We start from the raw sequence: 57671 nt of genomic DNA, 5'->3' as shown, positions 1-57671 counted from the left end.
CCAGTGAAATCAGTCCCGGAGCATTTGATAACAAATCTTCAAAATCCATCAACCTTTGGGGAAGTTACAACACTTTGATTATTCCCAGAAGCGGAAATCTGGAATTATATTATTTAGGAATTCACAGAAAAGATGTACGTTTTGAAGATGGAATCTCTGATGAAAACAGACATACTTTAGGAGGAAGATTTTGGAGATATGGCGGTGGCTTTATTTACAATTTTGAAGCTGCTTATCAGTTCGGTAACTTTAATAAAGGGAATATCAGCGCATGGACGGCTTCTGCAGACATCGGATATATGTTTGAAAATGTAAAAGGAAAACCAACGATTAACCTTAGAAATGATTACATCTCGGGTGACAGCAATAAAGGAGATGGCAAACTGGGAACATTCAATCCTCTGTATCCGAAAGGCGGGTATTTTGGATTCAATCCTCAGATCGGCCCGGTGAATTTAATTGATATTCATCCCTATGCAACCGTGGATTTGAGTGAAAAAATAACCGTACAGGCAGATGTCGTTTTCAACTGGAGATATTCTACCCAGGACGGAATTTACAGACCCAGCGGAACATTAAACCTGCCATCTTCCAACTCAAGAAAGAGATACATTGGAACCGCTTTATTAGGAAGCTTTAATTATAAGATCAATAAGTTTTTAACCTTTAATACAGGAATACAGTATTTCAACACAGGAGCTTTTATCAACGATGTGATCGATAACCACAAAGACGGACTCTTTATCAACTCCAGAATTGTATTTAAATTTTAAAAAAATATATATCCGCAAGAATATCCCGCAGTTCGAACCCCGAAAACTCGCATCCCGAACCCCGCAACAAAAATTACCCCACATCAATGCACCTCTCCATCACAGAAACTACCTTTGAAAAAAAGAAATAGCCGGAGCAAAGCGACTCGCGCCTTAAAAATATAAAGTATTCAAATTCTTTGCGGCCTTGCGTTATCCAACAAACAACATTTACAACCCGCATCTCGCACCCCGAAACTCGTAACAAATAACAAAAAATAAATCTCATGAAAAATACACTAAAACAATCACTAGTAATCGCAGCTTTAGCTTTCTCTACACTAAGCTTTGCGCAAACAACAACTACATCACCTGCAAAGACAACAGCTATCGGAACCTCTAAAACATGGGGAACTGTAGACGGAATCTCCATGGTAGGATTGGTACAGGGACCTTCATCCGCTGATGCCCAGCTTCAGGTAGCCTGTGTGTTTGAATATACAGAAGGAGACATCTTTAATGCTCAGGCTTTACCCGCAAAACTAAATGGATTGGTTCATCTGGATGAAGCTTTAAAAGGAGAACTGACCAATATCAGAAAAGCAGGACAATTCCAGGGACATTCTTTAGAAACCCTTTTAATTACACCACCTGCCGGATCGATGTCTGCAAAGAAATTATTGTTAATCGGTTTAGGTGATCGTAATAAATTCACACCCGATTTAATGACTTCCGTAGGTGAAGTGGCTGCCCGTGAAGCGATGAGATTAGGCGTTACCAATTTTGCCTTCGCCAGTGATCTGAAAGATGCAGGAATAGATTCTCCAACCGCTTTGATAGCTGGAAACGTAGTAAAAGGAATCGTACACGCCAACCGTTCTGAAAATTACCTGAAAGAACACAAACTATCCACCACAAAAAAATTAGAAAAAGTATACCTTCTGGCTGGACCTGCCTTCTTTGAAACCGCAGGTGGAGGAATTTCCGATGCCATTTCAGAAGTCCAAAAGAAATAATGAACCTAGTTTCATTAGTATTGTTGATTCGGCCTCCTTTTTTAAGGGGGCTTTTTGTATGAATATATACTCATCTGGCAAGCAGTTTATTTAAATGTAAAGTTTTAGCTTAAATCTTTTTAATTCTAAGGCAGTATGAATATAGATTCCTCAAAAATTTCATTCTGAACACAGATTAAAGGTTTGCGAACTTAGTTCTTAAATGTAGTGAAGAATCTCATTTAATTATCAATAAGATTCTTCTTTCGTCAGAAATCGAAGATTCGATGTAGTCAATGACAGAAAATAGACCTTTGATATGATTTCTTTTTAAGCAGGGTTGGTTATCCTGCCGCTTCATCAGCGATTTAGTCGCACCTCTTTGCTCCCTCCAATAAATAATAGAATCCAATCACCTTTGCATTTAAATAGATTGAAGGTATACATTGTAAAATTTTATATCCCTGCAATACATATCCTAATTCCTTCTCTTTCAGTTCTAAGCCTTCAATCCTTAACTAAATTTGAAAAGTCAAAAAAAATCACGATTTTTGCACTCCTTCAATAAAACCCGAGTTCATGAAATTATGTATTGCCGAGAAACCCAGTGTTGCCAGAGATATCGCCAAAGTATTGGGCGCTACCACGCCTAAACAAGGCTATATGGAAGGAAACGGCTATTGCGTGACATGGACGTTCGGACACCTTTGTACCCTGAAAGAACCTCACGATTACGGTCCGCAGTTCAAATCCTGGAATCTTTTTTCACTGCCTATTATTCCCAACAGTTTTGGAATCAAGCTGATCCCGAATAAAGGCGTTGAAAATCAGTTTAAAGTCATTGAAAAATTGGTCGAAGAATGTGATGAGGTCATCAACTGCGGGGATGCCGGGCAGGAGGGAGAACTCATTCAGCGTTGGGTATTGCAGAAGGCAAAATGCAACAAACCCATTCAGCGTTTATGGATTTCTTCATTGACGGAAGATGCGATTAAAGAAGGTTTTGCAAGTTTAAAACCTGCAGAAGATTATAAAAACCTGTATCTGGCAGGAAATGCCCGAGCGATAGGAGACTGGTTATTGGGAATCAATGCTACCAGGCTTTTTACCAAGAAATTTGGGGGCAATAAAGCAGTTCTTTCCATTGGAAGAGTACAGACTCCTACATTGGCGATGCTGGTTCAGCGCCAGAAAGAAATTGATGCCTTTACCACAGAAGAATATTGGGAGCTGAAGACCAAATACCGTGATGTTATTTTCAATGCGGCGATTGATCGTTTAAAAACGTTGGAACGGGCTGAAAAAGGACTGGAATACCTGAAAGTAAATCCATTTGAGATCGTTTCTTTCGAAATTAAAGAAGGAAAAGAAAAAAATCCACGACTTTTCGATTTGACCGGACTTCAGGTGGAAGCCAATAAAAAATATGGATATTCAGCGGAAAATACTCTGAACTATATCCAAAGCCTTTATGAAAAGAAGCACGTAACCTATCCACGTGTTGATACCACCTATCTATCCGAGAGTTTATATCCGAAAATAACGGGAATTCTTCAGAAAATGTACCCTTATCAGGATCTGATTGCTCCGTTACTGGAAGCTCCGATTCCAAAATCGAAAGCCGTTTTCGACGATACCAAAGTAACCGATCACCATGCGATCATTCCTACGGAAATTCCACCTTCCCAAAATCTGAGCAGGGAAGAAAAACTGATTTATGATCTGATTGCCAAACGTTTTATTGCGGTATTCTATCCGGAGTGTAAAATTTCCAATACACTGGTAGAAGGAAAAGTAGGAACCATTCCTTTCAAAACCAGCGGAAGACAGGTTCTTGAAGCAGGATGGAGAGCAGTTTATGCCAAAGAACCTAAAGAAGAAACTACGGATAAGGACAAAGAAAAAGAAGAAGAACAGACCATTCCTGAATTTATCGTGGGAGAAACAGGACCTCACGATCCAAAGATTCACCAGGGAAAAACCACGCCTCCAAAACCTTACACGGAAGCAACCTTGCTGAGAGCAATGGAAACGGCCGGAAAACAAGTAGAAGATGAAGAGCTGCGTGAGATGTTGAAGAACAACGGGATCGGAAGACCATCTACTCGTGCGAACATCATTGAAACCCTTTTCAAAAGAAAATACATCGAGAAAAAAAGGAAAAACCTCATCGCTACTCAAACCGGAATTCAGTTGATTGACACCATCGAAGATGAATTGTTAAAAAGTCCGGAACTGACTGGTGAATGGGAATCCAAACTTCGTAGAATAGAAAAAGGGGAGTATGAAGCCAACCTTTTCAAAGAAGAACTGATCCAGATGGTTACCGAACTTACCGAAAAAGTAGTCTACGGAAAAGGAAAAGTGATTACCCTTCAGGAAGAAGAAAAAGAAGAAATAAAGGAGAAGAAAAAAAGAGAACCTGCACAGAAAAAAGAACTTCAGTCCTGGGAAGAAACAAAATGTCCGAAATGTAAAGAACACAACCTCATCAAAGGAAAAACAGCAGTAGGATGTTCCGATTTCAAAAACTGTGGTTTTAAAATCACCTTTGAAATTTTTGGTAAAAAATTATCAGATAAACAGCTTTTAGATCTTGTTTTAAAAGGAAAAACTTCAAAATTAAAGGGCTTCACCACCCATCCGGAAGCTATTGCAGAAGGTATTTTGACTTTGACTGACGATTTTCAGACACAACTCAGCTAATCTATTTTTCTATATTTTCCCGATCTTTATCATAATACAAATACCTCTACTGAAGACGTGAAAATTCCCCTCCACTGGAGGGGTGGCGAAAATTCAAAGAATTTTTGACGGGGTGGTTTTACTTCTTTTCTTAATACACTATCATCCTGAAATTTTCACATTCTCTTTTCTCTGCTTCATAAACTGAAAAATTGATCCAATCACAAACAACATAAAAATAACAAGAAGAGTCTGACCAATAATCGGATCTTTGATATCCTTAGCCAAAGGATGTCCAATGGGAACTCTTGTAAAAGTCTCATTAACAGTTGGAACAAGGGACAGGAAAAAACTGAATGACAGCAAAAAATTCTCAAAATATCTGGCTCTCCTGCTTTCCTTTTTACCTGAGAACAGGAAATAGGCAGCAGAGATCAAAACAATGATAAATAATGAGAACACATGTCCTGCATTAAAACCTCCGGCTTTGGAGATGCCCAATGCTGAAAGTGATGTGATGAGGGTAGCGTAAAAGTAGACTTTTCCGGATAGATGAGCGAGGCTAATCTTACCATATTTGATAAATCCGATCATTGCTCCGGCAAGAGCACTTATACCAATGATGGTATGAAAAATTCCTAAAATCGATAGATTCATATTGATATTATTTTAAATGTATATTCATTCAGTTTCTTATTCTTTTTGCTTTTTATGGCATCTGAAGAGAAAATTTATTCCCTGAAACTGATGGTACAAATTTGCGATAGATACACAGAAATGATTTTGTGATTTCGTTCAAGAATTTGAGATTTTAGTTCAAAAAAACGCACTTCCTATGGATAAGAAATGCGTGTGTAATTTATAAAAATAGTTTTCAAATTATTTTTCTTTCCGCTTCTGGCGATAAGCTGACGGGGAAATATGATATTTATCGCTGAAATTTTTTGTAAAAGTTGCCAGATCATTAAACCCACAGTCAAAAGCGATATCAGTAATCCGTTCATCGGATATTAAAAGCAGTTCGGCGGCCTTTTCCAGCTTTTTGTTTCTTATATAATTGGCTGGAGTATCCTCATAAAGTTTTGCAAATTCTCTTTTAAAGGATGATATACTCAGATTACTTTTTTCTGCAAGCTGTTCAATGGTGAGCTGCGAAAACAAGTTGGCTTCAATGATTTGCTTAAAAGAGTAAGTGGTTGGAGAAAAAAGTTGAGATAAAATCAATTGAACTGCATTGGCATTCTGTGACTGAGCCAGCAATAACATGATCTCTTTTAGCTTAAGAATTAATATATCTTCATTAATGAGCGAAGGATTTTCAAAGTAAAAAAGCAATCCTTCTACATATTTTTGAATCAGAAAATCATTATTTATTTTCTCACTGGATTGATTTGAAACTATGTTTACAGGTTTCTGCAATAAAGAAGGCAACTCTCTGTCGTAAATTCTTTTCAGGATATCAGGGTAGAAGGTCACAATGACGACCTGGCAGTTACTTTCTAAATTTGAATTTTGAATATGCTTTCCTGAGCTGATACAGTTCAGAAACAGGGAATAATGGGTTGGAATATTAAATTCCTGCTCATCTGTCTTATATTGAAATTCTCCTTTGATCACATACAGAAAACAGGCCTGCTCCGAAACCGGAAAATCATATCTGAACGGTCCCGTCATATCAATCTTCTGTATCAGGGGCTTTCCAAATAATTCGTATTTTTTGTAATCATTCAGCATAATAAAAGGGTTTCGTTTTGAAAGAGAACCACGGGAAAGTTAAATAAAATTTTCTTGTAAAACGTAGTCTATCCGCACACTTTGTCATTCCGCAGGAATCCAGTCCTATACTTTTCATACCTTTTATTCTAATAAAAACATCTCAACTGAAGATGTGAAAATTCTCCTCTTCCGGAGGATGGCAAAAATTCAAATAATTTTTGACAGGGTGTTTTACCGGAACAATTTCTCATACCATCCGCCAACATCATTGCTCATCTCTTCATGATGCTTGCATAAAATCACAGCCAATTCCAGTTCAGATCTTTCAGATTTATAAGGATTCACGGTAAGGAAACCTAAGAAATTTCCATCCTGATCAACGATTGCCGGAGGATATGCTCCATATTCATTCCACGGAGAGTAGGTGCTGTGGGTACTTCCATAATTTCCATACCTATTCCAGATTGATTTTGAACTGAATACATTTCCGTAATCGCTGAACTTATTCCATATCGAATTCGTATCGAAGTTATCACAGTTTAAACATCCCAGATATTGATCCTGATCTGCACCGCCATACAAATGCAGTGTTTGCGCCTGAAAACTGAAGCATGCAACTAAACCTAAAAATTGGAAAAACCTTTTTAAACCCATCATAAAGTTTTCCTGCAAAGCTAATCTTTTGTACTGAAAAATTTTAATTATTCCTGAATAACCACACACCACAAAATCTTACAGGTTTCCAATATCTATAAGGTTTCTTACGGCTGGAAATTTTTAATCTTTAAATTCTTTAATCTTTAAATCAATTTCTACCTTTACATACAAATTCAAAAAATAATGACACCAGAGAAAAGAAAACTCATCACAGACAGCTTCAGCCGCTCGGAAACTTTACAATTCTATAAAGCAGAACTATTGGAAGTGGAAACTGATTTTATATCCATGAAGATTCCCAAAATGGAAATGATGACCAGAAAAGCAGGAATGTTCAACGGCGCTATGATCGCTTCTCTGGTGGATGTTTCTTCAGGGTATGCAGCGGTAAGTCATTATCCGGAAGACTGCTATGTGGTAACTGTTGAATTGAAAGTGAATTACCTTCGTCCTGCTATGGGAGATGCTTTGGTTTCAAAATCCTATGTCATCAAAGGCGGAGGGAAAATCATTGTGGTAAGAACGGAAATCTATGTTCAGAATGAAGGTTCAGAATCAGAAAGTCATGTAGCGACCTCATTGGTCACTATGATGAAAATAAAATAACAGGTTTGGGTAAGTAACAGGCAAAATATTCCTTAAATAAGGGGTTTCGCGGAATTCTTTTTTTTGAAATGGAATGGCTTTTGCTCCATATCCCCCATAAACATTAAAAAATATCACAATGAACTTAATTATCCGACTATTTATTACAGCAATTGTTGCTTATCTTTTAACCAAAATTCTACCGGGAGTACATTTCGAAGGATTTTCTTCAGCCATTATCTTTGCGCTTGTGCTTGGGGTTCTTAACATATTTGTAAAGCCTATTTTAAGCCTGTTTGGCCTGCCGTTGACGATCCTTACTTTAGGATTCTTTGCTTTGGTAATCAATGCCGGAATTATCCTGATTGCAGACTACTTCATAGATAGTATGGTGGTAGACGGCTTCTGGTGGGCATTTATCTTCAGTATATTATTATCAATTGTAACTTCTCTGGCGAACTCAATGTTCTCTGATGGAGATTAATTGAAATCACAACATACCAACATAAAAATCCGCTCATCGAGCGGATTTTTTTATTTTTTGATAAATTTAAGTAAAACCAGATCTCCCTTTGAATCTTTCAGTTTTAGAAAATAGTTTCCTGAAATAAGATGACTGATCGTGATTTCTTTGGTAAACAGATCCTTTAAAAGAACTTTTCCACTGATATCTATAATCTCATACTCCCGGAACTGGCGGTCGGTATTTACTTTTAAAATATCGGAAACAGGATTCGGATATACTTTGATCAAAACATTGTTGTTTTTTGACAAGGTTTCATGGCTTTCTAAAAATAAGCATGAAGGCGGAGTCGTTATGACACCATTTGTAAAATCATAATATATAGTACTTCCCGCAGGAATAAGATTGGTACTGATGGTTTGGGGAATATTCTCAAAAAGGGTACAGTTATTAAAACGCAGATTGGCATTTTCAAAATCTCTGGTTGTTTTGTACCATGAATCGCACCCTGCAGGCTGCATCGTTATTCCCGGCCAGAATGTATCCATAGCAAAACCGTTGACAGCATTCGGGTTAACCATGTCAACCATTACACAGCTTCCCGCCGTCCACGTAGAAGGTGCTTTAAAATAAATGGCTGCCGAAGGAATAATTCCGGTGTAATATTTTTTGCTCATAATCGCAGAAGAATTTCCCTGTCCGTCAACCAGAAACGCCTTGATTTCTTTATTTTGGTTAATAAGGATCTGTACATTGTTAGGTGCAGAGCTTGAACTCAGAGTCGGGGTACTTCCATCAGTGGTATAATAAATCGTGCCGTTTCCTGAAATAGTGACTTGATAAGGATTATCATAATGACTTGCAAAGGGGCTCATTGTGAGCTGTGAAAAAAACAATGAGGACACAAAAAATGAAGAAAAAAGTAGAAATTTTTTCATGTAAAAATGGATATTAGTTTAGTTTTTATAAAATTAATAATATTTATCTATAAATAAATCAATTATTTTTCAACTTTAAAAAACTTAAATGTTAATTCTTTCGTCCGTTTTTATTTTAAATATTAACTTTGGCAATCTTTGAGTTTAATAAAAGGAGAGTATGAAATCAGCAGGATTCCGTACATCCGTTAAAAAATGAATATCAACATATGAAACTTAAGTACAGTCTGCTGGCCTTGGCAGCTCCGCTTTTAATGAATGCACAACAAGTAATGACACCTGAAATTCTTTGGACTTTGAAAAAAGTTGGGGTACAGGCTGTTTCACCGGATCAGGGTTCACTTATCTATAAAGTAGGACAGGTAGATCTGAAAACAGAAAAAACAAAAAACGAGAACTATTTTCTGAATGTTCTTAATAATCAGTCTTCCAAAATTGATTTCGGTAAAAAAGCCCTTATTCAATGGGATAAAAACGGGATCTATGCTCAGGAAGGCGATAAAATCTATCTTTCTAAAGATGCAGGAAAAACCTGGACAGAATTTTATACCATCGGTGAAGTTGATAATGTTGTCATCTCTCCGGACGGGAAGAAAATTGCTTTCAGCAAGCAGGTATTGGTAGAAAAAGTAATGGGGAAAGATAAATTTGCTGATACTCCTAAAACGACTGCTCAGGTATATACAGACCTGAACCACAGACACTGGGATTATTTCAATGAAGGAAAATACAACCATGTATTTGTAGTGAATACTTCTGATAAAGCAGAATCTGCTAAAGACCTGCTGGAAGGAAAAATGTGGGATTCTCCTCAGAGACCTTTCGGAGGCGCTGAAGACTTTATCTGGAGTGCTGATTCTGCACAGCTTTTATATGTTACAAAACCTAAAAGCGGAAAAGAATATTCTACAAGCACCAATACGGATATCTTTGCTTACGATTTAGCATCAGGTACAACCAAAAATCTTACAGAATCCAACAAAGGATATGATGTAAATCCTAAATTCAGTCCGGATGGAAAATCTTTGATCTGGCAGAGCATGGCCAGAGATGGGTATGAAGCAGATAAGAATGATGTAAAAATCATGGATTGGAAGTCTGGGAAGACAACTAATCTGACTTCGGGATGGGACGAAAGTGTTTCAGGAGATGTATTTTGGGGAGCAGATTCAAAAACGATCTATTTCACAGCAGCATTCAGAGGAACAAAGCAGCTTTTTGCCCTGGATTCAAAATCAGCAAAAGTACAGCAGATTACCAAAGGAGATTTTGATGTAAACGAAATCTTTACAGACAATAAAACTTCACTTTTAGTAGGAAGAACAGATGTAAACCATGCAACAGAATTGTTCTCTGTAAACGTTAAAAACGGAGAAATGAAGCAGGTGACTGAAGCTAACAAAGAAACATATGCTAAGCTGGCTCAGGGAAAATCTGAACTTAAAATGGTGAAAACTTCAGACGGTAAAGAAATGGGTGTGTGGTTCCATTACCCGCCAAATTTTGACCCGAACAAAAAATATCCTACTTTGGTTTACTGTCAGGGTGGTCCGCAGTCTGCTCTTACTCAGTTTTTCAGTGTAAGATGGAACTTTGCTTTAATGACAGCCAACGATTATATCGTGGTAGCTCCAAACAGAAGAGGTATGCCGGGCTGGGGAACAAAATGGAATGAAGAAATTTCAAGAGACTGGGGCGGCCAGCCGATGAGAGATTATCTGGCAGCAACAGATTTTGCAAAAACGTTACCTTACGTAGACGGTGACAGAGTAGCAGCGGTAGGAGCGAGCTACGGAGGATACAGCGTATTTATGCTTGCTGGGATTCATGAAAACAGATTCAAAACATTCATTGCACATGATGGATTATTTGATATGAAATCTTGGTACCTGACTACCGAAGAACTTTGGTTTGCGAACTGGGATCTTGGTTCACCATGGGAAAAGCCACAACCAAAAGCATACACAGAATTCAACCCAAGCAATTTCGTAGATAAATGGAACAAGCCAATTATGATCGTTCAGGGAGGAATTGACTTCCGTGTTCCTTACGAGCAGGGTCAGGAAGCTTTCCAGGCTGCAAAATTAAGAGGATTAAAATCTAAACTGGTTTACTTCCCGAACGAAAATCACTGGGTACTTCATCCACAAAACGGATTGGTATGGCAGAGAGAATTCTTCGATTGGCTGAAGGAAACTTTGTAAGATCAAGAAAAATAAAATATCAATAGAAACGGGCTTTAGCCCGTTTTTTTATGATTAAAAATTCCGACGGCTTTAGCCAAAATCTAAACAACCTGAGTTTAAGATAAGAATTTTCTATTGTAATCAGGTTGGAAGCTGGGAGCTTGAAGAGGGAAGCTATTGAGGTTGTAAACAACAATTTTTTTCCTATTTTTAAATAATAATAATTAATGTATGGCTAATAGTAACTTCCAGCCTCCTTCTTCCAGCTTCCAATAGCCTGAATTTGTAGATAGGAAATAGTCTAATCAGCATAATCTGGCGAAATAAAATCTCTATATTTGAATATGCAAAACCGGATTTCTTCATTTTCACCCCTTATCGATAATCAGTCCCAAATTATCATTTTAGGATCGATTCCCGGAGTTAAATCACTTGAAAAACAACAGTACTATGCGCATCCTCAGAACAAATTCTGGAAAATCATCTTTGAATTGCTGAACGAAGAGTTTACTGAAGATTATAATCAAAGAATCGAAACATTGAAGAAACATCATATTGCCCTTTGGGATGTCATTGATTCCTGCGAGAGAAAAGGAAGCCTTGATTCTGAAATCAGAAATGAAGAAGCCAACCAGATCGCTGAACTGCTGGAAGAACACCCGAATGTCAGAGCCATTTTCTGCAACGGAGGAAAATCCTATAAAAATTTGCAAAAACTGTTAGGGAAAAATTATAAACTGCCCATTTTTCTATTGCCTTCTACGAGCCCGCTTCATACAGTTTCCTTTGAGAAAAAGCTGGAAGAGTGGAAGAGGATACTTGAGTTTTTAGGTTGAGGGAGTTGCGGAATTCGGGTAGCGAGTTTGAGGGTTTGAGAGTGGGAGAGTTTTTGAGTTGTAAGAATATAGATTCATACGAAATGGACAAATATGACGTATTATCTATCCGTACACCTTGTCACTCCATAGGAGTCTGTTTTTACTCTATTATTCTCAAACTCTCAAACCCTCTCACGCTCAAACTCTCAAATATTCTCTCAATCCTTTCAACAGCTCCAGCTGGTTTTTAGTCCTATCCAGATTGTGCTCAGGATGTGTAATAGAATAGTAAGTGCTTCCGTTCAGATAGTCTGTTAAAAAACGAAGCTCCTGGATATAAATGGCGACCTGTGCAGCATAATCGAGATTATCAGATTCTTCCGGGGTCAGTTTTTCCTTCAGATAAAATAAAAATCCTTCTTTTACAACCTTATACATTTTAGGGTTGAAATTATTTTGGGCACTGCCGTCATCTTCATTCGTTGTATTGGTATAAGATTGGATCATTGTTCCAAAATCATATAAAATAGTAGAAATCATCATCGTATCAAGATCAATAACCGCTAAAGGACGATGATTTTGATCAAACAGAATGTTGCTGATTTTTACATCGGCATGGATGATTCTTTTGGGAATCCGATTGTTTTTCTCCATTTCAATCCATTGGTCAGGCAAAGACAGCAACTGATTGGTGATTTCTATTTCAGCTTTTGCATTTTCTTTTAAATAAGGAGCTGCATTCTTTAATGAATTTTTATAATCCGAAACCCTTTTCTCAAAATTAAGGAAATTAGGAAGTGTATCTTCAATAGCAGGCAGCTTTTCAGTATTTACAGTGGAGAGGAAATAACTGAAGGTTTTGGCTGCTTCAAAAGCCGTCTGCAATGAAGGAGCAGTAAGAAAAGTAGTACTGTTTTCTACAAAACTCAGCATGCGCCATGGATCATCATTGGCATCTTTCACCAAAAGTTCATTGGTAAGAGATGGAATAGGTTCTATGATTTTAAACTGATAGTCATTTGACTTTAGAAGTTCATTAATTATTAAATGATTGTTGACAATGGCTTCCGGCCGTTTGAAGACACGATTGTTGATTTTTTGTAAGATAAATTTCTTTCCCTGATCCTTATTTTCCAAAAGATAGGTTGTATTGATCAGGCCGTCAGTAATAGGAGTGAGACCGTAATTATCCGTACCAATAAATTGAATGACAATATCGTTTAACTCCATAAATTTTCCGGGTATCTGTTGTTTTTAATTTCCGATGTCAGAAAATCTTTAATTTCCTTTTTATCATCTGCATACGTGACACCCATCCATTGTGAAGGAGAAGCCTTTACCTTTACCTGTACTCTGTTTTCATCTATCATTCTCTGCACGGCAGAAGGAATATAAAACTCCTGAGCAGGCAGTGGATCAGACTCAATAAAGTCATAAAAATAAGCTTCCAGATAACAGAAAATATGAGGATGGAAAATAAAAAAATTCATAGACACCAAACTATCAGGGTCTAATTTTATGTTTTCGCCATTTTTAATATAAACAATAGAGTTATTTATTCTTTGAATGGAAGTCTGCTCTTCAACCTTGATGAGATAGTTTTCCGGATCAAGCGTACATATTCCTCTGGCTACCGCTCCATTGCCGCTCAATGTTGTTCCTACCGGATAAGCAATCATTCCCAGTTGTGAATCTGAAATATGATGATGGTTAATTTCATGTGCAGCCAACTGATACGCTTCCTTTCCGTAAAAATCATCCGCATTGATCATCACAAACGGCTCCTGGATCGAATATTTGGCACAAAGTACGGCATGAGCAGTTCCCCATGGTTTTTCACGATCTGGATAATCAAAACCCTGAAGTGAAATAGGAATGGTGTCAATCTCCTGATACACCCAATGCAGCTCAAAATTTTTAGTTTCTGAGATATGGTTGAGCCTATCAATATAACTTTGAGGAATCAGTTTGTTGACCACAATGACCACTTTTTGGAAACCGGCTTCCAGGGCATCAAAGATAGAATACTCCAGAATCGGGGAACCATTATCGAGTATTCCATCCACCTGTTTAAGGCCTTTGTATCTGCTGCCTAATCCGCCAGCTAATATGAGCAGTGTCTTCTTAGAACTCATCGGTCATTCCAAATACAGGTTTACGGGTTTTCCATTTTCCGTTGGTGAAATCAGGAATATCAACTACCTGGCCACCTTTGGCAATAGATTCTTCACTCAATGGCGTAATCGAATACCACAATGCAAGGTCATACACATCCATAGGGAATTCTATATTTCGTTTGATACATTCAATAAAAGTATTCATCACAAAGAAATCCATTCCGCCATGGCCGGCTCCTGCAGCAGTAGTTTCAAACTTTTTCCACATCGGATGATCGTGTTCTTTCATCCATTTTTCAGTATTGTCCCAACGGTGGGTATGGTTCATTGTTTTTTCAAAATAGATATGTCCCTGGTTGAAATCTCCCCATCCGAAATCCTGCCACAAGCCTTCAGTTCCCTGAACCCTGAAGCCAAGATCATAAGGTCTCTGTAAACTTGTATCATGAGTAAGAAGAATGGTTTCTCCATTAGCACAGGCAATTTGAGTAGTTACAATATCTCCCTGGTTGAATTTTACTTTTGCACTGGGATGGTTTTCTCCGCCTTTTGGATGTTCAACAATGTATTTGTGAAGTCCTACGGATTTTGAAGAGAATGAAGATAATCTTGTTAAGCGGTTTCCTCTGTTGATATCCATCATCACTGCTACGGGGCCTAATCCATGCGTAGGATAAAGTTCTCCGTTACGCTTTACATAGTGTTCAGTTCTCCATTTTGCCTCACTGAATCCTTTCTCTCCAAATTCTGCACCTGAATTATAAGGATTAACTCCGTCATTGAAAAGTACGCCTCTCAGGTCATGCTGATAACCGCCTCTTCCGTGTACCAGTTCTCCAAACATACCTTTGCGGACCATATTCAGAATGGCCATAATATCTCTTCGGTAGCATACATTCTCCATCATGAAGATAGGAACTTTTGTTTCCTCATATACTTTTACAAATTCCCAGCAATCCTGAAGCTTTATGGCTCCGGAAACTTCCATACCCACAATTTTCTTTGCACGCATTGCTTCAACCCCTTGCGTAAGGTGCCATTCCCATGGGGTAGCAATGACAACAGCGTCAATTGTTTTTAATTTTAAAAGATTTCGATAGTCATATTCACCATTGGAAAACTCCTGAGCAGCCGGTTTATTATTGTCTTTTAATATTTTTTGTGAAGCTGCAAGCATTCTTTTCTCCGGATCTGCAAACGCAACAATCTCTACATCATTACGTTTTGCCAGTAATTTTACATGTTCCTGCCCACGAAGGCCGACACCGATGAAACCGACGCGGACTTTTTTATCTGTTTTAAAATCATTGGAATAGGCAAATAATGAATTGGGTAAAACCAATGCCCCAAAGCTTGCCAAAGCTGCCGTCTTAAGAAAGTTCCTGCGCGAATTACTATTGTCCATCTATTTTTTTCCTAAATATATTAAAACTTTTGTAAATCCCGATGGCGTGAGAGATATTAAGTGGGAGGGATGTAGAGTTTATGAGTTACGGGGTGCGTGGTGCGAGCTGGAGAGTTATAGAGTTAGAGGGTTAGAGGGGTTGAGGGTTAGAGGGGTTGAAGGGCGAGTGGGGTATTTGTAATTGATCTTTTATTAATTTGTTTAAAAATTATTGATTGATCCAGGCTTTTCTTAGTGCCAGTTGCTTTAGATCCGGGTTGGGGAAGGTGGTTACTTTTCCGGTGGCTTCATCATAGTTAAAACCAGCTTTTTCAAGATATTCTTTTAAAGGAATGGGCTGGGTGCCTTCCACAAAATCCCTGAAAAATGTACGTATTTCCGGATAGGTTATTTTGGTAATTTCATCAAACAGATCATCCTCGTTGAAATATTTCCCTTCACCATATTTTTTCATAAGTAGCTGCATCAGATCCTGAGTTCCCATTTTACCACCAGAAAGCTCTCTTAATCTGATGTCTAGGCATAACCCTACTAATGCTCCTTTCTGATAAAAATTCATATACTGATCCTGTCTTTCCATGGAGTTTTTACTCAGTTCCGTAAGGGAAAATTTGTTGTCAAACTCTTTCATTCCATGTATCTTTTCTTCCAGGCTCTTTTCAAACTCTTCCAGACTGATCATTTTTTGTTTGACAGGCATATGAATCGTAGCATATTCTGTCATTCCCTCATACAGCCAAAGATGTTTAGACATAACAGGATTCAGGAAATCATAATGCTGAATTTCTCCTGAATGGATGTTGAGAGGGGTAACAATATGGAAAAACTCATGGGAAGCCACTCTGTTTAAAGCATTCGGAAGAAACTTCATACTTCCCGAGCGGTACAGACAGACTGTAGAGTGGGAATGTTCCAGGCCATCTCCCAGAAATCCTTTCTCATTTGAAGATTCATAGTAGATCAGAAAAGCATATTTATTTACCGGTAATGTTCCTCCCAGATACGCTTGCTGGTTTTTCAGAATATTCTCTATTTCACGGGCTATTGTTTTTGAATAATGCCGCTCTTTATTGTTATAGAACGAGACAAGAACTTCGGTATGACCTATTTTCAGCCATGTTGTATCAGGAACACAATATAAAACAGGAGAATCTACCAATTGCCGGTAATCTTTAGCCCAGACAATGTCAGTATTCTTATTTTTCTGTGTATAATCCAGGGCTGAAGAAGCATAAAAATCCTTGTTTTTTGTAATATTGATCTGATAAGGAATATCTTTCATTTCTTCAAAATATCCTACTAAAGAATTATAGTTGATGACGAAAACACTGTCTTTTATAAACATGCTTCCCGGAGATTTGGCTTCCTGGGTATCATTTTTCAAAGAATCCCAACCGTCAGCTACCTGATAGGATATTTTATGTACATGTTTAAGATCATGCACCAGCCAGCTGTTTTTATCCAGCCTTTCGGTCAGTATTTTTTTTCCATTCTTGTCGGTGGCTGCAAAATTTGAAACATATTGCCCGAAATTCATAGCCTGATAAAATCCGGGAACCAGTTTAGGGATAATAAACTTACCGTGTTGAAGAGTGTTCCTTGGAGGAGCAAATGAAACCCGGACTTCATCGTTGGATATATGAAGAAGATCTATATTGTATTCGTAATTATTCTTTGATTTTTGGGCTATAATTATATTAGGAATTATAACGGTCAGAAAAAATAGCTTTATAATAGTATTCATTGCTATTGCTTTAAGTACTACGAAAATACAAAATTACCTCTGAGGTTTGCGGACTTTATTTTTCCATATAATAAACCTCTTCGTAAGGCTGGATCAATACCCATCCGTGGCCTGAAAACTTCATCTGAAATTCTTCACCGCTTCCTCTTCCGATAAGGCTTTTAAAAGAAACATTTGTTTTAAGTTCCGGGCTCAGATTTCCGGACCATGCAACAGTAGCATTAGGATCTGTGAAAACAGGTGTATCAGGAGTTACCAGTAATGTCAATGGATCTCCGTGAGTGGTAATCGCAATATGTCCCGTTCCTGAAAGTTTCACCTGGAAAAGTCCGCCGGACATCATTCCTGCAATACTCTTAAGCATGGTAATATCGCTGTTTACAGTTTGTTCATGAGCAAGAACATCATTTCCGTTCACACATACAGATTCATTATTCAGATAAAGGATACGTACTTTCTTTCCGGAGTCTGCTACATACAATTTCCCGGTTCCTTCAGCTTTCATAAGCTTACTTCCTTCACCACTGATTGCTTTTTTAAGAAGGTTTCCAATTCCTCCGGCCAGCATTCCCTGTCTTTCAAAATTGATATTTCCCACATAGCTTACCATACTTCCTTTTTTAGTCCATACCGCCTGATTATTTAGGTTGATTTCCAGAAGATGTTTGGTTTCCAGCTCAAAATAATCTCTTTGCTGCGGATTTTCTTTTGTTTCGTTGATAAATGCTTCTATTGAATATTTGCTCATCATGATAATTTTTTGATTTGTTGTTTTTATAGTGTTATTGTTTTAGTTTGTCGAGTTTATATTCCCTTTTGTTACTTTTAGGATTCAGATCCACAAATTCATACTCTTCAAAATTGGCAAGTCTGGCCCTGAACATTTCAGTTGCTTTTTCTGGTGACCAGGTTTTAGGATAATGAAAACCTTCAAATTCAACATTGAAAATCTCTGCTTTGAAATCATGGGAAAACTCATCATCACCCGCATAGGTTAATGCTATTTTGCCGGTCCATGTAATATCATACCGATTATTATCTTTTTTTGAAAAACTGATCTGGTGCCCGGCACAGCTGTCATGCCCCAGCAGATAAATACTGAAGGCAAGATCATCGCCATCAAAATGATGTTCAGACGGAAGATCATTGCTGAAAAGATCATTTTTAATAACGGTGTCGAAGTCCAGTTTTTCATCAAGGTTGTTAATTCTGATTCCTCTCTGTTCACCCCAATAATTTGACGAGAGTGTACAGGTATGATAATTTCCCCATACGATTTTGGAGTTCCAGTCAGGCAGATCTTCGTCTTCTTCCTCACCGTTTTCGTCATCATTTGCATAATAATTTTCAGTTTTTAAATGAAAATCAAACCAGATAAATCCATATTCATCAATTCGCCCGCTCCAGTTGAACATAACGATTTTATGACCGTTAGGATACGGATTATTAAGGAAGTAGATTTTGCTTACTGGCTCCATGCTGAATTTAATTTTTCCAAAAATAGAACTTTTTAAGCTTAAAAATCCCCGTAAAATCACGGTTTTATATTTCATTGTAAATAATACTTGACAAAGGGGTATTCAATGTCGTATATTTGCACTCCGAAAATTACACCTTGTAATTACAATAATTTTTAAACCGTAATTTAAAAAATGAAAACATCAGATTTTAATTTTGATCTTCCTGCGGAATTATTAGCAGAACACCCATCAGAGCACAGAGACGAAGCCAGATTAATGGTACTTGATAGAAAAACACAAACTATTGAGCACAAATTATTCAAGGATGTAGTAGATTATTTTGATGAGGATGATTTGTTTATCTTCAATAATACTAAGGTTTTCCCTGCTCGTCTTTACGGAAATAAAGAAAAAACAGGTGCTAAAATTGAAGTTTTCTTATTAAGAGAGCTTGATAAAGAAACCAGAGTTTGGGATGTGTTGGTAGACCCGGCAAGAAAAATCAGAATTGGTAACAAATTATTCTTCACTGAAGATGAATCTTTGGTAGCAGAAGTTATTGATAACACCACTTCAAGAGGAAGAACATTAAGATTCTTATTCGACGGTTCTTACGACGAATTCAGAACGAAATTAAAAGAATTGGGAGAAACTCCACTTCCAAAGTATATCAAAAGAGCAGTAGAGCCGGAAGATGCAGAAAGATATCAGACGATCTATGCTAAAATAGAAGGAGCAGTTGCTGCACCTACAGCAGGTCTTCACTTCTCTAAGCATTTGATGAAGAGATTAGAGATCAAAGGAATCAATTTTGCTGAAGTTACCCTTCACGTAGGATTGGGAACATTCAACCCGATTGAGGTAGAAGATCTTTCTAAACACAAAATGGAATCTGAAGAGATCATCATCGATGAAAAAAATGCTGAGCTTATCAACAGAGCAGTAGAATCTCACAGAAGAGTTTGTGCGGTAGGTACTACCACAATGAGAGCATTGGAAACTTCTGTTTCTTCAAACAAAAAGATCTCTGCTTTCAACGGATGGACCAATAAATTCATTTATCCGCCTCACGATTTCGGAGTAGCTACTTCAATGATCACTAACTTCCACACACCGAAGTCTACATTGCTTATGATGATTGCAGCATTTGCCGGAAAAGATTTCGTAATGCATGCTTATGAAGAAGCCGTAAAAGAAAAGTATAAATTCTATTCTTACGGTGACGCAATGTTAATTCTATAAAAAAGATAATAGGTAAAAGGTGGCAGGTAGTAGTTATCCGCCACCTGCTATCTATAATCTACAACCTTACAATGAAAGATATCCGTATATTATCACTGGACCAGCTTAAAGATTACTTTGAGTCTTTAGGAGAAAAACCGTTTCGTGCGAAACAGGTCTATGACTGGCTATGGAGTAAAAACCTCCATTCGATAGATGAAATGACGAATCTTTCGAAATCTCTTCGTGAAAAAATTTCCGAAGAATATACAATTAACCCTGTTTCCGTAGACCTTCTTCAAAAAAGTACTGACGGAACCATCAAAAACGGAGTGAAGCTTCATGACGGACTGATGGTGGAATCTGTTCTTATTCCTACAGAAACAAGAACTACAGCCTGTGTATCTTCGCAGGTAGGATGCTCACTAAACTGCGAATTCTGTGCTACAGCAAAACTGAAAAGGATGAGAAACCTTGAAGTAGCTGAAATTGTAGATCAGGTAGCCCTGATTGACAGCCAGAGCAGAATGTACTTCGAGAGACCGCTTTCCAACATCGTATTTATGGGAATGGGAGAGCCGATGATGAATTACAAAAATGTAGTGGAAGCCATCAGAAAAATTACCCAGCCGGAAGGATTGGGAATGTCTCCAAGAAGAATCACTGTTTCTACATCCGGTATTCCAAAGATGATCAAAATGCTTGCTGATGACGAATTGCGTGTGAAACTGGCTTTATCCCTTCACTCAGCTATCGAATCCAAGCGTAACGAGATCATGCCTTTCTCGGATAAATTTCCGTTGACGGATATTATGGAATCCCTTCAGTACTGGTATCAAAAGACAGGTTCTGTCATTACTTTTGAATACTGTGTATGGAAAGGAATCAATGACGGGGATGAAGATATTAAAGCTTTAATCAAATACTGCAAACAGGTTCCTTCAAAAGTAAACCTTATTCAATACAACCCTATTGGTGACGGAAAATATGACCAATGCAACAAACAGGCGGAAGAAAACTATATCCGTCAGCTTGAAAATGCAGGTATTACCGTAATGGTCAGAAGAAGCCGTGGAGGTGATATTGATGCAGCTTGCGGGCAATTGGCCAACAAAGCAACGGATTAAAATTTCCTTAAAAAAAATCAAAACTTCCTTAAAAAAAAGTTAAAACCCTACCTTTGCACAAATTATTTTGTGATGATGGATTTTCTTATGAGCGAGGATGGGCTGGAAAATGTGTATGCATGGGCTATTCCGCTGCATGCAACCGTTATTTTAGCTGAAATGATTTACAGCCACGTTTCAGAAGCGAAGTTATATAGCGGGAAAGATCTTGCTACCAATATTTATCTGGCATTGATGAACTTTGGTCTGGACCTTATTATGAAAGCATTTGCCATGGGCGTTATGTTTTTCTTCTACAACCACAGACTTTTTTCATGGGATCTTAGTGTATGGTATCTGCTGGCTTGTTTTGTAATCACGGATTTCGCCTATTACGTACTGCATTATGTTGACCATCGTTCCAGAGCATTCTGGGCAGTGCATATCACACACCACAGTTCAGAATACTTTAACCTTACAACAGGATTCAGAAGTCCTGTATTGCAGCCGCTATACAGATATTTATATTTTTCACCGCTTGCATTTTTAGGATTCAATCCGTGGCATATTATGGTAGCTTACGCCATTGGCCAGGTTTACGGAACGTGGGTTCATACGCAGACTGTGAAGAGTATGGGATTTTTAGAATATATTCTTGTCACTCCTTCCCATCACCGTGTTCATCATGCATGTAATGTAAAATATCTGGATAAGAACATGGGAATGTGCCTGATCATCTGGGATAAAATATTTGGAACTTTTCAAAAAGAAGATCCTAATATTCCTGTAAAATATGGAATCTATCCTAAAATGCCGGACAACAGACCAGATACAGTCCTTTTTTATGAATGGAGAAAAATCTGGAAAGATCTTAAGCAGCCCGGATTAAAATTCACTGACAGAATTAATTATATTTTCAACTCACCGGGATGGAGACATGACGGAACAGGAAAAACGGTAAGGCAATACCAGAAAGAATACTTTGCAAAACAGGCAAAAAAGAAAGAACAACAGCAAACTCAGGAAGAGCAGAAAACTGCTTAAACTTGTTTTTAAAATCAATAGAAATCTAATGAAAAACGGGCTATTTTAGCTCGTTTTTCTATTTTAGGAATGAAAGAAAAAAATCGGAACAATGAAAACTATAATAAAAGAAGAAATTTGAGGCATAACGAGTAAACCCCCTTTGCTGGGTAAAACGCCGTTGCGACCATAAAAATTTTAAAAATAGTTAAGATCTTAGCATCATTAGCGTTTAAAAAAATAGCTTATAGATAATCCCTCAAACCCTCAAACCCTCAAACCCTCAAACTCTCAAACTCTCAAACTCTCAACCCTCGAATCCCGAACCCCGAACCCCACATCCAATTCAGAATAAAGTCCTATTTTTGTTATATGAAAAAATTCTTTCTGATTGTTGCTCTCATCATTACTCAATCTGCATTTTCCCAGCAGACCGACTTTCTGAAAATAAAAAAATACAGGGTTAATTATCTGAATGATAAGATTGAAGAAACTTCCGGACTTGATATTTTAAACGGAAAATTATACACTTTCAACGATAGTGGAAATCCAGCCGAACTTTTTGAAATTGATAAAAATAATGGCGAAATTATCCGAACACTGAAAACCAATTTGATTAATAATGATTGGGAAGCTTTGGCGAATGACGGTGAAAATTTTTATATCGGAGATTTTGGAAATAATACAGGAACAAGGAAAGATCTGATGATTTATAAAGTTCCTTATGAACGTCTCGATACATCTGTTACCATTAAAATTCCCGGCTCGGAAAGAGCTTTAGACGGAACGAAAATTTCTTTTTATTATCCCGAACAGACAGAATTTATTTCCAAAAACACCAGAAATGATTTTGATGCGGAAGCCATGATCTATTTGAACGGGAAGCTGCATATCTTTACGAAAGAATGGGCTTCAAAAGCAACCTCACATTATATTGTAAATCCTGAAATTTCAGAACTGCAAAAAGCAGAAAAAATAGAAGCCTATAAAACGGGTTTTGTCGTTACAGATGCTTCCTATTTTGATAAAAAGCTTTATTTGGTGGGATATACCAGGAAAACTGAAGTTTTTTTAGATATCTTTACCGAAACGGAGCCCGGAATATTTTTCAAAGAAAAACCAAAGCATTATTATTTGGGGACAGCTCTTTCATTAGCTCAGATTGAAGGAATAAGTGTAGATGAAACGGGAATTTATATTTCCGGTGAAAAATTTAAATCTCCGCTGGGAACTACAAAACCTTCTTTTTATTTTATCCCGAAAGATCAACTCAAAGATTAATTTGTCTTAAAATTGAGCGAAAAAAATTATCTTTGTGAGAATTAATAATTATTCACCCAGCATTCGCAGATTGTGGCAAATACAGTAGAAGAGATTAAACGACCGATCAATGATGAAATGAAACTTTTTGAACAGAAGTTTTATGAATCAATGCAGAGTAAAGTAGCTTTATTAGATAAAGTAACCCGTTTTATTGTTACCACCAAAGGAAAGCAGATGCGCCCAATGTTTGTGTTTCTTTGTGCTAAACTTGTGGGTGAAGTCACTGAAAAGACGTATCGCGGTGCTTCTATGATCGAGCTGATTCATACCGCAACTCTTGTACATGATGATGTGGTGGATGAGAGTTTTAAACGTCGTAATTTCTTTTCAATCAATGCTTTGTGGAAGAATAAAATTGCAGTTTTGGTAGGTGATTACCTCTTGTCAAAATCAGTTTTATTATCAACTGACCATAAAGATTATGATTTACTTGGTGTCATTTCCAGAACAATCCGTGAAATGTCAGAAGGTGAACTTCTTCAGCTGGAAAAAGCGAGAAAGCTGGATATTACTGAAGATGTTTATTATGAGATTATCCGCCAGAAAACAGCAACTCTGATTGCAGCATGCTGTGAGATAGGAGTTCTTTCCAATAATGCAGATGAAGCTTTGGCTAAGAAGATGATGGACTTTGGAACCTTTACAGGAATGGCATTTCAGATCAAAGATGATCTTTTCGATTATTTAAGTTCAAACGTGATCGGAAAGCCTGTAGGAATTGATATTAAAGAACAGAAAATGACTTTGCCTTTAATTCATACCCTGAAAATAGCTGGTGAAAAAGATAGAAAATACTATTTCGATACCATAAAACGATACAATAACAATCCCAAACGCGTAAAAGAGCTTATAGAATTCGTCAAAACCTCTGGTGGATTGGAATATGCTATTACGGTTATGAAAGATTTTCAGCAGAAAGCTAAAAATATTCTGGACGAATTCCCGGATTCTGAAGCAAGAAAATCGTTGCATATTATGCTTGATTATGTAATTGAAAGAAAATTTTAAGATAATTTTTTTGTATCAATCCCGGTCTTTATTCTCTTATTTCCTTTAATCCTGCATGGTTATTGAGTTCTTGTTGTTGGATAGAAAAAAGCTCTATCTCTTAATAATTCAATGAGTTGTGATTGGTTTATTCTTTTGTACTAGTAAATTGCTGTAAACTAATATTTTGCTTAACTCAAATAAAGTGTTTGTTAATAATTCATTGGTTTTCAACATAATTGTTGTTTATTTGTCATTACAAAAAAACAACAAATAATGAAAAAAATTCAGACAATGATGATAGCATGTGCTATCAGTTCAGGCTTTCTTACGTATGCTCAAGTAGGAATAGGTACTCAAAATCCCCAGACAACTTTTCACATTGACGGTTCTAAAGACAATCCTGCTACGGGAACTCCTTCAGTGGCTCAACAGGATAATGATTTTAGTGTAACTTCTGCTGCTAAAGTAGGGATAGGAACAATTTCTCCAACTGAAAAGCTGGATGTGGCATCCGGAAATGCCCGTATCCGTAATATTAACTCGAATATAGGTATCGGAGGAACGGACAGGGTTGTTGTAGCTGATGCTACTGGAGTACTAAAGACTATAGATTTCACTGCTTATTCGCTGTTTCATGCGCGTTTAGCAGCTAACCAGAACATCAGTTCTTCTACAATTACTACTTTATTATTTGCTGCACCGATAGCAACTTCTCCTTTCTACTCTTATAATGCAGGAACTGGAGTATTAACCTTCAATCAGGCTGGAAATTATCTGATAACATTACAGGCAAGTTTTACCAATATGCCTGCAGATACTCAGTTGCTCATTGGCATCAGACCTGTACCGGATGCTAATTACCTGGGAAGAGGAAGCCATTATAATGCGGTTGCTTCTTCAGGAACGGTAGGGGAATTGATGAACTATACAACAGTAGTGGTAGCGCCCACAGCAGGATATCAGATCCGTTTTACAGCAGCTCCCAATCAAAATGCTACGATTATTGCAACAGAAACAGGATCCACAGGAAGTGGAAATGTTACCAATGTAACCGTTCAGAAGATATAATTCTATCTTTACTTTAATCAAAACAAAAGTGTTTTGTATAAGTTTTCGGGAAACTGGAAATGTATACAGAACACTTTCTTTTTTTATATTCAGAATCTGATATTGCTTCAGCTTAAAAATAGAAAGAGCTTAATAATAAGTTCTCATATTTCCTGTGATTATCCTTATATATTACCCTGAAATATAGAATTAAGCGAAAATTTTAAATTAAATAATTTTCAGAGTTACAATAATAACAGCTAGAACTATACAAAATAAAGCGATTAAAAATAAATAATCCGCAATACCCTCAAAGGTAGATTCGCGCTTTTCAATTTTCGTTCTGATAGCCAGAAAAGAAAAGAAGCAGCTACAGGCAAAAAGAATACAGGCAAATCCTGCAAATTCGTCCAAATACGTACTCTGACTGATCTTAGAAATTTTCAATGAGGTAATAATGATTAAAGAAAATCCTAAAAGATTGCTGGAAGCATTCAAAATGTGAGGTGACTTTTTTTCCATCATTTACAATTTTTATCAAAATAAAGCACAATTTTTTTTATTATCAAATTTTTAAAAAAGATTATTAAAAATTAAAATTAATTTAAAAAGTGTATATTAGCAAAATACTTGAAGATTAAAAAACTTTTTTACTTAGCTATGCAAACAACCTATATTGAAACACAGCAAATATCCTTTCAAGATTTTAAAAATCAGATACTTGAAGACTACAGGTTAGGAAGGATCTCTCGTGAAATGTCTTATCTCGGAAGGAGAGAAGTACTCACTGGAAAAGCTAAATTCGGAATTTTTGGGGATGGAAAAGAACTTCCTCAGCTTGCTATGGCGAAAGTTTTCAGAAATGGGGACTTCCGTTCAGGATATTACAGGGATCAGACTTTTGCATTGGCAATAGATGCCTTAACAGTAGAAAGTTTCTTTGCACAGATGTATGCAGATACAAGCGTGGAAAGAGAGCCTGCTTCAGCCGGAAGACAAATGAACGGGCATTTCGCAACAAGAAGTTTAAATGAAGACGGGAGCTGGAAAGATCTGACAGCTCAGAAAAATATCTCTTCGGATATTTCTCCTACAGCAGGGCAAATGCCAAGATTATTGGGGTTGGCTCAGGCTTCTACAATTTATAAAAGTGTAAAATTTGAAGGTTCAGAAAAATTCTCAAGAGAAGGGAACGAAATTGCTTTCGGAACAATCGGAGATGCTTCTACAGCAGAAGGTCATTTCTGGGAAACTCTGAATGCTGCATGTGCACTTCAGGTTCCTATGATTGTTTCTATCTGGGATGATGGATACGGAATTTCAGTTCCTACTAAAAATCAAAGAGCAAAAGCTGACATCAGCGAGATGCTAAGCGGTTTCCAGAGAAAAGAAGGTGATAATCAGGGATGTGAAATCATCCAGGTGAAAGCTTGGGATTATCCTGCATTATTGGATGCATATGCTAAGGCAGAACATTTTGCAAGAACAGAAAGTGTACCGGTAGTAGTTCATGTTATTGATGTTACTCAACCTCAGGGACACTCTACATCCGGATCTCACGAAAGATATAAAAATGAAGAACGTCTGGCTTGGGAAGCTGAGTTTGACGGATTGGCAAAATTCAAAGAATGGATTTTGAACTATTCTATTGAAATTGATGGAAATGAAGAGGTGATTGCTACTGCTGAAGAGCTGGAAGCTATTGATGAAGAAGCAAAAAAGATTGCAAAATCCGGACAGAAAACGGCTTGGGAAAACTATCAGAAAGCAGTTTCAGAACTTATTCAGTCTATCTTACCTTTGGTAGAAAACCTTAAAGGACAGAATGCTGAAGTTGAAACCTACATTTCTCAATTCAATAAACTTGTTTCAAAAGCTAAAAAGGACATTTTCCATTTAGTAAGAAGAGCTTTACTGGTAACAAGAGGAACCCATTCTGCAGAAAGAAATCAGTTGATGCAGAAATACAATGAAGTTGCCGCAGTTGAAAAAGACAATTATTCATCTCACTTATACTCTCAGTCTGAGTGGAAGTCTGAAAACATTCAGGAGATTAAGCCGGTATATTCCGACAGCTCTGAAGATGTTGATGGAAGAGTAGTGATCAGAAACAACTTTGACAAAATTTTTGAAAAATATCCTGAAACCTTGATCTTTGGTGAAGATACCGGAAATATCGGTGATGTAAACCAGGGATTGGAAGGAATGCAGGAAAAATATGGTGCTTTACGTATCGCTGATACAGGAATCCGTGAAGCAACGATTCTTGGACAGGGAATTGGTATGGCCATGAGAGGTTTAAGACCAATCGCTGAAATCCAGTATTTAGACTATGTTCTTTACTGTTTACAGGGAATGAGTGATGATTTAGCAACGGTACATTACAGAACGAAAGGAGGTCAGAAAGCTCCATTGATCATCAGAACCAGAGGTCACAGATTGGAAGGAATCTGGCATTCAGGTTCTCCAATGGCGGGTATTCTTAACCTTTCAAAAGGAATTCTGGTATTGGTACCTAGAAACCTTACAAAAGCTGCCGGATTCTATAACACAATGCTTCAGGCTGACGAACCTGCGATCATCGTAGAATGTCTGAATGGATACAGATTAAAAGAGAAACAACCAGATAACTTAGGAGAATTCACAGTTCCTGTAGGGAAAATTGAAGTAACTAAAGAAGGAAAAGACGTTACTTTGGTCACTTACGGTTCTACATGGAGAATTGTAACAGAAGCTGCCAATGAGTTGGAAAAACTGGGAATTTCTGCAGAAGTAATTGATATTCAGTCGTTGATTCCTTTCGATTTATCTCACGAAATTGCTGAAAGTGTTAAGAAAACCAACAGGTTAGTCGTGATTGACGAAGATGTGGAAGGAGGAACTACAGGATTCATCTTACAGCAGATCCTTGAAAAGCAGAAAGCATTCAGATACCTGGATTCTGATCCGTTGACAATCTCTGCAAATGATCACAGACCTGCGTATGCAAGTGATGGTGACTATTTCAGTAAGCCGTCTACAGACGATATGGTAGAAAAAATCTACGCTATGTTTAATGAAACAAATCCTCAGAAATATCCAGCGATATTCTAATTGGGATTTTAGATAAATTTTGAAACCGCTTCCTTTGGGGAGCGGTTTTTTTATTATCATTATGGGAAATTTGTACATTTAAGGAATTTATAAATATTTTTATAGATTATCTTTAAATTAACCTTATGAAACGAGCATTCATCGTATATATGCTTTTTGCATTATTTTTTTGTAAAGCACAAAATTATACTGAAACAGAAATTTTAGATCAGTTGGATTTAGCTTTCAATGGTAAACCCAGTAAATATTTTCCTCAAAAAAAATCGAAAGAAATTCACTATAATTTTTTTCTTGATTTGGAACATGGTTACTTTATGACAGCGGGAAACCGGATACATTTATATGGTGATGGAGAGCAGTGGGCAATAGTTTTTGAAAAAAATGGATACCAAAACAGAGCAACGAGAGCTGAAATTGAGCTTAACTATATCGGTAACTGTATTAATTATTCTATAGAAAAATATTCTGAGATAAATTATATAAGCAACACTAATTATATTGTTCTAATTGATAGTAATGAATTCGAAAGGATTGAAAATAAAGGAGGGAGCGGCTTGGAAACATTTGAACATATTGGAGAGCAGATTAAAGAGATAAAAATCCGGAATCAATTTGTTCCTTTTAATAATAATTATAGAGATTATGAAAAGGTAGGAATTACAATAGAAAACTTTGATAAGGATCGAAAATTAATTGGATTTGGTGATTTAATAAGATATTATAATGAAGTAAATCCAACATTACTTTATGCCTCAGAAGATGAAATAAAAATGCATATTCCTAAAAAATTAAAAAAAATAATAACTATAGACAAGTTTAATTATAACAGAACAATTTTACCGAGTAAGCAGGATACCTATAAGATGATAGCTAAGGTTTTGGTTTCCAGAAATTCCTTCTATTGGAATCCTACTTTACCTTTTAATAATCATTGGAGTCACTGGGAATCCGGAAATTTATAATTCTAATTCTCCTCAGCCAAAGTAATCCTCAGTTTATTCAAAGTATTCATCAACGTTATACTTGCTGTAAGTTCTACAATTTCCCTTTCTGTAAATTGCTCTATCAGTTTTGTTTTGGTGTCATGCCAGTTATCTTTGCTGTAAATAACGGCTTCAGCCCATTCTAAAACAAGCTTTTGTTGGGCGTCGAAGGCATTGGTGTGTTTCCAGCCCGGAAGTCTGTTAATCACATCCTGTTCAAAGCCAAAATCAGAGAGTTCTTTTGCATGATAACTGCAGCAATAAGCACAGCCGTTAATTTGAGAAACCCGAAGTTCAACGAGTGCAATTAATTTTTGATCAATCCCGGATTTTCTAATGCTGTTGTGGGCCTTATACAGATTTCCAATAGTTTCTTTTGCAATTTCTTTGTAATTCATAATGAAAATTTTTATGCAAATTTGCATCAGAAACACTTCAGAACCTATATACTTACTTTTTCGTAATACACTTACCTTTTTGAAAGTACTCAATTATATTAAATAAAAAATGAAAGAAATCACTTCATTTTTGAGGTCCCGAAAATGGGCACTCATTATTTCAATACTATATGTAGGAACCGGAACATTGGCAGTATGTTCAGCTTACGGCAGTGATCTATTATATGGTGAATGGACCTTGTATGCTTTACTGATAACATTACCGGTATCAATTTTGAGTTTTGCGTTCAGATATGCTGAACCGAACATATTTCCTGTTTTATTGATTCAGTTTATTATGTTTTTGATTACATTTTTTATCTTGTCTCTATTTATAAAAAGTAAGCCTAAAAATTAATAGATGATTTGCAGAGTTATTTAAAGCAAACAGCTATCAAACATTGACAGCCTTATTATTTTTTACATCCTCATTCAAGAAAGCACAGTCTTTATCTTCATGCTGCCCTTTCACCTGATATTTCGCTTCCCATTCTTCCAGTAAATATAAAATCGGTAACAATGCCAATCCTTTTTCTGTAAGAGAATATTCCACGCGTGGAGGAAGTTCCTTAAACTCTTCACGGATCACCAGTCCATCAGTTTCCATTTCCCTCAGTTGATCAGTTAATACCTTTCTGGAAATGACATTAATGCGTACTGCCAGTTCTCCAAAACGTAATCTCCTGTCTTTAATAACAAGAACTATAATAGGCTTCCATTTGCTTCCTAAAGCGGCCATAGCCTTTCCCAGAGGACAGCTGTATTGCATTAATTCATTCTTTTTCATAGGAAAATCTTTATTTAAATATCATATGAAACCGGAATTTCATACGTTACTTTGATGTTACTAATGTAAGTTACTGCGAAGTTACCACTATTTTTTTAATAAAAGATACAAAAGTGAACTATTATTAGTTACTTTGTGTAACAATTATAAAATATAAATTTAAATATGAGCACATCATCATTATTTAAACCGTTTCAATACAAAAATTTACAGCTTAAAAATAGAATCGTAATGGCTCCTATGACCAGAGCACAATCTGACAATGGAGTTCCTACACAAAGTATCGCAGACTATTATGGGAGAAGAGCCGCTTCAGAAGTAGGGTTAATTCTTTCCGAAGGAACTGTGATCAACAGACCGGGATCAAAAAATATGCAGAATATTCCGGATTTCTATGGAACAGAAGCTTTGAACGGATGGAAAAATGTTATCGATACTGTACATCAGAATGGAGGTAAAATGGGACCTCAGATCTGGCACGTAGGAGATACAAGAATGTCTGAGGACTATCCTTTGGTTCCAATGGAAAAAGCTTCCACAATGACCATTGAGGATATTCAGGATACGATAGCACAGTTTGCAGCGTCTGCAAAATCAGCAAAAGACCTTGGTTTTGACTGTATTGAAATTCATGGAGCTCACGGATATCTTATCGACCAGTTTTTCTGGGAAGTGACTAACACAAGAACAGATGAATATGGAGGTAAAACACTAAAGGAAAGAGGCAGATTTGCTGTAGAGGTAGTAAAGGCTATCAGAGCGGCAGTAGGAGAGGATTTTACCATTATCATTCGTCTTTCACAATGGAAGCAGCAGGATTATAAAACCAGACTGGCATTTACTCCTAATGAAATGGAAGATTGGTTATTACCATTAAAAGAAGCCGGTGTAGATATTTTCCACTGTTCGCAACGTCGTTTCTGGGAACCTGAATTTGAAGGTTCTGATTTAAACTTTGCGGGATGGGCAAAAAAAATTACAGGACAGCCAACTATTACAGTAGGTTCTGTAGGGTTGAACGGAGATTTCCTTAACGCATTTGCAGGACAAGGAACAGAAAAAACAGATCTTACAGAATTGATCAGAAGACTTGATAATGAAGAATTCGATCTTGTTGCGGTAGGAAGAGCGATTTTACAGGATTACCAGTGGGTACAGAAGATCAAAGACGGAAACACAGAAGCTCTTCTAGATTTTTCAGCAGAAAGTATGGGCGTTTTATTTTAATATCAAAATGAATGGTGAATTCACTTCGCGGTCAGTTTTTAACAGCATAATTTATTGATCTGCGAAACAGAATTGACGATTCAATCTGGTATTAATCAGCATAATTCACTTTATTTTATATTTAATTTTCACCTATTTATTAAAGAACCCGATTTCAGAATTTCTGAGATCGGGTTCTTATTTGTTTTATAAACAACTTCTAAAGGCTTTGAAGGTCATTTTATAAGAATCTGCATCCTGTTGCCGCTGGTTCGCATGACCAGTAGGCAGGAACTCCATTTTCAGCTTTGTGGCGGCAGGCAACAGTATCTCCTTCACATTGTGGTGCATTTCCTCCGATAATGTTTTTTAATGTCGATTTTGTTAATTTCTTTAGATTTTTCATGTTAATTAATTTGTTGATTCATACAAATATAATATTTTTTGTAAATCAAACAATATTTTGCACTAAAATGGGAAATATATTTTTTCAAATGTTATATTTTAAAACAAACCCGCTTCCGGAATTTCCGAAAGCGGGTTTTAACAGATTTAAATATCTAAAACTGCCCCTTTAAATGGCAGAAATGATTTCTTTACAAACCAATATTCTTAGTTGGCTTCAATTGCTTTAAGATGCTTTTTGGAATCGCATTTTTGTGAACAAGAATTGCTGTTGATTTATATTCAACATAAGGTCTTGTTACGTAAATATATCCTGCAAAATCATTGGTTACTCCCCATGAATTCTTCACCATATAATATTCTTTACCAGTTTGGTCTTTTGCCAGACCTACGATATGCATACCGTGATCATCCGTTGTAGAAAGATTGTTAAGAGCTTTTTGGCGGATATCTTCAGTGATCGTTTTATCTTTTTTAGGCTCAGTAAACAAAGTCTGTTTGTTCTCAGCAGTAATCTGATCAAGATCGATGTCAGGAACATAAGCCACACCGTTTTTGTAAGAGAAATAAGGTTCAGAAACATCAGTTGCCCAACCTACAGAATATCCCTTATTTACAGCATTGTCAATGATTGCTGTAAGATCTTTCATCGGTACATTCCAGTCAGAATCGTGGCTCCAGTTATCAGGAATCGGAACAACAAATTTCTCATAATACGCATAATCTTTGTAAGAAGATAATTCTACATAATCTTCAGGGTTAATTCCTACCACTTCCTTTGCAAATGTTTTCGGAGTGTAGTTTTTCCCTTCATACGTAAAGCTAGCAGGTACTTTTCCTAAATATTCATCAAGAATAGCATCTACAGAATCCATCCAGTTATCCGTCAGTTTTCCGTTTGCAGAAGCTTGAACAAGACTGTCAAGAACCGGCTTCAGTTTCCCCTGCATTTCCTTGAAGTTGTTGGTAGTTTGTCCTGCTTTTAACCCTGAATACACATCCTGGGGAACAGCTCCATACTTTTTGTACATATTAATTACGTCGTGAAGTTCCCCTCCGTCACCCCAACTGATTGCTCCATTATTTAAAACATATAATTTTGCTTTATCATGATATGAGTTTCTCGCTGTAAAAATTTCGGCAAGATCTACAGGTTTTTTGCCCATTCTCTGCATTTCAGATTCAAGGAATGAATTTCCTGAGTAGCTCCAGCAAGTTCCTGATGAACCCTGGTTCTTTACAGAAGTTGCGCCAACGTCCTTTAACGTTGTGAACTGAAAATTAGCATTTTGTGATTGGTTGTTTTTTAACTTGTTGATTAAGTCATCTTGGGCAAACATCATACTTCCTGCAGACAAAACAAAAAGTAATGATGCAATTTTGGCATTTTTCATTACTATAAAAAGATTATTTATATTAAGAGTCGTTGATAATAGAGATTTGTTACAGAGGGAAAAGTTAAATTTGAAATGAATAAAAATTGCTTTTTTGCTATTTTTCTAAAAAAAATGATCATGTTTCCAACCCCGGCAAAAGTTTCTGCATCTATAATAATATAACTCCTGACTATGGAACAAGAATTATTACTAGAATGCCAGCGTAGCGACCGCAATGCACAGCGGAAGGTCTACGAGAAAATGGCGGGCAGGCTTTATGCAGTCTGCAGACGCTATTTGAAAAACGACGAAGATATAGAAGAAGTATTGGCCGATACGTTCTATAAAATCTTCACGAAAATTACCCAGCTTCAAAATGCTGATACCTTTGAAGCATGGGCAAGAAAGATTGCGGTGAACGAGTGTCTGCAGAAATTAAGATCTAATAAGGGACTACTGATTTCTCTTGAAGAGAATTTCATAGATCATTCTGAAGGAACCACAGAAAACCTTTCTCTGGAAAAAGATATTCTGAGTTTACTAAACTTCCTTCCTGAAGGCTGCAGAGCGATTTTTAACCTTTTCGCTATTGAAGGATATCCTCATAAAGAAATAGCTGCTATGCTTTCCATCAGTGAAGGGACTTCAAAATCACAGCTCAATTTTGCAAGGAAAAAACTGCAGGAACTTTTAGTGAATCAAAACATTTAAACTTTTACAACAATGGAAAATAATCATATAGATCAACAATTCAATGAAGCTTCCAAGCTTTCAGAAGAGCCAACTGTTTTTCCTGGTTTTGAGAAAGTGTGGGGGAAGATTGAAGAGAAATTAGATGAAAAAGAAGAGAAAAAGAGATCCATTCCTATCTGGATGCCATATGGTATTGCTGCAAGCCTGGTAATTGGTTTAGGAGCTTTTTACTTTATCAATAAAAAAGAAACTGTAGAACCTTTACAACCTGTAATTGTAAAAAATACAACTTTAAGAGGTCCGGTTACCAAAACAGATATAGCAAAAATAGATAGCACTATAAAAAATAATATTCAGAAAGAGAAGAAGATTGTTAAACCTGCAGAAAATCTGGCTGTCAATCCGGATCCTATCAAATACTCTGTGACTATTCCTCCACCTCAGGCTTTACCAATTCCTGTACCTTCAGATCGTGTGTATCAACCGGTAATCTCTGAATATTATACTGAAAGAGAAACCAATGCTGATAAAAAAGCACCTTATATTTCTTCTGGTCAGAGAAAAGATACCAATCAGGTTAAAAGTATTGAAGAGGTTGTTGTAATGGGATATTCAAAGACAGTAAAAAGAAATTATGCAACAACATCCAGTGCCATAACAAGTAGTTCTGTCAGTAATCTGCCACAATCTACCACTTATACATCATTACAGGGAAGTACTCCGGGAGTACAGATAAGCACTTCATCGGGTAATAAAAATAAGGTTAACAATATTAATCAAGGATTTCTTAGTAACAGTAACCCGATCCTGATCAGAGGGGCTGCTTCTGTTTCACCAGGAAATGCCCCTTTATATGTAATTAACGGAATATTGACAAAAGCTGATGACTTCAAAAATTTAGATCCTAACAGAATTGAAAGTGTGAATGTCTTAAAAGATGGTTCTGCTACAGCAATCTATGGAAGTAAGGCAGCAAATGGAGTAGTTGTGGTAACTACCAAAGATCTTTCAAGAAGGGAAAGAAAAAGAATGAAAAAACTTCAGAAAGCAATTAATAATCAACAGCAGGTTTCGCCAGTGGCTCCGAATGATGAAAGTTATGATGCCTTTGTTGAGAACCCTTTTGAACTCACACGAAGCCAGCCGTTGTCTACTTTTTCTATTGATGTTGATAATGCGTCTTATTCCAATGTAAGAAGAATGATCAATAATGGGCAGGTAATTGATAAAAATGCAGTAAGAATCGAAGAGATGGTTAATTATTTTAAATATGATTATCCACAACCTCAGAATGGAGATCCTTTTTCAATTAATACCGAATACAGTGAATCTCCATGGAATCCAAAGCATAAATTACTTAAAATAGGACTTCAGGGGAAGAATATTCCAATGGATCGTCTGCCTGCCTCAAACCTTATTTTCCTTATTGATGTTTCAGGCTCAATGAATGCTGAAAACAAATTGCCCCTGTTGAAGTCTTCCTTTAAAGTTCTGTTGAATCAGCTCAGACCCAAAGATAAAGTGGGAATTGTAGTGTACGCAGGCAGCGCAGGAATGGTTTTAACGCCTACGTCAGCAGCAGAAAAAGATAAAATTATAGAGGCATTGGATCATCTTCAGGCAGGAGGAAGCACAGCTGGTGGAGCAGGAATTGAACTGGCCTATAAACTGGCACAGGAAAACTTTGTGAAAGATGGTAATAATCGTGTCATTATCGCAACGGATGGAGATTTCAATGTAGGAATGTCTTCAACCTCAGATCTTCAAACGCTGATTGAAGATAAAAGAAAATCAGGAGTTTTTCTTACCTGCCTTGGTTTTGGAATGGGCAATTATAAAGATAATACCCTGGAAACCCTTGCAGATAAAGGAAATGGAAATTATGCCTATATTGATAATATGCAGGAAGCAAATAAGTTTCTGGGGAAAGAATTTGCAGGAAGTATGTATGCCATAGCCAAAGATGTCAAGATTCAAATTGAATTTAATCCTGAATATGTAAAATCATATCGTCTTATCGGTTATGAGAACAGAAAACTGAAAAACGAAGATTTTGTCAATGATAAAATTGATGCGGGGGAACTTGGAAGCGGACATACCGTTACAGCTTTATATGAAGTGATTCCTGCAGATGTACAATCAGATTTTGTTCCCAAAAACACTAATTTGAAATATACCCAGAATACCTCATCGAAAGAATTTGGAGATGAATTGGCAACCATAAAATTCAGATATAAAAAACCAGATGGAAATACCAGCCGTGAGATCAGTAAGATTGTTAAAAATGATGACAGCAGGATATCTTCAGCAAGTCCGGATTTTAAATTTGCTTCATCCGTAGCATGGTTTGGTTTGGTACTCAGAAATTCGGAACTGATTACGAGAAAAGATCTTTCTGATATTGAGAAACTGGCTAAAGAAGGGAAAAATAAAGATGAGGAAGGTTACCGTTCAGAATTTATTAGGCTGATAGAGAGTTATAAAACAGTTCAAAAGTGATTTTAAGAAGAGAGATTTCTTTGGAAATTTCTCTTCTTTATTTAGAAAAAATCGGTTTATCAAATATTTATAGATCAGTTTAAATTTATTTTAATAAATTCCTCCCGAAATTTGAAAAAGATGAGAAAAATTGTAATAACCATGCTAGGGCTTGTTGCATTGACAAGCTGTAAAACTCAAAAAAACACTGAAACAAACAAAGGACCAAAGACTTACAGTTTCAGAAAAGATAAAGATCAGGATGGAATTCCTAATAAACTGGATAAATGTCCTGATATTGCCGGTCCGGTAGAAAACGAAGGCTGTCCGTGGGTAGAATCTGATGGAGATGGTGTTATTGATAAAGATGATGCGTGCCCTACAGTGGCAGGACCTCCCGAAAATAACGGCTGTCCATGGCCGGATACAGATGGTGACGGTATTCTGGATAAAGATGATGCCTGTCCTACAGTTCCTGGAATGCCGGAATATAATGGCTGTCCGAAACCAAAATCAGTTACTGCAATGGAAGTAGAAAGTTCCAGATCATTCCATGAATCAGGAAAGGTTTATAACTATCAGGTTGGAGACAAAAAAGAGGTTCAAAAGCCAGCAAAAACTGATGAAAATATTGATTATAATAATGAGGAATATGCAGGATTTGTGGAAAATGCATTTGAGCTGACCAGCCGCCAGCCTCTTTCTACTTTCTCTATTGATGTAGATAATGCTTCCTATTCCAATGTCCGAAGAATGATCGAATATGGACGGGAAGTTGATAAAAATGCAGTGAGGGTAGAGGAGATGATCAATTACTTTAAATATGATTATCCACAGCCTGCAAACAATGATCCTTTTTCAATTAATACCGAATATGGCAACTCTCCATGGAATCCAAAGCATAAGCTGCTGAAAATAGGCCTTCAGGGAAAAAATATTCCGATGGATGGTCTGCCTGCATCCAATATTGTTTTTCTTATTGATGTTTCAGGTTCAATGAGTGCGGAAAACAAACTGCCATTGTTGAAGTCTTCTCTTAAAGTTTTGCTGAAACAGTTAAGACCAAAAGACAAAGTAGGAATTGTAGTGTACGCAGGTAGTGCAGGAGTGGTTTTACCCCCAACTTCAGCAGGAGAAAAAGAAAAAATTATTAAAGCGCTGGATAATCTTCAGGCAGGAGGAAGCACAGCCGGAGGAGCAGGAATTGAACTGGCCTATAAACTGGCGAAGGAAAATTTTATCAAAGGAGGAAACAACAGAGTGGTTCTGGCAACAGATGGTGACTTTAATGTGGGTGCTACTTCCAATACTGATATTGAAGCCTTAATTACAGAAAAAAGAAAAACAGGGATTTTCCTGACCTGTCTTGGTTATGGAATGGGTAATTATAAAGACAACACAATGGAAACTCTTGCAGATAAAGGAAACGGAAACTATGCCTATATTGATAATATGCAGGAGGCCAATAAATTTTTAGGAAAAGAATTTGCAGGAAGCATCTATACTATTGCTAAAGATGTCAAGATTCAGATTGAATTCAATCCTAAGTTTGTAAAATCTTACCGTTTAATAGGCTATGAAAACAGGAAGCTGAGAAATGAAGACTTTGTCAATGATAAAATTGATGCCGGAGAATTGGGAAGTGGACATACTGTTACTGCATTATATGAGATTATTCCTGCAAATGTAGATTCAGAATTCATTCCTAAAGAAACAAAATTAAAATACTCTGAAAAATCAGTTACAAAGAGATTCGGAGATGAGCTGGCCACTGTGAAATTCAGATATAAAAAGCCTGATGGTGATAAAAGTATTCAGATCAGTAAAGTGATTAAAAAAGAAAATCAATCTGTCTCAATAAGTCCGGATTTTAAATTTGCTTCTTCAGTAGCTTGGTTCGGTTTGGTACTCAGAAATTCGGAACTGATTACAAAAAAAGATCTTTCTGATATTGAGAAATTGGCTAAAGAAGGGAAAAATAAAGATGAAGAAGGCTATCGTTCAGAATTTATTAGGCTGATAGAGAGTTATAAAGCAATTCAAAAATAATTCATAAAAAAGAAATTTCCCCGGAAGTTTCTTTTTTTTATATTTTTAAGCATACTAATCACCGATGAAAAAGAATTATCTGCTGTTGCTGCCGTTTACCATTACTTTATTACAGGCGCAAAATTCACAATTATATTACTCTGGAAAATTTTTAACAACTAAAAATAAAGCACAGAACTTTTTAAAGGTTTCTAATAAAAACAGTGGAGTTTATGAACTGACTGACGAGGAAGGATTTGCAATTATTGCTGCCAAACCTTATGATACCATTTCGTGGAACCAAGGCAAAAATACTCATGTTATTTCTACTTATGAGCTCAGGGAATTAAAAGCTATTCTGGAAAATCAGACTTCCAATAAAAATGTAGAAAATATTTACAGTAAAGCCTATGACAGTCTGGTTTCAAAAGAAACAAAAGATGATTTCAGTATTGAAAAAACGAAGACCCGCTTGAGTAAAAGATCACATTCTTATTTTGATCAGATAAGAAGAGTAAAACAAAAGAATGACAGTATTTATATTGTAAAAAGACTCAATCAGAAAACATTACTTTTTAACGGAAGCTTTACCACATCCTTAGATATTAAAAACAGAAATGCTATTCCGGCAACTCAAAGTAAATATGTACAGGGAACATCAGAAAACGGAAATCTTGTCTGGAAAGGTCCTGAAACTAACGAAATGTTCAGTTTTGGACCGGATATTTCTAGCTTGAGATTTGATGGTCTGGCTTATGAGTATGATCAGAATGGAAGATTGATTCCCTGGATTGATGGGCTTCAGCGTGCCAGAAAATATGATAACAGCCTTTTTAAAACGACAGTAGGATACAACAATCAGTTGAATGTAAATGCTTTTATAAGAGAAGGTTACAATGAAAAAATCCGGTTGTCTTTGAATTTGGGTCAGCAGAAGAACCAGATGTATTTTATAGATCAGTTTGATATTGCCAATACCTTTAAAGCCAAATTGAATACAGAACTAAGCGGATATGCCATTAATTTTGCTTTTAATTACGAAGAAGACAAAGCCACCAATACCAATAGGATAGGGCTGTTCAACAGAGCGTATCAGAATTCCTTGCTGACACCCGTTTCTTTTTCAAATAGCCAAAATACTCTTCTGAGTAATGGTTTACAGAGAAGTTACAGCAAAGATGCAGACAATCCTTCATTCCTTTTTGAGCAGGATAGTAAATATCGCTATCAGAATAGGGATAGACTGTTTAGTTTTAATGTTGTTAAAAATTGGGATAAATTTAAATTGAATGTAAGCCAGTCTTATGAAAGCAGCAACATCCGGAACAAAGATCAGTATAAACCTTCTACTTCCGGTTTCAGCAACGGATTACTCAATGAAAGGGAACAAAACAACAGTTTGTATCATTCCAGCATATTAGGGTCCTATGCATTAGGAAACTATGATTTTAAAAATACATTCAGCCTGAATTTTATTCTGAACGATAGGAAATCGGATGTTTATAACAGTCTGACCCATCAGCAATACCGCTATCAGAGAACTTCACAGGATCATATTTTTAATTACAATATGGATATCCGTGATTATGTTTTTGAAGCAGGACTCAATCTTGGAAATTCTTTTTACATCTCCAACACCTCTCTGAAAAATAACTACTGGCTTCCCAAAGCTAATTTCTATGTGAGATTCAATAACATTTTCGATTGGTATAATTACAATTTTAAATTATTGGGAAGTTACACACAGTTGAGTTCCGAGCCGGAAATTACAAGATCATACGCTTCCTATGCAACAACTTTACTGAATGCGCAAAACTACAATCAATATTTCCCTGTACAGGAAGTGGAAAGCTTCAGAGGTTTATCCAATATCAATACCAGAGAATGGAAAGTGGGAGCCAGTCTTAACCTTGGTTATAATATAAGTGTGGAAGGAGAATATTTCAACAGAAAAAATACAGATGATATATTTCCTGTTTTTGAAAATAATCAGCTGAAATTAAAAAATATAGCAGATCACACGTACAGTGGATATGAATTCAATTTTGCTTATGACCGTTTGCGTTTGGGAGACAACTTTTACAGTGTTCAGAAAGTGTCATTTTTCAAATATAAAGATATCGTAGACAGGATAGCGTCCGGTTATCAGAATATTGCTGTTTCAGGATTTAAAGACATTTATAAAACACTGTCGGAAGGACAGGTTTTGGGAGCTGTTATGGGAAGCTACTTTGAAAGAAATGCTCAAGGGCAATTAATCATTGATGAGTCTGGATTTCCCAAAAAAGCAGACGGAATGAAAATAATCGCAGACCCTACACCGGATTTCGTGATGAAATTCACACATAGTTTTGCTTATAAAAACTTGTCCTTAGATATCAATTGGGAATGGAAAAAAGGTGGCCAGCTCTGGAACGGAACACAGGCGGTTCTTGACTATTACGGACGTTCTTCTGAATCAGGAGAAGACAGAAACATCAAAAATTATATTTTTCAGGGTGTACAGGCCAATGGAACGGCGAACCAGATTCCGGTAGATTTCTATGACCCCAATCTCAAAGTTCAGGAAAACCGATGGTCCAGATATGGCTACTTTGGTGTGGCTGAAAACTATGTTCAGAAGGCAGATTATATAAGAATCAGCAATATTTCACTGTCTTCGAGTTTTCCGATCAACTATGGAAAACAGAATATCAAGCTTACTTTTTATGTGAATAATCTGATGCTTTGGCAGGCCAATAAAGGAGCAGACCCCAATCAGAATTTTTATGATATGGATAACGGAAGAGGACTGGATTTTTTCAACCTTCCGTCTTTTAAAACATTCGGATGTATTGTTTCATTCAAATTTTAACCCCATGAATTTCAAATTTATATCATCATATATCATCTCGCTGAGCTTAATATTGTCAACGGTTTTTCTAAAAGCACAGCAACCATTTCAGGATTTTGAAAAAGAAAAAACCTATGTTCAGACCAATCATGTTTTTTATAAACCTGGTGAGGAAATGTATTTTAAAATATACGTTGTAAAAGGAAAAAACAACCTTCCTGCAGAAGACAGTAAAATTGTAAATTTTGAAATTATTGATCCCGCAGGAAGTGTTTTGAAAAAAATGAAATATGAAATTACCAATGGGTACGCCCAAGGGTATTTTAATTTTGATGAAGATATGAAAGGCGGAATTTATAAGATCAGAGCCTTTACCAACTGGATGCAGAATGAAGGAGGAAAAAATACCTTTGAGAAAGAAATTACCCTCCAGAAAATAGTATCTCCAAGAATATTAATGAAACTGGATTTTCCTAAAAAAGGATACGGTCCGGGAGATGAGGTGACAGCCGATTTTTCAATGAGAAGTCTGAGCAGTCTTCCCATTCCTTTTTATGAAGCGGATTATACGGTAATGATCAATGGCGAAACCATTTCAGAAGGGAAACTCATCACCAATAAAGAAGGTGAAAATCAATTGATTTTCAAGCTTCCGGAAGTATTGAAATCCTCTGATGGACTTTTGAATATTAAAGTGAATTTTGATGGATTTACAGAATCTATTTCAAGAAATATTCCCATTGTGCTGAATAATCTGGATGTGAAATTTTTACCTGAAGGAGGTACTTTTATCAATGGGATAGAACAGAATATTGCCTTTAAAATTCTGGATGAATTTGAAAAACCTGTAGACGCTGTTTTGGCTGTTTACAATCAGAATCATGAAAAAATAAAAGAAATTTCAGCCTATAATTTCGGGATGGGAAGCTTTCATTTTACCGCTAAAAAAGGAGAAACTTATTATGCAAAAGTTGTAAAGCCTGAAAGTAATACACAGACGTTCCATCTTCCGGTGGCAAAAGATGATGGTTTGGTTTTAAATATTCAGAATGAAAACAAAAAATTGACTTTTACCATCATTTCAACCCAAGAAAAAGCGATTACCCTGAAAGGAAATTTCCGCGGAAAAGAATGGTATACTAAAGATCTTCTAGTGAAAAAAGGCAGTAATTCATTGGAGATTGATGAAAAAGACTTCCCGATAGGAATCTGCAGATTTACCGTTCTGGAAAATAATATTCCTCTTGCAGAACGTATTGTTTTTACCAATAAAGAAAATCGGTTGAATATAAAGGTTAAGCCTGTAAAACAACATTATCTGCCGAGGGAAAAAGTAACACTGAACATCGAAACTACGGATGAAAATAACAAGCCTGTTGCTGCCAACCTTGGTCTGAGTGTGGTGGATGATAAACTATGGACATACGCTGATGACAAGCAGAATCATATCATTTCCTGGCTTCTGATGGACTCCGAGTTGAAAGGGAAAATTGAAAAACCACAGTTTTATTTCGATAAAAAAGAAGAAAAAGCAGATAAAAGTCTGGAGCTTGTTATGTTGACAAACGGGTACAGATATTTCGAGCTTATCCCGGAAAACATTACAACGAATAAGTACAAATATCTTCCTGAAAAGAAAAATACAATTTACGGAGTAGTAGAAGATGAAAACAAAAGACCGGTGAAAGCAGATGTTTTCCTTTTAGATACAGATAATAAAAAAATCCTTAAACAGGCCGCTGCAGAAAATGGACGTTTTTATTTTTCAGACCTGAATGCAGACAATTCATATAAAATTATAGCCAGATCTTCTCAGCCCAAACATCAGGTGAAAATCAGGATTTTGTCTTATAATTTGGATATTAACCCTTTAGTGAAGCAGAAGCTTTCCAATATTGATGTAGAAGAAATCGTAAAAGAAGCTGAAAGAAAAGAAGAGAAAAAGACAGAAAACAGAAATAATACCCAAACATTGAACAAACCCGGTCGATCAAATAAAGATACTATTCAGAATAAAAGGATTGAAGAAGTTGTTGTTTTAGGATACACTTTGAAAAAAGAGAAGGCCGCAGTTGCTTCTACAACAATAACATCTTCGATGGAAATTCAGAATCCCAATGTAACTTCATTGCTAAGCGGAAAAGTAGCAGGATTAACAATTACACCTGCGGGACAGTCGGCGGTCAGTGGACAGATAAAAATAAGAGGAGAAGCATCCATCACCAATAATAATCCACTATTCATATTAGACGGTACTCCCGTAGAAAACTTCAGCACCACTATAAACCCGAACGATATCAATAGTATTACCGTCCTCAAAGATGCTGCTGCTACGGCTATTTATGGTAGCAGGGCTACGAATGGAGTGGTAATCGTAAATTCATATAAAAACAACAGTTCAAAAATCAGTTTTGATATTACCCCGAAATCTTATATTGCTGTTGAAGCAGTGCCACATGGAAGGCTTATATCATATGCCGGATCAAGAGAATTTGCGTATCCGGAATATAAAACAACCAATACATCCTACCGTTTCGATTACAGAGAAGCACTTTACTGGAACCCGGTGGTAGAAACCGATAAAAATGGAAAAGCAAAAGTGGAATTTTATAATTCTGATGCCAACTCTACATTTAGAATTATGACAGAAGGTATTGCTGCCTCAGGACTTATAGGAAATGATGAAACTACCTATGCTGCACAAAGCCTTATCTCAATAGATGCTAAAATTCCACAATATCTGACAAGGACAGATCAGATGACGATTCCTGTTGTGATTAAAAACAATTCTTCGGAAATAAGGAAAATGACCATGGATGTTATTGTTCCCAATCATGTAAAACTGATCAGTTCTGACAGTTTAATTACCCTGAAACCATTGGAATCGGGAAGATTATTTGTCAAAATACAGACAGGTGAGATTGTAGATTCCAACATTCAGTTTACCATAAGATCCGGGGATTTCAGGGAAACAATGATTCTTCCGTTTAAAGTAGAAGAGAAAGGATTCCCATATAAATTTTCCATCATCAATAACAAAACGGAAGATATCAAAATCAATATTCCAGAGTATATCAACGGAAGCCTGTTTTCTTCATATTATGTATTTGAGAATACCGCCTTACAGATGTTTGCAGATATTGAACAGCTGAAGAAAGAGCCTTTTGGCTGCTTTGAACAGCTTTCCTCAACGGTATATCCTAATATTTTTATTCTGGATTATTTAAAATCAGTTAAAAAAATAGATACTGCAACTGAGAATCTGGTGGTTAAAAATATGAAAAAAGGGTTCCAGAAAATACTGAGCTATAAAAATAAAGACGGAGGTTTCGGATATTTCAGCGGCGAGGAATCAGATGTGGCGATTTCCGCATTTGCTTTATTAGAATTTACGGATTTAAAAAAATATGTAAACCCGGATGCAAAACTTATTCAGGGACTTTCCTCATTCATTTTATCCAAAAAGAATGCAAACGGATTATTTGAGGTAAGAAAACCTTATGAATCAAAAACGGAGTTTTCAGAATATTCCTGGTCAAGAAATATGTATGTGATATATGCTTTATCCAAAATTGGTTTTAAAAATGAAATAGAAGATTCCTTTGCAATAATGATGAAAAGAGCTTTGGCTACAAAAGATTCTTATCAGCTGGCTTTGCTTGCCAATACTGCCGCTCATCTCGGAAAACAAAGAGAATATGAGGATCTGATGAAGCTGCTGGACAAGCAGTATGAAGCGAAGAATGTAAAATCTAAAATCACTTTTACAGGTTCATGGGGAAGATCTGCAGATGCGGAAACCCTTTCGTTATATATCATGGCACTTCAGAAGGAGGAGAAACTGAACCAGTTGAAAATCGCAGAAGCTGCAGATCAGCTTATTAATTTCAATGGATATTACGGGTTCGGTTCTACTCAGGCCACAACATTGGCAATACAGGCATTGTCTGAGTTTTTCTCTAAAAATGAAAAGCTTTACGGAAATGAAAGGCCAGTTATCACTATCAATAAAGCAAATACTTATCCCAATATCAGTCTTTCATCAGCATATAAAGCCGGAGAAAATCAGATCAATATTCATTATCCAGCAAAAAATGGACTGCCTTATAAATTAGAATATCAATGTTATACACTTCAGGCACCGGAAAGCAAAGATATTCCTGTTACAATGGAGACAAAGCTGAAATCTGCAGTGTCGAGAGTAGGAGAGACCAACAGAATGACAGTAACGGTTAAAAACAAAATCAATGGACAGCTTCCAATGACCATTGCGAAGATTGGTATTCCTGCGGGCTTGACTTTACAAAATGCTTTGCTAAAAGACCTGATTGCTAAAAAACAGATTTCCTACTATGAAATCTTTGACAATTATCTGGTACTTTATTGGGAACATTTTAATGCGGAAGAAACGAAAACCATTAATCTGGATCTCAAAGTAGAGTTTGCAGGGACTTATACAGGTAAATCAAGCAGTGTATATCTTTATTATATGCCAGAAGCTAAATACTGGAATCAGGGAATATCGACGAATATTGAACCTTAAATTTAATTTTTTTAACCTTAAAACAGGCATTCTCAGGGATGTCTGTTTTTATTTTCTACCCTTGTCAAGGTTTAAAACCTTGACAAGGGTAGAAAATAAAAACTAAACTCATTCAAACTTATTAAAAATTAACTTTCAAAAATTATTGAAAATTCAAAAAATATAATTACATTTGTTACAGAAATCTAAAAAGAAAACAAAATGCAACTTTCAGAAGCAAAAGAAAAATACATTCAGACCTGGGGAACCTTTGCTACCAATTGGGGAATCAACCGTACAATGGCGCAGGTGCATGCACTGCTTTTGGCTAGCGGCAGACCGCTTTCTACTGATGAAGTAATGGAACAGCTGGAGATTTCAAGAGGGAATGCCAATATGAATCTTCGTGCTCTTATCGATTGGGGGATCGTGAAAAAAGAATTTGTGAAAGGCGACCGTAAAGAATATTTCGTGGCGGAAAAAGATGTATGGTATCTTTTCAAACAAATTACCAAAGAACGTAGAAAAAGGGAAATTGAGCCTGTAATTTCTTTTCTTGAAGAACTAAAAAATATTGAGGATAAAGACTCGGAAGAAGCTCAGGAATTTATCAAACTGATGAATGACTTCAGTTCTGTTACCGGAAAGATCAACAATATTATGGATCTGGCGATAAAAAGCGATGATCACTGGCTGGTAGGAAAGATTACCAATCTATTGAAATAGAAAAAAGAAAGAGGATGAAAATCCTTTTTTATTTTAAATTAATTTTCAAAAATTACTGAAAATATAAAATTCATAAAATGTTTATTTTTTTAAACTAATAATAAATCTCAATTTGAAAATGAATGATCTACAACAATATTTTGACAGTATACAGCCTAGATACTACATCAATGAAATTGCATCTTTAGGTTTTACCAGACTATTCAGAAAGATGGCTGTTCAAAAAGTAAAAAACTATAGGGATAAAAGAGTTCTTGATCTGATGAGTGGACAAGGTGAAAATTTGGAATTTCTAAAGGACCACAATGAAAATACAAAAATTGTAACCTTAGATTTTTCTTCGGCAATGAATATGAAACTTTTTTCAACATTTAAAAAGAAGCTCACAATAAATCAGATTCAGGATGATTTCTTCAAAAACCAAATTCCGGACAGATCTATGGATATTATACTTTGCTCTTACGGAACAAAAACAATAGAGGAAAACAATAAAAAGTTTTTTGTGGATGAGTTATCAAGAATCATTGATGAAAAAGGAGAGATTATGATCGTAGAATTTGTAAAGCCCAAAACTCCATGGAGATTCAGTTGTGTGAAATGGTATATTGAAGTACTTGTTTCAAAAATTTTTGGAAACGAATTTGGGAAACTTTTTCATTATATCAACAAAAATGATAGTCTTGAAGATATGAGAGAGCAGTTTAATCATAATGGATTGTTTATCATCTCTCACAAAAGATATTTGGATTTGGTTGAAATTCTTCACGTGAAAAGAAACTAACTTTTTATTTGAAATTTTATTTCAAAAATTACTGAAAATATAAAATTAACAATAAGTATGAAAAATTTAATCATTCATTTGTTCCTGATTATTTATTTCAGAAGAAAAGGATCACTTTAAAACCATTGCTACCATGAAAACATTTGCAAAATATGATTATTATATTCAGTTATTCTTTATAATAATTGGGCCTCAGGCTTTTATATTTGGTGGTTTGTCTGGATTTGTTCTGTTTTATTTTATAGTAGGAATTCCTCAATTGGTAAGTTTCCTGATCAAACTGTTTTTTAAAACAAAAAAGTCAGCACTGTATATCGCGTATGGAATTGTAATAATACCGGTCTGGATTATTGTAACCATCTTGTTTACAGAGAAACACATCAATGATTTTTTTGGATATGTTTTAATGGCCGCTCTTTTATATAGCCCTGTGATGGCAGCGGCGTATGTTTATGACTGTTACACTACTTATGAACCTTATAAATCACAATTATGAAAACGCTCAAAAACCACACATTAATCTACGACAACGAATGTCCGATGTGTAATCTTTACTCCAAAGGTTTTACCAAATGCGGAATGCTGGATGAAGATGGAAGAGAAGCATTTACGGAAATCTCAGTGAGAAATAAAATCTTAATAGACTTCAATCGGGCGAAAAATGAAATTGCTTTGGTAGATCACAACAAAAATGAAGTCGTTTACGGATTAGACAGTCTGCTTCTCATCATTGGAAACTCTTTTCCATGGTTGGAAAAAACCGCTCGAATAAGACCTTTCCATTGGTTTTTTCAAAGGTTGTATTCCTTCGTTTCTTACAATAGGAAACAGATTATTCCTTCCTCAAAAGATTATACAGAGCAATCTTGTGTTCCGGATTTTAACCTGAAATACAGAATAGCATATATCAGTTTTGTTGTTATTTTTTCAGCATATATCCTAAGTGAATTTTCCATAAAGCTGGATTTTAATTTAGAAAGGAATTTTCTGAGAGAATTTGCCGTTTGCCTCGGTCAGATCGTTTGGCAGAGTTTCTTTTTAAAAAGCTATCTCAAAGATAAAATCTGGGATTATCTCGGAAATATGATGACTGTTTCTTTAATTGGAACCTTACTTTTAATTCCTGCGCTGATGATCGATTTCACCCCTGTTTTTTATCTGATATACTTTGGGATTGTAGTATTGATCATGTTTCTGGAACATATAAGAAGATGCCGAATACTAAAATTAAATTTTCTCCCTACCATTTCCTGGATGGTATTCAGGTTCACAGCGCTGGCCATTATTATTTTGACAACCATTTAATTACAATTTGTATACACTTAAAACCTCTTAAAATGTCAACAATCTATTTAAATACAATAATCAATGCAGACATTCACTATGTTTTTGATCTGGCAAGAGATATTGATCTGCACCAGCAATCAACCTCAACATCTCATGAAACAGCAATTGCCGGACGTACTTCAGGGTTGATTGAAGAAAACGAAACCGTTACCTGGCGGGCCAAACATCTGGGAGTTTATCAGACCCTCACCACAAAGATTGTCAGTATGGAAAAACCGGTCCAGTTCATTGATGTGATGCAGAAAGGAGCCTTCAAATCTATGCGGCACAGGCATACCTTTAAATCTGTAAACGGGAAAACACTGATGACCGATGTTTTTGAATTTGAATCTCCGCTTGGCATCATAGGGAAATTGTTCAATGCTATTTTTCTTACAGGATATCTCAAAAGTTTTCTGCTCAAAAGAAATGAAATGATCAAAACTATTGCAGAATCTTCTACCCGTGATGGAATAGCCATTTTTTAACCTGAAAACACATGATTATGAACTTTTTAAAAGCAGAATGGCGAAAGCTGGCCATCATCAATTACGAGATTGATCCTGAGATCTTATTGCCGTATTTACCTAAAGGAACAGAACTCGATTTTTACAAAGGCAGATGTTATATAAGCTTGGTAGGATTCATGTTTTTAAACACAAAACTGTTGGGATTACCCGTCCCTTTTCACCGGAATTTTGAAGAAGTAAACCTGAGGTTTTATGTAAAGAAAAAAGAAAACGGAATCTGGAAAAGAGGCGTGGTATTCATCAAGGAAATAGTTCCCAAACCTGCATTGAGCTTTGTCGCCAATACGGTATACAAAGAAAATTATCACACAATGCCGATGAGAAACCATATTCATGAAAAAGAAGGTGAATTGCTGATCCGGTATTCATGGAAAGATAAAAGCTGGCATTCTATTCAGATTATGGCTGATAATACTCCAAAACCTATGGAAGAAAACTCAGAGTTTGAATTTATCACAGAACACTATTTTGGTTTTACAAAAAAAGAAAATACAACCTCTGAATATGAAGTATGCCATCCAAAATGGGATTGTTACACCATAAAAGACCATCAGCTGGATATTGATTTTCAAAATATCTACGGAAATGGTTTTGAAGGTCTGAATCATCAGGAACCCCTTTCTGTAATGCTTGCTGAAGGCTCAGAAATTCAGGTGAGAACAAAGAAATACATCAGCTGAAAAAGAACAAGAACACCCCTTATCCACAAACATCTGTGTTAATCTGTGCAATCTGTGGTTACAACCTTAAACATTGAACCCAAAACTTTGTATTTTGAACTTAAAATTTTAAAACAATGAAAATAATCATAGCCGGAGGTACCGGATTTCTTGGTGAAAACTTAGAAAAATATTTTACAGAAAAGGGGAATCAAGTCTATATCCTGACCCGTAATCCTCAACGTAAAAACGAAATGTACTGGGACGCCCAAACATTAGGTGAATGGAAAAACAGTTTGGAAAAAGCAGACGTGCTGATCAATCTTACAGGAAAATCTGTAGACTGCCGGTATCACGACAAAAATAAGCAGGAAATCTATTTTTCAAGGATTAACAGCACAAAAATATTGCAGGAAGCTGTAGATCAGTGTTCTGAAAAACCAAAAATTTGGCTGAATGCAAGTTCTGCAACCATTTACGTCCACTCTGAACAGCATCTGAATACAGAAGAAAACGGAATTATCGGTGATGATTTTTCTATGAATATCTGCAAAAGCTGGGAGAAAGAATTTTTTGCAGTCAAAGATGAAGAAATACGGAAAGTGGCCCTTCGCACATCCATTGTTCTGGGAAATAATGGCGGAGCGTTTCCTAAGCTGAAAATGGTTACAAAGCTGGGTTTAGGAGGAAAACAGGGACGGGGAAACCAAATGGTAAGCTGGATTCATATCGATGATTTTTGTAAAGCGGTAAACTGGATCATTCAGCATAAAAATATTTCAGGAGCAATCAATATAACTGCTCCGGCTCCGCTTTCCAATGATAATATGATGAAAAAGCTAAGAAAAGAATTGAAAGTCCCTTTTGGACTTAATGCTCCGGTCTGGCAGTTGGAAATTGCTTCTCTGTTCCTGAAAACAGAAACCGAATTACTTTTAAAAAGCCGTAATGTATACCCTGAAAGATTAATAAAAAGCGGATTTGAGTTTTCATTTCCAGGTTTTGATGAAGCCATTCTTAATCTCTTGGAATCCTAATGTTTGCGGATTTCACAAAGGATAATTAAATTAGCGGAAAACTATTCCATATGCTGGTTATACCCAAAATAAAACCCTTTTTTCTTTCATCCTTTTTAATAAGTTCAGTAGTATTTTCACAGGCCCACAATGTCTCTGAGGGATATCAGAAACCTACAGACCCTCTTGTTGTTCAGAATCTGGACCAATGGCAGGATATGAAATTCGGACTTTTTATGCATTGGGGAACCTACAGCCAATGGGGAATTGTTGAAAGCTGGAGCCTATGCCCTGAAGATGAATCATGGACCCAGAGAAAACCTGAGCATGGGAAATCTTATGACGAATATGTAAAGAATTATGAAAATCTTCAGACCACTTTCAATCCCACTCAGTTTAATCCTCAAAAATGGGCGGATGCGGTAAAAAAAGCAGGGATGAAATATGTGGTTTTTACAACTAAACATCACGACGGCTTTACAATGTTTGATACCCAACAGTCTGATTATAAGATAACCTCTTCTAAAACTCCCTTTTCAAAAAATCCAAAAGCAGATGTCACAAAAGAAATCTTCAACACCTTCAGAAAAGAAGGATTCAAAATTGGAGCTTACTTTTCAAAACCTGACTGGCATTCTGATGATTACTGGTGGTCCTACTTCCCCCCAAAAGACAGGAATGTAAATTATGATCCGAAGAAATATCCGGAAAGATGGGAGAGTTTTAAAAAATTCACTTTCAATCAGCTGAACGAAATCACATCCAAGTATGGTAAAATTGATATTCTTTGGCTGGATGGAGGTTGGGTACGTCCTTTCCATACCATTGATCCAAAAGTAGAATGGCAGCGCACCATCAAAGTAGAGCAGGATATTGATATGGATAAAATAGGAACAATGGCCAGGAAAAATCAACCGGGAATTATTATTGTAGACCGTACCGTTCCCGGAAAGTGGGAGAATTATGTTACCCCGGAGCAGGCCGTTCCTGAACAGGCTCTTGCCATCCCTTGGGAAAGCTGTATCACAATGGGAGATTCCTTTTCCTATATTCCCAATGACAACTATAAAACTTCCCAAAAGATTATTGAAACCCTGGTGAAAATCATTTCAAGAGGAGGAAATTACCTGATGAATATCGCTCCCGGGCCCAACGGAGATTACGATGCCGTTGTCTATGAAAGATTACAGCAAATTTCCGGCTGGATGGACAAAAATCAGGCAGCTGTTTTTGCTACAAGAACTATTGCTCCCTATCACGAAGGAAATTATTATTATACCCAAAGCAAAGATGGAAAAACAGTGAATATTTTTCATTTGGATGAAAAAACAAATTATCAGTCTCCATCAACATTAAGTTTTACAATTCCCGATAATTTTAAACCGAAATCTTTGAAAGTTTTAGGGTTGTCAAACAAAATTCAATGGAAAAAAACAAATGAAAATACCATTGAAATTAAATTACCTGAAGAAAGGAAAAATCTGAAATATGCAACCGTAATTCAAATAACAGAATAATGAGATTGTTTCGTTTTAAACTTACGGGAACCATATTATTGCTTAATATTACCATCATTTCCGCTCAAAAACCTTTATATAAAGACTCAAAGCAGCCCATTGAAACCAGAGTTAAGGATCTGTTGAAGAGAATGACTCCTGAGGAAAAATTCTGGCAGTGTTTTATGATACCCGGAGATCTGGATCACGTTCCGAAAGCACAGTATTCTCATGGGATTTTTGGGTTACAGGTAAGCGCAGGAAACCAGGGAGGCGGTGCTGCAGGGCAGTTACTGAAGTACAATGCCAATGAAGATGCTGAAAGACTGGTGAAAAAAATCAATACCATTCAGAAATATTTCGTTGAAGAATCAAGATTAGGAATTCCTATTATTCCTTTTGATGAAGCCTTACACGGATTGGTGAGGGAAGGAGCTACAGCTTTTCCGCAGGCCATTGGTTTAGCTGCCACTTTCAACCCGGAATTGATGAGCAAAGTCTCGGCAGCAATTGCAAAAGAATCAAAACTGAGAGGAATCCGCCAGATTCTGACCCCTGTAGTAAACTTGGCGAGTGATGTGAGATGGGGCAGGACAGAAGAAACTTACGGCGAAGATCCCTTTCTGACCTCTGTTATGGGAGTCAGTTTTGTCAGTTCATTTGAAAATATGGGAATTATTACTACTCCCAAACATTTCTTGGCCAATGTAGGAGAAGGCGGAAGAGATTCATATCCTATTCATTGGAGCAAAAGATATCTTGAAGAAACACATTTAATCCCTTTTTATAATGCCTTTACAAAAGGAAAAAGCCGTTCAGTGATGACTTCCTATAACCTGCTTGACGGAAGACCTTCAACAGCTAATCATTGGTTACTGACAGAAAAATTAAAAAATGACTGGGATTTCAAGGGCTTCGTCATTAGTGATGCAAGTGCGGTAGGAGGAGCCAATGTGCTGCATTTTACGGCAAAAGATTATGACGATGCTTCTGCACAGGCGATCAATGCCGGGCTGGATGTGATTTTTCAGACAGAATATAAACATTATGAACTCTTTATTCCTCCCTTTTTGGATGGAAGAATCTCAAAAGGAAGAATTGATGATGCTGTTTCAAGGGTATTGAGAGCGAAATTTGAGCTTGGATTATTTGAAAACCCTTACGTTTCACTCAAAGAAATTGAAGAATTAAAAAAACTGAATCATAAGCCATTGGCAGAAAAAACCGCTGCAGAATCTTTCGTTTTGCTTCAGAATAATAATCAGACCCTTCCCGTTCCCGGAAATATTAAAAAAATTCTGGTAGTAGGAACAGATGCTGCTGATGCCAGATTAGGCGGTTATTCAGGCCCCGGAAACAAAAAAGTAAATATTGTTGACGGAATTAAAAATTATATCAGAGATAAAAATATTGAAGTCGTTTATTCAAAAGGGATTGATTGGAATGTAAAGGATTTTGCCACAGTTTCCAATGAATATTTATCTTCTGAAAACAAAAAAGGATTAAAAGGAACCTATTTCTCTGATACTGATTTAAAAGGAAATCCGGCTTTCGAAAAACAGGATGAACAAATCAATTTTAAATGGACTTTGTATTCACCCGATCCTCAAAAACTTCAGCCGGATCAATACAGTATCCGCTGGACAGGAAAACTGGAAGCTCCGGATTCAGGGAAGTATCAGTTAGGATTGCGGGGAAATGACGGCTTCAGATTATACCTTGATGGAAAATTAGCCATTGACCAATGGGAAAAATTAAGTTATTCCACCAAAACAATTGATGTAGATTTTGTAAAAGGAAAAAAATATGATATTACCATTGAGTTTCATGAAAATTGTGGCGAGGCCAACCTTGAACTGATCTGGAACTATGGGCTTCATCATTACGGGAAAGACTATCAGGAAGCTTTAAATCTTGCTCAGAATGCAGACTATATCATTGTTGCCGCCGGGATTCATGAAGGCGAATTTCAGGACCGTTCTTCATTAAGTTTGCCAGGAAATCAGGAAGCATTTATTCAGGAAATTTCAACATTGAAAAAACCGGTAACAGTAGTTTTGGTAGGTGGATCTGCTATAAAAACAACCTCATGGAAAGATAAAGTAGGAGCCATTTTAGACGTTTGGTATCCGGGAGAAGAAGGAGGAAATGCCATAGCAAAAACGCTTTTCGGGGCTGAAAATCCGTCTGGAAAATTACCCATCACATTTCCGGTTGAAGAAGGCCAGCTGCCTTTGACGTATAATCATCATCCAACAGGAAGAGGAAATGATTATCATGACCTGAGTGGTGAACCATTGTATCCGTTTGGATTTGGTTTAAGTTATACCACCTTTGAAATCTTAGGTTTACAACTGAACAAAGTAAAATATTCAGAAAATGAAACTATTATGGCTACAGTCAATGTGAAAAATACAGGATCGAAAGCAGGAAGTGAAGTCGTACAGCTATATGTAAAAGACTTATTGGCCACAGTTTCAAGACCGGTTATTGAGCTCAAAGGATTTCAGAAAGTAGAACTGCAGCCCGGAGAATCAAAATCTGTCACCATTGAAGTTCCCATAAAACAACTACAGTTCCTGAACGAAAAAATGAAATGGACTGTAGAAAAAGGAACCTACAGAATTATGGTCGGCAATTCATCCAAGAACTTACCATTAAAACAAAATATTGAAGTTTTATAAAACAAAAAAGAGCAGAAATTTCTGCTCTTTTTAAGTGTATTTTTTGAAGATATCTAGTATTTTCTGGCTAATAAAACGTTCAATAAGAATGTTCCGGTCCAGTTACTGTTATTGGAACCATTATTTCCAATAAAATCTATACGGGCCACAGATACGGTAAGTCTGGTTCTTCCTGCAGTACCGTTATTGGCAAGGCTTACAAAAGATGCTGTAAATACATCCGGGAAACTCGAGTTATTTCCTGCCGTAAGAATTGGATACATATTGGCAACATTGAACGGAGTCCCTTGGTATTCATAAACCAAGGTCATTCTGCTGGCATTGGCATAGGTAGAAGTATGAGCATTATCTATCGATGTTTTACTTATGATCCACCATCTGTCGTTTGCTGCTCCTGTATCATAACCTGAATTCGTATGGTTGGTCCAGTCGGCAACCGGGGCAGTACCAAGTCTGTGAGGAGGAATGAGAACTTGTGTTCCATAGATTTCCACATTGCTCGGCTTAGGCAGAACTGTAAAGGACAAATCCCATGTTCCGCCAGTGGTATTACTGTTATTCACTACTTCAGCATAAGCTCCGATAGGAATCACAAAAGAAGGAACAGGAGTATTGTCAATTCTTAGGGTATTACCGCTGGAAGCCTGGAGTGTGATATTATTCGGCGAAATATTTTTAATCTTATAAATTCTTCCTGTAAAACTTGTTGTTCCGGTGCCGATGACCGGAAGGATAAATGTCGCATCGGCTGTTCCATTATAGGTAATATAATGGTCGGTAGTCTGAATATTATAAGTTGTGGCTGTGACTTCGCTATAGCCAGCCCTTAAGGAACCATTTACGGCAAATGTACTGTTAGGGGTTGTTGTGTTAATACCTACTTGTGCAGTTAAGGGAAGGGCTCCAAATAAAAGGATCAAAATGTATTTTTTCATGTGTTGGGAAATTTGGTTTCCATCAAATATAGAAAAAAAAATAACTAAAAGTTAAATAAAACTTAATAAATTTATGTTATTAATTAAATTGTTATCTAATAATACGTTAACTTTTGAAAAATATTAAACTAGTCTGCATGGAACTTCCAAATCTTCGGTAAGATAATAGCTGCAGCAAAGACGGTGGTAACCATCTGCAATGATCAGTTCATGTTCACCCCTTATAAGCAGTATAGGCGAAAGCTTTTTATTCTTTTCTACTTTTTTCAGGTTTTCTTTTACATGAATATTGGTCTCAGGAAGCAGGGGAAGCTTGCTGGCTCTTAAAATATCTTTTGATTTTTTTGTAATTGTAGGGGCTGCCTTTAATTTTTCAACCATTTTTCTGGCTTTATCAGGTTCAAAAAGCAGTTCCAGATAATCCTGTGCTGCAGGAAAATCGTGGACTTCAGGATCTTTCATCCAGATACTGTCTTTGGTCAGATTACCCTTTTTTACAGACGTTTTCATAAGTGTTTATTAAAATATAAATGTATGAAAAATAGATCGTTATTAACAACCATTATTTCAAATAAGCCCATGGTTTGCTATATGGATTTTACTTTCCAAAAAAAATATTGGTATGATATATGCAAGATTTATCACGAACCGGAATGAATTTAATTAAGATTAAATAATTAATTGAAATCATTCAAAAATATGAACATTATGAAAAAGTTTTTAATTTCAACACTACTAGTATTAGGTTTATCTATGAATGTTTCAGCTCAGAAACGTCCGCCAGCTCCTCCACATCCGTCAAAAACGGAATTGGTGAATATTAAAATGCAAGAGCTTACCAAAAAATATAATACCGAGAAAAAACTCATCTTGAATCACCCTCTTGCCACCAAACAGATGAAGAGAGATCAGATGAAGGCTTTAAATAGAAGATATGAGGCTGAAAAACGATTGCTTAGAGAGGCAAAATAAAACTTATTTTTTGCAGTTGTTAAAATTGAAAAAACAAGGTTTTATATTTTGAGTTTTGCTAAATTTTCAATGTAAAATAAAATTTATTGAAAGAGGATACGTCTTGTGTTCTCTTTCTTTGTTTAAAATTAAATAAAAACAGCCTTGTTGATGCATTTTAAGATCACCTTTCAGAAACATAAAACATCCAATATTTTTCCTTAAATTCGCATAAAAATTTTTAAAGTAATGAATTACGATATTATTGTCATTGGAAGTGGTCCTGGTGGATATGTTACTGCGATCAGAGCAGCGCAATTAGGTTTCAAAACCGCAATTATCGAGAAAGAAAATTTAGGAGGAATCTGCCTTAACTGGGGATGTATTCCAACTAAAGCTTTATTGAAATCTGCTCAGGTTTTTCATTATATCAACCATGCTGAAGATTATGGTTTGAATAAAGTGGAGGCTAGCTTTGAATTCCCGAATGTAATT

49 protein-coding genes (2 of these 49 running past the window's edge) are annotated in these 57671 nt (G+C 36.4%); 32 read left to right on the top strand and 17 right to left on the bottom strand.

What is annotated here, in order from left to right; all coding sequences use genetic code 11:
* The 3 genes from FN817_RS13280 to FN817_RS13270 form a co-directional block, all read left to right on the top strand.
* Window positions 1-773 carry the 3' portion of an alginate export family protein gene (locus tag FN817_RS13280; protein ID WP_142718364.1) on the top strand. It extends 595 nt beyond the left edge of the window, so only the last 773 of its 1368 coding nucleotides appear in the window; its start codon lies beyond the left edge, outside the window; its stop codon occupies window positions 771-773.
* A 266-nt stretch (window positions 774-1039) separates the two neighbouring features.
* Window positions 1040-1768, top strand: coding sequence for a M17 family peptidase N-terminal domain-containing protein (locus tag FN817_RS13275; protein WP_142718363.1), 729 nt, complete (start codon window positions 1040-1042; stop codon window positions 1766-1768).
* 558 nt (window positions 1769-2326) lie between these two features.
* Window positions 2327-4453 (top strand): type IA DNA topoisomerase, encoded by a 2127-nt coding sequence (locus FN817_RS13270; protein WP_142718362.1) that lies wholly within the window; start codon window positions 2327-2329, stop codon window positions 4451-4453.
* Window positions 4454-4594: 141 nt separating this feature from the next.
* On the opposite strand, the gene FN817_RS13265 is transcribed toward FN817_RS13270, so the two are convergent.
* From FN817_RS13265 to FN817_RS13255, 3 genes are all read right to left on the bottom strand, one after another.
* Window positions 4595-5089, bottom strand: a complete 495-nt coding sequence (locus FN817_RS13265) for a hypothetical protein (RefSeq protein ID WP_142718361.1) — start codon at window positions 5087-5089, stop codon at window positions 4595-4597.
* Between the two features lie 222 nt (window positions 5090-5311).
* Window positions 5312-6166: a helix-turn-helix domain-containing protein gene (locus FN817_RS13260; RefSeq protein WP_142718360.1), complete on the bottom strand. Its 855-nt coding sequence runs from the start codon at window positions 6164-6166 to the stop codon at window positions 5312-5314.
* A gap of 213 nt (window positions 6167-6379) precedes the next feature.
* Window positions 6380-6805 (bottom strand): hypothetical protein, encoded by a 426-nt coding sequence (locus FN817_RS13255; protein WP_228451554.1) that lies wholly within the window; start codon window positions 6803-6805, stop codon window positions 6380-6382.
* A gap of 183 nt (window positions 6806-6988) precedes the next feature.
* On the opposite strand from FN817_RS13255, the gene FN817_RS13250 reads away from it, so the two are divergent.
* Both FN817_RS13250 and FN817_RS13245 read left to right on the top strand, forming a co-directional pair.
* Window positions 6989-7411 (top strand): PaaI family thioesterase, encoded by a 423-nt coding sequence (locus FN817_RS13250; protein WP_142718359.1) that lies wholly within the window; start codon window positions 6989-6991, stop codon window positions 7409-7411.
* A gap of 118 nt (window positions 7412-7529) precedes the next feature.
* The gene (locus FN817_RS13245; protein WP_142718358.1) at window positions 7530-7874 is read left to right on the top strand and encodes a phage holin family protein; all 345 of its coding nucleotides are present in this window, start codon (window positions 7530-7532) and stop codon (window positions 7872-7874) included.
* 50 nt (window positions 7875-7924) lie between these two features.
* Here the strand turns inward: FN817_RS13245 and FN817_RS13240 are convergent, their stop codons facing one another.
* Window positions 7925-8728: a chitobiase/beta-hexosaminidase C-terminal domain-containing protein gene (locus FN817_RS13240; protein ID WP_167498863.1), complete on the bottom strand. Its 804-nt coding sequence runs from the start codon at window positions 8726-8728 to the stop codon at window positions 7925-7927.
* 272 nt (window positions 8729-9000) lie between these two features.
* On the opposite strand from FN817_RS13240, the gene FN817_RS13235 reads away from it, so the two are divergent.
* Window positions 9001-10995, top strand: coding sequence for a S9 family peptidase (locus FN817_RS13235; RefSeq protein WP_142718356.1), 1995 nt, complete (start codon window positions 9001-9003; stop codon window positions 10993-10995).
* 326 nt (window positions 10996-11321) lie between these two features.
* Window positions 11322-11813 (top strand): DNA-deoxyinosine glycosylase, encoded by a 492-nt coding sequence (locus tag FN817_RS13230; protein ID WP_142718355.1) that lies wholly within the window; start codon window positions 11322-11324, stop codon window positions 11811-11813.
* A 180-nt stretch (window positions 11814-11993) separates the two neighbouring features.
* Here the strand turns inward: FN817_RS13230 and FN817_RS13225 are convergent, their stop codons facing one another.
* The 6 genes from FN817_RS13225 to FN817_RS13200 form a co-directional block, all read right to left on the bottom strand.
* The gene (locus tag FN817_RS13225) at window positions 11994-13025 is read right to left on the bottom strand and encodes a phosphotransferase enzyme family protein (protein ID WP_142718354.1); all 1032 of its coding nucleotides are present in this window, start codon (window positions 13023-13025) and stop codon (window positions 11994-11996) included.
* Window positions 13016-13930 carry a nucleotidyltransferase family protein gene (locus tag FN817_RS13220; protein WP_142718353.1) on the bottom strand — a complete coding sequence of 305 codons (915 nt, stop codon included), beginning with the start codon at window positions 13928-13930 and terminating at the stop codon, window positions 13016-13018. Before FN817_RS13220 ends, FN817_RS13225 begins: the two co-directional genes overlap by 10 nt.
* On the bottom strand, window positions 13920-15317 hold the full coding sequence (locus tag FN817_RS13215; RefSeq protein WP_142718352.1) for a Gfo/Idh/MocA family protein: 1398 nt from the start codon (window positions 15315-15317) through the stop codon (window positions 13920-13922). Before FN817_RS13215 ends, FN817_RS13220 begins: the two co-directional genes overlap by 11 nt.
* Before the next feature lie 208 nt (window positions 15318-15525).
* Complete coding sequence (locus FN817_RS13210) at window positions 15526-17061, bottom strand: M61 family metallopeptidase (RefSeq protein ID WP_142718351.1); 1536 nt, start codon at window positions 17059-17061, stop codon at window positions 15526-15528.
* 55 nt (window positions 17062-17116) lie between these two features.
* Window positions 17117-17812 (bottom strand): AIM24 family protein, encoded by a 696-nt coding sequence (locus FN817_RS13205; protein WP_228451553.1) that lies wholly within the window; start codon window positions 17810-17812, stop codon window positions 17117-17119.
* A 31-nt stretch (window positions 17813-17843) separates the two neighbouring features.
* Entirely contained in the window at window positions 17844-18539 is a 696-nt protein-coding gene (locus tag FN817_RS13200; protein ID WP_142718350.1) for a hypothetical protein, read from the bottom strand.
* 174 nt (window positions 18540-18713) lie between these two features.
* Here FN817_RS13200 and queA point away from each other — a divergent pair, with 174 nt between their 5' ends.
* The 6 genes from queA (at window position 18714) to FN817_RS13170 (ending at window position 25252) form a co-directional block, all read left to right on the top strand.
* Window positions 18714-19763, top strand: a complete 1050-nt coding sequence (gene queA, locus FN817_RS13195; RefSeq protein WP_047421442.1) for a tRNA preQ1(34) S-adenosylmethionine ribosyltransferase-isomerase QueA — start codon at window positions 18714-18716, stop codon at window positions 19761-19763.
* Between the two features lie 71 nt (window positions 19764-19834).
* Window positions 19835-20869 carry a 23S rRNA (adenine(2503)-C(2))-methyltransferase RlmN gene (rlmN, locus tag FN817_RS13190; protein WP_047421443.1) on the top strand — a complete coding sequence of 345 codons (1035 nt, stop codon included), beginning with the start codon at window positions 19835-19837 and terminating at the stop codon, window positions 20867-20869.
* Window positions 20870-20941: 72 nt separating this feature from the next.
* Window positions 20942-21892, top strand: coding sequence for a sterol desaturase family protein (locus tag FN817_RS13185; RefSeq protein ID WP_142718349.1), 951 nt, complete (start codon window positions 20942-20944; stop codon window positions 21890-21892).
* Window positions 21893-22243: 351 nt separating this feature from the next.
* Window positions 22244-23152, top strand: a complete 909-nt coding sequence (locus FN817_RS13180; RefSeq protein WP_142718348.1) for an SdiA-regulated/phytase-like domain-containing protein — start codon at window positions 22244-22246, stop codon at window positions 23150-23152.
* 72 nt (window positions 23153-23224) lie between these two features.
* Window positions 23225-24202, top strand: a complete 978-nt coding sequence (locus FN817_RS13175; RefSeq protein ID WP_047421446.1) for a polyprenyl synthetase family protein — start codon at window positions 23225-23227, stop codon at window positions 24200-24202.
* 255 nt (window positions 24203-24457) lie between these two features.
* Window positions 24458-25252, top strand: a complete 795-nt coding sequence (locus FN817_RS13170) for a hypothetical protein (RefSeq protein ID WP_142718347.1) — start codon at window positions 24458-24460, stop codon at window positions 25250-25252.
* 207 nt (window positions 25253-25459) lie between these two features.
* Here the strand turns inward: FN817_RS13170 and FN817_RS13165 are convergent, their stop codons facing one another.
* Window positions 25460-25756 carry a hypothetical protein gene (locus FN817_RS13165; RefSeq protein ID WP_228451552.1) on the bottom strand — a complete coding sequence of 99 codons (297 nt, stop codon included), beginning with the start codon at window positions 25754-25756 and terminating at the stop codon, window positions 25460-25462.
* Between the two features lie 135 nt (window positions 25757-25891).
* Between FN817_RS13165 and FN817_RS13160 the strand changes: the two genes are divergently transcribed.
* Entirely contained in the window at window positions 25892-28324 is a 2433-nt protein-coding gene (locus tag FN817_RS13160) for an alpha-ketoacid dehydrogenase subunit alpha/beta (protein WP_142718346.1), read from the top strand.
* Between the two features lie 125 nt (window positions 28325-28449).
* Window positions 28450-29286: a DUF7003 family protein gene (locus tag FN817_RS13155; protein ID WP_142718345.1), complete on the top strand. Its 837-nt coding sequence runs from the start codon at window positions 28450-28452 to the stop codon at window positions 29284-29286.
* A 2-nt stretch (window positions 29287-29288) separates the two neighbouring features.
* On the opposite strand, the gene FN817_RS13150 is transcribed toward FN817_RS13155, so the two are convergent.
* Together FN817_RS13150 and FN817_RS13145 are read right to left on the bottom strand one after the other, a co-directional pair.
* Window positions 29289-29705: a carboxymuconolactone decarboxylase family protein gene (locus FN817_RS13150; RefSeq protein WP_142718344.1), complete on the bottom strand. Its 417-nt coding sequence runs from the start codon at window positions 29703-29705 to the stop codon at window positions 29289-29291.
* 433 nt (window positions 29706-30138) lie between these two features.
* A complete protein-coding gene (locus tag FN817_RS13145; RefSeq protein WP_142718343.1) occupies window positions 30139-30531 on the bottom strand; it encodes a winged helix-turn-helix transcriptional regulator in 393 nt (130 codons plus the stop codon).
* Between the two features lie 165 nt (window positions 30532-30696).
* On the opposite strand from FN817_RS13145, the gene FN817_RS13140 reads away from it, so the two are divergent.
* Complete coding sequence (locus tag FN817_RS13140; RefSeq protein WP_142718342.1) at window positions 30697-31758, top strand: NADH:flavin oxidoreductase; 1062 nt, start codon at window positions 30697-30699, stop codon at window positions 31756-31758.
* Window positions 31759-31978: 220 nt separating this feature from the next.
* Here FN817_RS13140 and FN817_RS23180 read toward each other — a convergent pair whose 3' ends face one another.
* On the bottom strand, window positions 31979-32143 hold the full coding sequence (locus FN817_RS23180; RefSeq protein WP_157885757.1) for a bacteriocin-like protein: 165 nt from the start codon (window positions 32141-32143) through the stop codon (window positions 31979-31981).
* Window positions 32144-32333: 190 nt separating this feature from the next.
* Entirely contained in the window at window positions 32334-33536 is a 1203-nt protein-coding gene (locus tag FN817_RS13135; RefSeq protein WP_142718341.1) for a C1 family peptidase, read from the bottom strand.
* Window positions 33537-33710: 174 nt separating this feature from the next.
* Here FN817_RS13135 and FN817_RS13130 point away from each other — a divergent pair, with 174 nt between their 5' ends.
* The 14 genes from FN817_RS13130 to FN817_RS13065 all read left to right on the top strand — a co-directional run bounded on the left by FN817_RS13130 (window position 33711) and on the right by FN817_RS13065 (window position 55290).
* Window positions 33711-34229, top strand: coding sequence for an RNA polymerase sigma factor (locus tag FN817_RS13130; RefSeq protein ID WP_142718340.1), 519 nt, complete (start codon window positions 33711-33713; stop codon window positions 34227-34229).
* A gap of 12 nt (window positions 34230-34241) precedes the next feature.
* Complete coding sequence (locus FN817_RS13125; RefSeq protein ID WP_142718339.1) at window positions 34242-36710, top strand: vWA domain-containing protein; 2469 nt, start codon at window positions 34242-34244, stop codon at window positions 36708-36710.
* A 120-nt stretch (window positions 36711-36830) separates the two neighbouring features.
* A complete protein-coding gene (locus FN817_RS13120) occupies window positions 36831-38738 on the top strand; it encodes a vWA domain-containing protein (RefSeq protein ID WP_142718338.1) in 1908 nt (635 codons plus the stop codon).
* Between the two features lie 64 nt (window positions 38739-38802).
* A complete protein-coding gene (locus FN817_RS13115; protein WP_142718337.1) occupies window positions 38803-41571 on the top strand; it encodes a hypothetical protein in 2769 nt (922 codons plus the stop codon).
* Window positions 41572-41575: 4 nt separating this feature from the next.
* Complete coding sequence (locus FN817_RS13110; protein WP_167498862.1) at window positions 41576-46093, top strand: TonB-dependent receptor plug domain-containing protein; 4518 nt, start codon at window positions 41576-41578, stop codon at window positions 46091-46093.
* A 201-nt stretch (window positions 46094-46294) separates the two neighbouring features.
* A complete protein-coding gene (locus FN817_RS13105; RefSeq protein WP_047388136.1) occupies window positions 46295-46798 on the top strand; it encodes a GbsR/MarR family transcriptional regulator in 504 nt (167 codons plus the stop codon).
* A 118-nt stretch (window positions 46799-46916) separates the two neighbouring features.
* On the top strand, window positions 46917-47579 hold the full coding sequence (locus FN817_RS13100) for a class I SAM-dependent methyltransferase (RefSeq protein WP_142718335.1): 663 nt from the start codon (window positions 46917-46919) through the stop codon (window positions 47577-47579).
* Between the two features lie 133 nt (window positions 47580-47712).
* Window positions 47713-48075 carry a hypothetical protein gene (locus FN817_RS13095; protein ID WP_142718334.1) on the top strand — a complete coding sequence of 121 codons (363 nt, stop codon included), beginning with the start codon at window positions 47713-47715 and terminating at the stop codon, window positions 48073-48075.
* Window positions 48072-48884: a DCC1-like thiol-disulfide oxidoreductase family protein gene (locus tag FN817_RS13090; RefSeq protein WP_142718333.1), complete on the top strand. Its 813-nt coding sequence runs from the start codon at window positions 48072-48074 to the stop codon at window positions 48882-48884. The genes FN817_RS13095 and FN817_RS13090 overlap by 4 nt, the downstream gene beginning before the upstream one ends.
* A gap of 32 nt (window positions 48885-48916) precedes the next feature.
* Complete coding sequence (locus FN817_RS23175; RefSeq protein ID WP_167498861.1) at window positions 48917-49393, top strand: SRPBCC family protein; 477 nt, start codon at window positions 48917-48919, stop codon at window positions 49391-49393.
* Between the two features lie 17 nt (window positions 49394-49410).
* The gene (locus tag FN817_RS13080) at window positions 49411-50115 is read left to right on the top strand and encodes a YqjF family protein (protein ID WP_142718332.1); all 705 of its coding nucleotides are present in this window, start codon (window positions 49411-49413) and stop codon (window positions 50113-50115) included.
* 116 nt (window positions 50116-50231) lie between these two features.
* A complete protein-coding gene (locus tag FN817_RS13075) occupies window positions 50232-51131 on the top strand; it encodes a TIGR01777 family oxidoreductase (RefSeq protein ID WP_142718331.1) in 900 nt (299 codons plus the stop codon).
* A 50-nt stretch (window positions 51132-51181) separates the two neighbouring features.
* A complete protein-coding gene (locus tag FN817_RS13070; RefSeq protein ID WP_142718330.1) occupies window positions 51182-52627 on the top strand; it encodes an alpha-L-fucosidase in 1446 nt (481 codons plus the stop codon).
* Window positions 52627-55290, top strand: coding sequence for a beta-glucosidase (locus tag FN817_RS13065; protein ID WP_142718329.1), 2664 nt, complete (start codon window positions 52627-52629; stop codon window positions 55288-55290). The genes FN817_RS13070 and FN817_RS13065 overlap by 1 nt, the downstream gene beginning before the upstream one ends.
* A 53-nt stretch (window positions 55291-55343) precedes the next feature.
* Here the strand turns inward: FN817_RS13065 and FN817_RS13060 are convergent, their stop codons facing one another.
* Both FN817_RS13060 and FN817_RS13055 read right to left on the bottom strand, forming a co-directional pair.
* Window positions 55344-56225: a hypothetical protein gene (locus FN817_RS13060; protein WP_142718328.1), complete on the bottom strand. Its 882-nt coding sequence runs from the start codon at window positions 56223-56225 to the stop codon at window positions 55344-55346.
* Window positions 56226-56348: 123 nt separating this feature from the next.
* A complete protein-coding gene (locus tag FN817_RS13055) occupies window positions 56349-56735 on the bottom strand; it encodes a hypothetical protein (protein ID WP_142718327.1) in 387 nt (128 codons plus the stop codon).
* A 198-nt stretch (window positions 56736-56933) separates the two neighbouring features.
* Between FN817_RS13055 and FN817_RS13050 the strand changes: the two genes are divergently transcribed.
* The gene (locus FN817_RS13050) at window positions 56934-57197 is read left to right on the top strand and encodes a hypothetical protein (protein ID WP_228451551.1); all 264 of its coding nucleotides are present in this window, start codon (window positions 56934-56936) and stop codon (window positions 57195-57197) included.
* A 228-nt stretch (window positions 57198-57425) separates the two neighbouring features.
* Window positions 57426-57671: the beginning of a dihydrolipoyl dehydrogenase gene (lpdA, locus tag FN817_RS13045; protein ID WP_047378183.1), read on the top strand. It continues 1143 nt past the right edge of the window; 246 of the gene's 1389 nt are visible here — the first part of the coding sequence; its start codon is at window positions 57426-57428; the stop codon falls past the right edge of the window.

The organism is Chryseobacterium rhizoplanae, assembly GCF_900182655.1.
In the GTDB taxonomy this organism is placed as follows: Bacteria; Bacteroidota; Bacteroidia; order Flavobacteriales; family Weeksellaceae; genus Chryseobacterium; species Chryseobacterium rhizoplanae.
This window is presented reverse-complemented; position numbering and strand designations above follow the sequence as displayed.

Excerpts from the sequence above, each read along its gene's own strand:
- FN817_RS13180 (WP_142718348.1), top strand. The coding sequence starts at position 22,244 with ATGAAAAAATTCTTTCTGATTGTTGCTCTCATCATTACTCAATCTGCA.
- FN817_RS13255 (WP_228451554.1), bottom strand. The coding sequence starts at position 6,805 with ATGATGGGTTTAAAAAGGTTTTTCCAATTTTTAGGTTTAGTTGCATGC.
- FN817_RS13125 (WP_142718339.1), top strand. The coding sequence starts at position 34,242 with ATGGAAAATAATCATATAGATCAACAATTCAATGAAGCTTCCAAGCTT.
- FN817_RS13205 (WP_228451553.1), bottom strand. The coding sequence starts at position 17,812 with ATGATGAGCAAATATTCAATAGAAGCATTTATCAACGAAACAAAAGAA.
- FN817_RS13225 (WP_142718354.1), bottom strand. The coding sequence starts at position 13,025 with ATGGAGTTAAACGATATTGTCATTCAATTTATTGGTACGGATAATTAC.
- FN817_RS13145 (WP_142718343.1), bottom strand. The coding sequence starts at position 30,531 with ATGAAAAAGAATGAATTAATGCAATACAGCTGTCCTCTGGGAAAGGCT.
- FN817_RS13130 (WP_142718340.1), top strand. The coding sequence starts at position 33,711 with ATGGAACAAGAATTATTACTAGAATGCCAGCGTAGCGACCGCAATGCA.
- FN817_RS13275 (WP_142718363.1), top strand. The coding sequence starts at position 1,040 with ATGAAAAATACACTAAAACAATCACTAGTAATCGCAGCTTTAGCTTTC.
- FN817_RS13150 (WP_142718344.1), bottom strand. The coding sequence starts at position 29,705 with ATGAATTACAAAGAAATTGCAAAAGAAACTATTGGAAATCTGTATAAG.
- FN817_RS13250 (WP_142718359.1), top strand. The coding sequence starts at position 6,989 with ATGACACCAGAGAAAAGAAAACTCATCACAGACAGCTTCAGCCGCTCG.
- FN817_RS13265 (WP_142718361.1), bottom strand. The coding sequence starts at position 5,089 with ATGAATCTATCGATTTTAGGAATTTTTCATACCATCATTGGTATAAGT.
- queA (WP_047421442.1), top strand. The coding sequence starts at position 18,714 with ATGAAAACATCAGATTTTAATTTTGATCTTCCTGCGGAATTATTAGCA.
- FN817_RS13065 (WP_142718329.1), top strand. The coding sequence starts at position 52,627 with ATGAGATTGTTTCGTTTTAAACTTACGGGAACCATATTATTGCTTAAT.
- FN817_RS13260 (WP_142718360.1), bottom strand. The coding sequence starts at position 6,166 with ATGCTGAATGATTACAAAAAATACGAATTATTTGGAAAGCCCCTGATA.
- FN817_RS13185 (WP_142718349.1), top strand. The coding sequence starts at position 20,942 with ATGATGGATTTTCTTATGAGCGAGGATGGGCTGGAAAATGTGTATGCA.
- FN817_RS13170 (WP_142718347.1), top strand. The coding sequence starts at position 24,458 with ATGAAAAAAATTCAGACAATGATGATAGCATGTGCTATCAGTTCAGGC.
- FN817_RS23180 (WP_157885757.1), bottom strand. The coding sequence starts at position 32,143 with ATGAAAAATCTAAAGAAATTAACAAAATCGACATTAAAAAACATTATC.
- FN817_RS23175 (WP_167498861.1), top strand. The coding sequence starts at position 48,917 with ATGTCAACAATCTATTTAAATACAATAATCAATGCAGACATTCACTAT.
- FN817_RS13075 (WP_142718331.1), top strand. The coding sequence starts at position 50,232 with ATGAAAATAATCATAGCCGGAGGTACCGGATTTCTTGGTGAAAACTTA.
- FN817_RS13070 (WP_142718330.1), top strand. The coding sequence starts at position 51,182 with ATGCTGGTTATACCCAAAATAAAACCCTTTTTTCTTTCATCCTTTTTA.
- FN817_RS13160 (WP_142718346.1), top strand. The coding sequence starts at position 25,892 with ATGCAAACAACCTATATTGAAACACAGCAAATATCCTTTCAAGATTTT.
- FN817_RS13165 (WP_228451552.1), bottom strand. The coding sequence starts at position 25,756 with ATGATGGAAAAAAAGTCACCTCACATTTTGAATGCTTCCAGCAATCTT.
- rlmN (WP_047421443.1), top strand. The coding sequence starts at position 19,835 with ATGAAAGATATCCGTATATTATCACTGGACCAGCTTAAAGATTACTTT.
- FN817_RS13215 (WP_142718352.1), bottom strand. The coding sequence starts at position 15,317 with ATGGACAATAGTAATTCGCGCAGGAACTTTCTTAAGACGGCAGCTTTG.
- FN817_RS13210 (WP_142718351.1), bottom strand. The coding sequence starts at position 17,061 with ATGAATACTATTATAAAGCTATTTTTTCTGACCGTTATAATTCCTAAT.
- FN817_RS13050 (WP_228451551.1), top strand. The coding sequence starts at position 56,934 with ATGAAAAAGTTTTTAATTTCAACACTACTAGTATTAGGTTTATCTATG.
- FN817_RS13270 (WP_142718362.1), top strand. The coding sequence starts at position 2,327 with ATGAAATTATGTATTGCCGAGAAACCCAGTGTTGCCAGAGATATCGCC.
- FN817_RS13220 (WP_142718353.1), bottom strand. The coding sequence starts at position 13,930 with ATGAGTTCTAAGAAGACACTGCTCATATTAGCTGGCGGATTAGGCAGC.
- FN817_RS13100 (WP_142718335.1), top strand. The coding sequence starts at position 46,917 with ATGAATGATCTACAACAATATTTTGACAGTATACAGCCTAGATACTAC.
- FN817_RS13115 (WP_142718337.1), top strand. The coding sequence starts at position 38,803 with ATGAAAAAGAATTATCTGCTGTTGCTGCCGTTTACCATTACTTTATTA.
- FN817_RS13090 (WP_142718333.1), top strand. The coding sequence starts at position 48,072 with ATGAAAACGCTCAAAAACCACACATTAATCTACGACAACGAATGTCCG.
- FN817_RS13240 (WP_167498863.1), bottom strand. The coding sequence starts at position 8,728 with ATGAGCCCCTTTGCAAGTCATTATGATAATCCTTATCAAGTCACTATT.
- FN817_RS13235 (WP_142718356.1), top strand. The coding sequence starts at position 9,001 with ATGAAACTTAAGTACAGTCTGCTGGCCTTGGCAGCTCCGCTTTTAATG.
- FN817_RS13245 (WP_142718358.1), top strand. The coding sequence starts at position 7,530 with ATGAACTTAATTATCCGACTATTTATTACAGCAATTGTTGCTTATCTT.
- FN817_RS13060 (WP_142718328.1), bottom strand. The coding sequence starts at position 56,225 with ATGAAAAAATACATTTTGATCCTTTTATTTGGAGCCCTTCCCTTAACT.
- FN817_RS13110 (WP_167498862.1), top strand. The coding sequence starts at position 41,576 with ATGAATTTCAAATTTATATCATCATATATCATCTCGCTGAGCTTAATA.
- FN817_RS13155 (WP_142718345.1), top strand. The coding sequence starts at position 28,450 with ATGAAACGAGCATTCATCGTATATATGCTTTTTGCATTATTTTTTTGT.
- FN817_RS13230 (WP_142718355.1), top strand. The coding sequence starts at position 11,322 with ATGCAAAACCGGATTTCTTCATTTTCACCCCTTATCGATAATCAGTCC.
- FN817_RS13080 (WP_142718332.1), top strand. The coding sequence starts at position 49,411 with ATGAACTTTTTAAAAGCAGAATGGCGAAAGCTGGCCATCATCAATTAC.
- FN817_RS13055 (WP_142718327.1), bottom strand. The coding sequence starts at position 56,735 with ATGAAAACGTCTGTAAAAAAGGGTAATCTGACCAAAGACAGTATCTGG.
- FN817_RS13095 (WP_142718334.1), top strand. The coding sequence starts at position 47,713 with ATGAAAACATTTGCAAAATATGATTATTATATTCAGTTATTCTTTATA.
- FN817_RS13135 (WP_142718341.1), bottom strand. The coding sequence starts at position 33,536 with ATGAAAAATGCCAAAATTGCATCATTACTTTTTGTTTTGTCTGCAGGA.
- FN817_RS13105 (WP_047388136.1), top strand. The coding sequence starts at position 46,295 with ATGCAACTTTCAGAAGCAAAAGAAAAATACATTCAGACCTGGGGAACC.
- FN817_RS13200 (WP_142718350.1), bottom strand. The coding sequence starts at position 18,539 with ATGGAGCCAGTAAGCAAAATCTACTTCCTTAATAATCCGTATCCTAAC.
- FN817_RS13140 (WP_142718342.1), top strand. The coding sequence starts at position 30,697 with ATGAGCACATCATCATTATTTAAACCGTTTCAATACAAAAATTTACAG.
- FN817_RS13120 (WP_142718338.1), top strand. The coding sequence starts at position 36,831 with ATGAGAAAAATTGTAATAACCATGCTAGGGCTTGTTGCATTGACAAGC.